The organism is Undibacterium sp. JH2W, from assembly GCF_049340425.1.
GTDB lineage: Bacteria > Pseudomonadota > Gammaproteobacteria > Burkholderiales > Burkholderiaceae_D > Undibacterium.
This window is the reverse complement of the sequence record NZ_JBMPOT010000011.1, coordinates 171,452-229,122: the sequence shown is the minus strand read 5'-3', so window position 1 is coordinate 229,122 and position 57,671 is coordinate 171,452. Positions and strand designations below refer to the sequence as shown.

Below are 57,671 nucleotides of genomic sequence, written 5' to 3'. Positions count from 1 at the left end.
CTGACAGGCCCAGATTACGCAAGGAAACACCTGATGCTCCACTGGCCCAGGAATTGGCACCACCCAGATCACTGATGGCGCTGCGGTCATTGTTGCTAAGGTTGTCGAGGATATCCTTGACGGTATTGGCACCGCTGTCCATGATTTCCTGGCGTGTCAGGATTTGCACAGGCGAGGCGGTTTCGCTATCGACGCGCTTGATATTGGATCCGGTCACGATGACTTTTTGTGTGGGCGCAGCATCTTGTGCATAAGCGCTTTGCAATCCCATCAACGCCATGGAAATGGCGAGTGCGGATTTTTTCATATTAGGTAGATTTTTCAAAATATGCTCCATAGTTTTGAGGTTGCCCTCAGTCTTGCCACTCAGTCCCTCGAATGAATAGCCACCTCCATTTCACCGTGCTTAAACAGGTGGGAATGGACAAATCCGGGTCTGGTTCCTGCTTTTTATTTCAGACAAGGCCAGCCTTCTCTTTATGTTTTTGGCAATTACCACGCTGGTTTTCACTCAGGAATTACATATGCTTGAGTGTTTCAATGCAGGCATTGCTTTTTATGTACCACCAAATTCTTCACAAAAAATAAAAATCCAGAATTCGGTGGGACTCAAATGTACCAATATAAATATATTTACGGTATATTTATAAAATACCTGCGGCATATTTACAACGCAATGCTGCTAAAATATTTATCTTGTTTGCAGTCGAGAAAGAAAAAGGAGATGAAATTGAAAATCAGAATTGGCAGTTGCTTGTCACTGGGACTGGTATTGAGCCTGGGTGCCTGTAGCAGCAATCCCCCACAGGTGCAAAGCCCACGAGACCTTGAGCGTGAGCAACAAATTCAAAAGGTACTGACACATCTGCATCAGTGCAGTCCGACTCTGAGCCTGCGCTCGCAAGCTCTGACGCCAGAAGATGAAAGCAAGTCTTGCCAGATGCTGGGAGCGCTGGAGCAGCAATTCCACGACATGTTTTCGACCAGGGGCAAGCCAGTCAAAGATGATCACAACACCAGTCTGAGGGCAAATATCTACCAGTCCAAAGAAGACTTCCAGAAGTATGCGACCCAGCATTTTGATATGCCTACCAATAATGGGGGCATGTATCTGGAAGGCTATCCTGAGCGTCCGGGCAATCAGGCTGAATTTGTCGCCAATCAGAAAAAAGATGGCAGCGTCCTCAACCTGGGCCATGAGTATGTGCATTACCTTGACGGCCGTTTCAACCTGTATGGCGATTTTTGTGCCAACCTGCATGATTCGCACGCACCACCAGAAAACTGTGCCAAGCCTGCGCCGCTGACACCTTACCTGGTGTGGTGGACGGAAGGTATTGCAGAATATGTTTCCAGGGGTAAGGATAATCCGGCTGCCATCAAGGTGGCTGCTGAAAAGACTTATGCACTGAGCCAGTTATTTGACACTGGCTATGAAAACAATAATGGCACGGTCAGGATATATAGCTGGGGCTATCTGGCAGTGCGCTTCATGATGGAACAGCACAGGGCCGAGATAGAAAAGATGCTGGTGTTTACCCGCAGTGGTGATTATCCACGTTATCAATCCCTGGTCAGGTCCTGGGGCACCAGCATGGATAAAGAGTTTGCGACATGGCTAGATAATCTGAGCAAAGTGTAGTTGGAATATAGCCGGGCATTCGCGCCCGGCTATATTTTTTTACTCAATAAGCAGCGGATTTTGATTTTCTTGGCACCGGCACAAAATCAAATTGCCATTTGACAGGCGCTGACTGCTCATTCACTTTGACAGTCTGGCTCAATGCTGGTTTGATACTGCCAAGGTTGGGATGCCAGGCCTTGATTTCATAATTACCGTCTGGAAGATGATCAAGTATGGCCGCGCCGTTTTGGTCAGTCTTGACGAAATAGGGTGTGTCCAGCACCATTACATAGGCCCGCATCCAGTTATGCAAGAGGCAGTAAACGATGACGATGCCGGGCTTGTCGAAAATCACAGGCGGTGGCACGACGCCGCGTTCATAAGTCTTGATTTCAAACTCCTTGATGGCCGAGAAGGACTTCACATGATGTTCCATCTTGTCATAGTTAGGGAATTTGACTAGTGATCCTGTACGTATGGCAGTGACATAAGGTGAAAATTGCATGTCAGCTTGCGCTATGGTGGCTTCGGTTTTCTCTGAGGCTGGCAAGGGCATGCCTATCGGTGTCGCATACACCACCACATCAGCCATGGCATTGCCATTTTTATCGACAGCCTGGAAATTCAGCTTGGCTGCATGTGCCAGCAGGGGCAGGTTGGCGACGACTCCCATGACCAGGGGCAGCACCAGGCGAAATGCTTGCAGAAATAATGGCTTCATTTTTTATCCAGTCTGTCGCGAATTTGTTGAATTTTTACTTACTTGGTGACGATAGGCCGCTGCATGGGAGCCAGCTTGGCGATCAGCTTGTTTTGTATTGATGACGGTACATCATGCTTTTCCATGGCGATTTGCAAGTCTTCTGCCAATGCGTTGAAATGGGCATTTGTCACCTGCATATCCTTGTGTACTTCATCCATGCTGCGGCCACTGTATTTGCACGGACCGCCGCTGAGTTCACAAAATTGTTCGGTCAGCAAGCTGGCCAGTCTTTCAGTATCGGTATCCTTGAATGCCTTGTTGATACGCACATCTTCCAGCACGATGCTGACAAAGGAATTGACGAAAGTGCTGATGCCGGTTTTACCCCCCAGGCTTTGATACAGTGCGTCATTGCTACTTTGTGCATGGGCAGACAAGCTGGCAAGCAAGAAAAGGCTGATAGTGATTTTACTTATACGGGAAAGCATAGTATTCATGATGTGATCTTTCTATAATTTGTAGCTGTCTATGGTGGCTCAGAATCCGGCTTGCAGGGACAAGTACCAGCCACGCTGATTTTTGGGATTGAAGATAGTGATATCGCCCAGGGTTGCATAGGCCGCCGTGACAGACAGATTTTTGCTAGGGAACCAGGCGACAAAGACATCGTAGTAGTCTTTTTCATTATCGACGCTCAGATTGCGCGGCTTCATGCGATATTCCGCACCGACGGCCAGCTTGCGGTTGAGCAGATAAGCGACCGAGGTTTCCAGCATGGGTCTGTAGCTATCCTTCTTGTCGCCGCCAAAACCCAGAATACCCATCTGGTTAGCCTTGGTCATGCGCAGGGTGCCGTTCAAGAGCAGGCTTTGTTCCAGCAGGATTTTGGTGGCCGAGACATAGTAGTCAACCCCGGTATCATCTTTGGCGCCCAGTTGCTTGACATTCGTCACGCCCAGTGCACCCAGCCCACCTATGCCCTTATTGCGCTTGTACATGGCGCCAACCGCAATTTGTGGCATCCAGCTACCCTGGTCGTACACGGCATCACCGGCGACCTTGACTTTGACACCAAAAATATCCTGCTTGATATTCAAGGCATTCAGGGGGGCGAGCGAACCGGTAAATTCCTGGCTGGCCAGCGACAACTCCACACTGTCAGCAATACCGACGGCGACACCATAGGTTTTCAGGCTGTAATCCTGGGTATTGACTTGTGTGTAGTGCGCATTGGCACCGTAGCTGTCACGGGTGCCATAGCCGGTGATCAGGGCCCAGGGTGTCAAACCACCACCACCGGCACCTTCGAGCTGACTGACACCACCCGTGGCTGTCAGTTTGCCCATATCGGGTTTCAGCATCTCCTGGGCCTGGCTGGCCTGCATGCAGGCTGCGCTGCCAGCCATCAGGGCCAGGGCAAGGATTTTTTTATTCATTTGCATCATATCTCCTTTTGATCAAACGGCAATTTCGCACGGAAAACGTGTGTCTGCTGTTTGTACGCAGGTTAATGAAAATCAGATTCAGATTTATTGCAAAAAATAGGAAAACATATCAGGGCTGAGTTTTAGGGGAAACGATATCGCGTTTCATCGGTGCCAACAAAGCCATCAGGCGGTTTTGCGTGGTGGATGGAATGGCCAGTTTATCCATGGCGATTTGTACATCTTCTGCCAGTGCATAAAATTGTGCTGCCTTGATGCCCAGGCCCTGGTGCACGGTTTTCATGTCATCGCCACTGTATTTGCAAGTTCCGGCGCTGATGACACAAAATTGCTCTTTCAGTAATTGCGCCAGCCTGGGCATATTGGTGTCCTTGAATGCGGCCTTGATACGCTTATCCTGGAGGACGATGACGAGGGTTTCATCAACGATCTGGCTGATGCCACTTTCACTTCCCAGGGCCTGGTACAGGGTTTGCGGCGCCTCAGCATGGGTCGGGGAAGTGAGCATCAACAGAGCCAACAGAAGCGATGCAGCGGTGCCAGCTTGAAAGATCTTCATGGGCTTATCCTCAATTGCCGGTTTGCAGTGACAAATACCAACCACGCTGGTTTTTGGGATTGAAGACGGTGATGTCACCCAGATTGGCATAAGCCAGTGTCAGTGAGACAGATTTGCTGGGGAACCAGGCCAGGAAGGCATCATAATAAGCTTTTTCATTGTCGACTGCCAAATTCCGCGGCTTGCTACGATACTCCAAGCCAGCCACAAGTTTGCGGTTGATCAGATAGCCTACAGAAACCTCCGGCAAGAACTGATAGTGATTCCGCTGGTCACCACCAAAACCCAGCAAGCCCATCTGGTTGGCTTTGCTGAAACGCAAAGTGCCATTGAGCAGCAGGCTGTGCTCCAGTATCAGTTTGGTTGCCGATACATAATAGTCCACGCCACTATCGTTCTTTGCACCCAGTTGCTTGACACTGGTGATGCCCAGCCCCTCCAGTCCCTTGACGGCATGGTTGCGCTTATACATGGCACCGATGGCGACCTGGGGTTGCCAGCTATCCTGATCGGTGACCAGATCACCAGCAATTTTGAGCTTGATGCCGACGATATCCTGTTGTAATTCCAGCTTGTCCAGAGGTGCCAGGCTAGCAGTGAATTTTTGTGTCGCCAGCGACATTTCCAGTCTGTCTGCGATACCCACAGCCACTCCAGCCGTGTGCAAACGATAATCCTGGGTACTGACCTGGGTAATATGGGCATTCACGCCATAGCTGTCTTCAGTACCATAACCAGTAATGGTGGCCCATGGCGTCAAGCCACCACCTCCTGCCCCTTCCAGTTGTATGACAGCTCCAGTCGCCAACAGCTTGCCCTTGTCCGGCACAGGCAAGCCCTGGGCAAAGCTGGTGCCAGCCAGTGTTGCAAAGAGCAGGGGCAGGCTGGATATTAAGGCTTGTTTTAGAGGCGGCATGATATAAATCGTCGCGGCTGATAAGAATTAACCAGCATCTTGCTGGCCTTGAACGTATGCAAGATTTATTTATACAAGCTTGGTATCGCTTGCACAAGACGAATTAACGCTTTGCTACAAGTACCGCGGCTTTGCTGGCACCAGATTCACGCACTGGAGATTTGAGTTTGGCCTGAGCCCTGGCTTGTCCCAGGCTGGCTGTTTCCTGCAAATCGGCTTGCTCTTGTGCACCTGGCAGCATGGCCAGTTGGGTAAATAAATTCAAGGCCAGGTGGTAATCACGTCGGTCCAGCGCCACATCGGCGAGCACGCTGATGGTCAGCGCATAATTGCGCGAATTAGTCAGTTTGGCCAATTGCTCCAGGGCCTCATGCAGCATATGTTCGGCAGCATCGAGCGAACCCATCTTGCGCAAGGTATCGCCGATTTGCATGAGGCAATTGCCTATGCTGGGTGACCAGCCAGTAGGCTTGGCGAGCTTTAGTGCCTTTTGCAACCATTCCAACGCCGATTCAAAATCATTCGCATTGCTATAGTTGTAGCCTATGTTGGAGGCGGTCAGGATGGCGCGGCGTATCTGGCCAGATTCCAGGCATTGCTCATAAGCCTTGCTTAAAAACAGCACTGACTCATCCAGCTTCCCATTCAGGCCTGCATGCAAGCCCAGGAAGTCATTCATCAAGGCTGCCAGGCCAGGATGAATCTCCTTGGGTGGGTTGCGGGATTCAAAATAGCGGTCAAAATAAGATTTTGCTAATTTATCATCGCGCAAGACAGCTACCCTTGCCAGTGCTGCAGCCGTGCATCGCTTGCGCAAGATATCATCGGCCTTGCTGGCTTCATCGATGGAAATCGCCATTTCTATATCGCATTCCACATGTTTTCCCTGGTCAGAAAACACAAAGCCCAGCATGCGGTGAGCGTCGCTCAGGCTGGCGGGATCAAGATGAACATCAGGGTGCCTGAGTATGGCTTGTACGATGGCGGCAGCACCTTCCAGATCGGCATGCAACCATTTTTCTTCCGCCCGTATCAATTGCAGTCGCAAGTAAACCAGGGCCTTGTCGGTGTCGGTCCGGCTTGAGTTATTCAGCAAACTACTGATTTGCTCACACAGCGCTAGCGCTTTACTGCTATCGCGCTGGCGCAAATGCCAGGCCAGTGCAAGCAAATCGTCAAGATGCCCTACTGCCACCAAGTCGGTCAAATCTTGCTCTAACTGCCTAACTTCACGATCTGTGGCGTATAAATCCATCATATATTGTTTGCCGAAAAGAAATTTTCTTCAGCGTAAGCGATTCAAATAATAAAAGAAATGGATGAAAAGCTAAGCTATGGTTAGTATCTTGTTTTAATTAAAATCCACCCAGGGCCGTCGAATGAAATGAGTTTTGATGAGTTTCATTACCACAATACGCAAGATTTAATGTCTGTGTTGCGGCATAAGTTGGTTTTAACAATTTTTAACGGTATATACTAAGTCCCTGATTTTCCTTCGGGCATTAATAATTGGATGGATCCAGGCGAGAAAGCCACCTGGATTCAAGCTGGTTCGAGGGAGTAAGAGTGGAATCGCAAACAAAATTACTAATAGCTTTTTCAGAGCCCAAGTATGAGTCGTTCGTCTTTGCGTCGAGAATTGGTGATACCGATTATCGTGCTGGTGATAGGTGTGTCTGCTGCCATAGGTTGGGTCTCCATGAAGGCCGGGACGGATGCCGTCTATACGCTGACCCAGCGCATCCTGATCGATATGGTCAACCGTATCAATCATGCGACTGAAAAACATTTGGACGGTGCCCTGATTGCACTGGAGTCAGTCGCACCCAGCCCGGCCAATTTACCCAGGGAGCAAAGTTTTTCTTCTGACATGAGGGCACTGGAAGAGAAGTTCTGGTCTGCCAGTGGCTTGTTCATGGATGTGAATAATTATGTCTATTTCGGCGGCAGCGACGGGCGTTTTGTCGGCGTCTATAGAATATCCAGGGAAATGGTGCAACTATTCTGGCGCGAGCCTGACAGTGACAAGCGCACGGTGTTTCGCGTCAATCATGTCGGCGATCGTTCCAATGTCTTGCGCAGTGATGATTTTGATCCGCGCCTGCGTCCCTGGTACAAGATAGCGCAAAATTCGGAAAGACCGGTATGGTCAAAAATTTATAATAATTTTTCTTTCCACTTTCCCACGATTACGCTGGCCAAGGCCGTTTATCAAAAGGACCACGAATTTGCCGGCGTCATGGCCACCGATCTGACGCTGAAAGAACTCTCAAACTTCTTGCGCAAACTCGAAATCAGTAAAAACAGCGTCGCCTACATCGTTGACGCTGATGGCTATATCGTTGCGACTTCTGGCCAGGAATTACCAGAGCGCACAGTCAATGGCACGCCAGAACGCATGCGTGCCATCGACATGAAGACGCCCCTGATCAGTGAAACATTCCAAAAAGTAGCGAACTTGAAATTGCCAGCTACCCAGACACAATCGATGGAACTCAGCAATGGCACTATCGATGTGGCGATTTCACCTTTGGGCAATAAGCAGGGACTCAACTGGCTGACCGTGGTGGCTGTACCGCGAGCCGATTTCATGAGCAGCATTAACCAGGGCTTTATGCAAAGCATGGTGATTGCCTTGGCTTGTGTCATCTTTGCCCTGACCATAGGCCTGACCATCGTTGAGCGTGTCATACGCGATGTGCGCAAGCTGACTTCAGCTGCTGAAAAATTTGGTAATGGCGAACCCATGCCCAGCCTGCAAATCCGCCGTACCGACGAGATAGGCATGCTGGCCCAGACCTTTGTCGAGATGGAAAACAAGCTGCGTTATGACAAGCTGACCCAGGTGGCAAACCGTGAATCCCTGTTTGCCCAGATCAATTATCTGCAAAAAATGGCATTGGAAAATCCCGGTTCCAGTGAAGGATTCACCTTACTTTTTATTGATCTGGATCGTTTTAAATACATCAATGATAATCACGGCCACGATGCGGGTGACAAGGCACTGGTGATTATTGCTGCCCGCCTGCGTTCTGCCATACGCGAGACGGACGAGGTGGCGCGCTACGGTGGTGATGAATTCGTGCTGCTTTTAAAAGATACCAAGAATTCCATAGACATCAATAATATGGTGGAAAAAATCTGCAGCGTCGTTGAGCAGCCGATTTCCCTCGACGATATCGTGGTCAGCGTCGGTGTTTCTGTGGGCTGGGCCAGCTTCCCTGAAGATGGTAGCGACTATGTCCGTCTCATCAAGATAGCCGATAGCCGCATGTATAACCGCAAGCGTGACCGCAAATCCAGCCAGTTTGTCCACCTGGCCTGAGCTGCATCTTCAAGCCTGTGTATGCTGTTCTTTCCATTTGAGTAGCCAGGATGGCAGATCGGCTGAAGGCATGGGTTTGCTGATGTAATAGCCCTGGGCCTGGTCGCAGCCCAGTTCTTTCAGCAGTTGCATGACTTCCAGGTTTTCCACCCCTTCAGCGACGACACGCAAGCCCATATTGTGGCCAAGGTCTATGGTGGATTTGACGATCTTGGTATCGTCGATATCTGTTTCCATTTTTAGCACAAAAGACTTGTCGATTTTCAGTTCATGGACAGGCAGGCGTTTCAGGTAAGCCAGTGAAGAATAGCCGGTTCCAAAATCATCTATCGATAATTCCAGGCCCATGGCATGCAGGCGATCAAGAGTCTGGAAAGCCCGGACCGGGTCATCCATGATGGCACTCTCAGTGATCTCCAGGCAAAATGAGGCAGGCTGCACTTCGTTGTTTTGCAGTATCTGGGCAAACTTGCCAGGCAAGTCCTGGTCCAGTAAATCGCGGGTGGAAATATTTACTGAAATCTTCAAGTGTATGCCCTGTTGTTGCCAGACATGGCAGACACGCGCCGCTTCATTCATGACCCAATGAGTTAGCTGGCGAATAAAGCCGGTTTGTTCAGCAAAAGGAATGAATTGATCGGGGAAAATAAAGCCACGTTCCGGGTGTATCCAGCGTACCAGGGCTTCGACGGCGATGACCTGTCCATGATCCAGCCCCACCTTGGGTTGCACATACAGACGGAAAGCTTGTTGCTCCAGTGCTGCCCTTAGCTCGCTGAGTAATGACAGGCTTTGCTGGCTGGATTTATCAATATCAGGTGAGTAGATGACGGCACCGCTATTGCCTTGTTTGGCTGCATACATGGCGACTTCGACACGGCTCAGCAAGCTCTGGGCATCGCTGGCATGTTCCGGGAAACCGGCTATGCCTATGCCTGCCCCCAAGTCTACAGTCTGGTCTTCTATGGAGATCGGTTTTTCCAGTGAACGCAAGATGCGGTTGGCCAGGTCAAGTGCATTTTCTTTTGAGCTATTCGGCAAGAGTATGGCGAATTCATCGCCACCCAGACGGGCCGGTTTGGTACCACCAGTACCGAGTTCCGCAGACAGACGTATGGCGACCTGATTCAGCAGGATGTCACCGAAGCGATGGCCCATGACATCATTGACATGCTTGAAACGGTCCAGGTCCATCATCAGGACAAAGCAGGATTTTTCATAAGAACGGGCACTGGCGATGGCTTCTTCCAGCATATCGGTGAACAGGGCGCGGTTCGGTAAATTGGTCAGGGTGTCCCAGTAAGCCAGACGGCTGATTTCTTTTTCACGCTGGGCGATGCCGTCACGCATGGTCATAAAGGTGCGCGCCAGATCGCCGATTTCATCTTTTTGCTTGACATCGATGGTGGCAGTGTAATCACCGGCACCCAGGCTGCGCGCTGTTTCTGCCAGTTGTCGCACTGGACCAGTGATGCGACGTGCAGTAATTGCGCTAATGATACTGGCGACGATAGCACCAAGCACAGTCAGTATCAGCAGATTTCTCTGCAATTCCTTATACGGTGCCACCGCTTCGCTGATGGATAATTGCAGTACGGCGATGGTGTTGTACTGCGCATTATGTGCCAGTGGAATGATGTGGGCGCTGTATTGGTCTTCATCTATTTGCAAGGGCATGGCCTTGACTTGCTGGCTGGCCGGTGGCATGAGTTTAGCCAGTTTTTGTGCATGCTCGTCGCTAAGGGTGGAGACATTGGTTTTCCAGTTGGCAGCTTGATCGGAAGTCAGCAAGCTGATTTGCATATACGACTGGTCCCGCATTTCATTGACCAGGTTTTTACCTATAGGTATACCCATGACTATCCAGGCGATGGTGACCGGAGCCTGGACTGGGGCAACGAGGAATTGATAGGGCCTGCCATCGACAATGGCGCTACCAGAGGCGCTGCCGGTTTTTTCTGCCGCAGTGATGAGTGCACTGACTGTCTGTTGCAAACTACCCTTGCGCAAATCTTGCAGGTTGGCATTGGTGGACAGGCTGATTTTTCCATCCAATTCTGTGAGTATGGCTAAATCCGAGCCTATCCTGTCACCGTGGTTGGACAAGGTGGATATGATGGTGGCTACATCCTTGCTTGCAATGGCTTGTATAAAACCGTATTCACGCCCCAGTACGGTCACGCTTTGCAGGAATTTCTGGGCGTTTTGATCGAGCACCTTTTCAAATACTCTTTCATTGATTTTCAAGCTGGCTTCAACCGCCTGACGTGCGTTCCTGTCTATGGCATTCCCAATGGCAAAAAAAGCCGCAAGTTGCACACTCAACAGCAAACCGATGAAGAGAGTAACAACACGGCTTTCCAGACTATGCAAACGCATGAACTTTCCTTGAAATGGACGTGAAGAAAATGTTTTTGTTTATCCTGCTTTGTAATTCAATTTTATATTCACATTGACAGTATTGTTGTCAATTTGCAGATTTTGTTCGGGTATGGCTGCACTGGGTGCTTGCTTGGGGTGCCAGGTTTTCAAGATGTATTTGCCAGCAGGCATGGCTGGCAAGCGGGCGTTGCCAGCAGCATCCGTCTTGGCAAAATAGGGGGTATCAACAATGTGTATGTACGCCACCATCTGGTCATGGATATTGCAGCCGACCACCACGGTCCCAGCTTTGTCGAAAATGATGGGGGCCGCCGGTTTGCCAGAATACAGCTTCAACTCAAAGGGCTTGGCCGGAGAAAATGAATAGGCATGATGCCTGACCGTATCATTGTTGGGAAAGGAAATCGAGGTACCGGTTTGCACGGCTGTCACAAAAGGCATGAATTTTTTGTCTTTTTGCTGGATTTCCGCAGTGGCTGCCTTGGTCAACTGTGGCCCGCTGGCCAGCTCTGCATACACTACCGCATCCTGGACGGGTTGGCCGCTGCTATCGGTCACCTGGATCACGGCATTGGCCTGCGCCGTACTGGCTAACATCAGTGCGGCGCTCATGCCAGTCAGTGCCAGCGCGAAGAATTTCAATAATGGACGATGCATGTTTCACCCTGCCAGAAAAGTGGTTGAAATGATCTCTTGTTATATTACTGTAGTTCTGCGCCAGACAGAAAGTCTGGCCTGATTTACCAGGGATTTACTGTGGATATTTAGTGCATCTTGCCTAAAACCTGCTTGCGCAGGAATTGTTTGTAGAATATCAGGTAAAGCCAGCCCTGTTTGTTATACTATTGTATAAGGGCAATTTGCGTATTCTGGGATGCTATTGCTTGTGTAGTTTATTGTTGGCGAGTTCGTACTGGTAATTTATGCAGGGATCGGCTGGTATCGGCAGGAAGATGCAGGAATACGGGGCATGGAATCAATCATTAAACACCTGGTAGAAATTACCGGGCATCGCGATCATGATTTACTGAATATTTCAGTAATTACTGCGCTGCGTCAATTGACCAACGCAGAGTCGGCGCGGGTACTCGACGTGGTTTCCATCGGCCAGCAAGTCTTCATCAAAGCGCATATCAGCATTCAGGATGGGAATGTCGCTATCAACGACGAATCGCAGACGGCACCCTCATCGAGCGACTCCCTGGAACAGTATCCTGAGTTAAAAGAGGGCATCGCACTGCAGCAACAGGTCATAGAGCATTCCATAGAGGGCGGCAAAATTATCTGGCTACCCATCTGGATCAATGACAAGTTGCACACTTGCCTGGAAATCTACAAGCCAGCCAATTACACCACGACCACGATGGAAGTTGTTAGCGGCATGCTGATTGTCTACCGCAACTTCCAGAACCTGCTTGATTATAGTGAGCGCGACTCGTTGACGGGTTTGCTCAATCGCAAGACTTTTGATGATAATTTTTCCAAGGTCTTGCGTAGCAGTGCCTTGCAACAACAAGCCAGTACCGAAGCAGAGCGCGAAGAAGAAGAGCGCCGCAGCCATGAGCCTGAGCGCCAGCACTGGCTGGCTGTATTGGATATTGACCACTTCAAGCGCGTGAATGACCAGTTTGGTCATTTGTATGGTGATGAAGTCCTGATCCTGATCGCTAATCTCTTGCGCAGTTCTTTCCGCCCTTCTGACCGGCTATTCCGTTTTGGCGGAGAAGAGTTCGTGATCTTGCTACGCTCCACTTCGCAAGAAGATGCACAAAGCATTTTTGAGCGTTTCCGTCAGAATGTGGAGCAACATCATTTCCCGCAGGTAGGGACGGTGACCATCAGCATAGGTTATGCCCGTATAGATCCGTTCGAACCCGCCGTCGCCATAGTAGGCCGGGCTGACCAGGCCCTGTATTTTGCCAAGACCAGTGGCCGCAATCGCACTTGTTATTATGAGGCCCTGGTATCGAGCGGTGATTTGCATACCGAAGTTTCCAACGATACTGCTGAATTTTTTTAATCAGAGAATGCAAACTGTTGCCGGTACTCAACTGCCAGCCTGCTCCTTGTTCTTCTTATGCGCATTGGTCATCATGATGACACTACCCAGAATGATGCTCATGGCCAGCATTTCGCGCATGGATAAATGTTCACCACCAAACACCACACCCAGGGCAACCGCAATGACGGGATTGACATAGGCATAGCTGGCAGCCAAGCCAGCCGGCACTTTGGATAGCAGATACATATAGGCCGTGAATGCCAGCAGCGAACCGGCGACTACCAGGTAAGCCCAGGCCGCCACTGCATTAATAGTGACTTCACCTGTCAGTTGCTCACCCTTGCACAGGCTGATGATGAACAGGAACAGGCCGCCGACCAGCATTTCACTCGCAAAGCCCATGCCGCCTGCAGCCATCTTGAGTTTCTTTTGCGACAAAATCGAACCTACGTCCCAGCATAGTATTGCGCCCAGCAAGAACAATATGCCTAAAGGCTGCGCCGAGAATTGCCCGTCAGATGCCAGCAACAGGGCACCGGCAAAGCCGCAGAGTATGCCCGTCCATTCTCGGCGCTTGGGCCAGTCACCAAACAGGCCGGACAAACCAGACAAAATCATGGGTGAGCAGGCAATGAAGACTGCAGTCAGTCCAGACGACACATATTGCTGCGCCACCGCGGTCAAACCAGTGCCGCCACCCAGCATCAAAATGCCGACGATGCCGCCATCACGCCATTCACGCAAAGTCGGGTTGGGGGCACCACGCCATTTTTGCCAAGCATACAGGATAGCCCCTGCCACCAGAAAGCGCGTACCTATCATCATGAAAGGCGGGAAAGCCTTCAAGGCCACCTGTATGGCAAAGTAAGTGGAACCCCAGACTATATAGACGGTGAGCAGGGCGAACAGGACTTGGCGTGGCAGATGGCGCATGGCAGGAGAGGCATAGATTAAATTCAGGCAATCAGTGTATGTTAGTGAGATCGATTTTTGAATGGATAATCAAAGGTAAATCAGGTACATTTCTTTTAATCTCAACGAAAAAACAGGATTTTTCCATGAAGATAGAATTGGATATGATGGATGGCAAAATCCTTGAGATCTTGCAGGCCGATGCCAGGGTCACCATGGCCGAGATAGGCCGACGTATACATCTCAGCCAGCCAGCTGTGACCGAAAGAGTCAAGCGCATGGAAGCGGCCAATGTCATCACCGGCTATCATGCCAGGGTCGATCCTGAAGCTCTGGGCTATGGCATCACCGCCTTTGTCCGCATTGCCAGCCGTGCAACCGACACGCCGGTATTGAAAATCGCCGAACAAGTGCCTGAAGTAGTTGAATGCCATGCCATTACCGGGGAAGATTGTGTGATCGTCAAAGTGGTCGCACCTTCGGTACGTGAACTGGAGCGGGTGATTACCAGCCTTGCACGTTGCGGTGTGACCTCGACTTCCCTGATACTGTCGTCCTCAATAGAAAGACGGGCTATCAAGCCTGTGGAATAAAACATGGAATTGCGCCAGCTACGTTATTTTGTTGCTATCGTTGACCACGGCTCGCTGTCGCGCGCGGCGCGCGTGCTGCATATCGTGCAACCGGCCCTGACCCAGCAATTGCAGCAACTCGAAGAAGAACTGGGCGCGATGCTGTTGCACAGGTCAGCGCAGGGTATGCAAGCCACAGATGCTGGCAAAATATTCTATGAACATGCGCTGGCGATTTTAAAGCAGGTCAGCGATGCGAAATCGGCCGTCGCTCAATCGACCGACAAACCCAGCGGCACGGTGGCGCTGGGGATACCGCAAAGTGCTTCGGGCGCGCTGGCCTTTCCTTTATTGAAAGCCGTGCGTAGCGCCTACCCCGACATCGTGTTTCAACTGACAGAAGAATTGACCGGCAACCTGACTGAACAATTGCGCTCAGGTCGTTTGAATCTGGCCATCCTGTTTGATGATGGTCAGTTGGGCGGCTTCGCCACTAAGCCACTGGTAGAAGAAGAAATGATGTATATCACACGCACGGATTCGCAGTTTGCCTGCAAGCGCAAATCGATTACCCTGGCCCAGGCCTTGCAGGCCACCCTGATCCTGCCCAGCATACAACATGGTGTGCGGCCACGCATAGAACAAGTGGTCCGGCAAGAGGGCAAGCGCATAGAGAATGTCATCGACATCACCTCCATCGCGATCTTGAAGTCGGCCCTGCTGGCAGATATGGGGGCCACCATCTTACCGGTCTCACCCATGCTGGCAGAAATTGAGCGTGGCGAAATGCGCGCCTGTCCCATCAGCGATGTGCAGCTATCGCGTACCGTGACCTTGTGCGCCTCCAGGAATATACCCTTGACGAATGCTGCCATGGCAGTCGAAAAACTGGTGCTGGAGCTGACGCGGGACTTGAGCACCAGCGGAAAATGGCTGGGCACCAGCAATCTGGTGACCTGACGATGGAAGAAAAGTCGTATTGGGTGAAAATCAAAAAACCGGTACTGGCAGGCTGGTTTTTATTCTGGATATTAATGATCACCGTGGCCGTGCAAGACCATTTGAAAGGTGGCGGCCAGCATATCTGGGAACCCATATTCTGGGAAAGTTCTTCTGCCCTCGTCGGTACACTGCTGCTCTTGCTGCAAAGGCGCAGGCTGACCGACAGGCGTTTATTGCAGACACCGGCCAAATGGTTTTGGCAGCAAATATTACCCCTGCCTTTGCTGAGTACAGCATTTGTCGTCGCTGTGTATGGTTTGCGCCATGCATTGTACGCGATGCTGGGCTTGCGCTATCAGCATGATGGCTGGATCAAGGTCTACTTTTATGAATGCAGCAAGATATTCCTGTTCTTTGGCATGTTCTATGTCGTGATTTTTGGCCTGCAAGCCTATGCTTCTTTGCTCGAAGAAAAAGAGAATGCAGAAAAATCCCAGGCCCTGTTACGCAATGCACAATTGCACAGGCTGACGCAACAGATGCAGCCGCATTTCCTGTTCAATGTGCTCAATACCATTTCATCGCTGATGTACACCGACGTCAAGCTGGCCGACAGCGCGCTGAGCCAGATCGCCACACTCTTGCGCGCCAGCATGGACCTGGGCAAGCATAGCGAAACCAGCCTCGCAGATGAATTGAAACTGCTGCAGGCCTATGCAAAGTTGATGAGCCTGCGCTTTATTGACAGGGTAGAGATCAACTGGGACATTGCTGACGAAGTGCTGGCCTGTAAAGTACCCGTCATGAGCCTGCAAACCATACTGGAAAACAGTTTCAAGCATACTGTGGAAAAACGCAGCCAGCTTACCCACATAAAGATCAGTGCATACAGAGAGACAGGGCAAGTCATCCTGCGCATCGAGGATGACGCCGGCCATTTGCAGGAGAACGGCCAAGGTTCAGGTGTAGGCATCAGCAATTTGCGTCAGCGCCTGCAAGTCTTGTATCAGGACAAAGCCAGCCTGCAATTGCGCGATTTGACACCATCTGGCGTAATCACCGAGCTGCGCCTGCCCCTTGATACTGGGAGCGTAGCCAGATGAAAATTCTCATCGTCGATGATGAAGCCTATGCCAGGGACAAGCTCAGACGTCTGGTAGCCGAGCATGTGGCGGATGCCATCGTGTTGGAAGCCAGGGACGGCAAAGAGGCGCTGGACTGCATACAAAAGCAGCAGCCTGATCTGGTCTTTCTTGATATACAAATGCCGGAGATGGACGGCATCACCGTCGCCAGTCAACTGACAGCGCCTGTGCCATTGATTGTTTTTGCCACTGCCTATGACCAGTTCGCCCTGCAGGCTTTTGATGCGAATGCGATAGACTATCTGCTCAAGCCTTATGATGAAGCGAGGTTTCTGCGCGCCCTGCAAAGAGTGAGTGAGCGCCGGATGAGTGCGAAAAAAATCCAGTCAGAACAACATTTGCTCTTGAATGAAAAAGGCCGCGTCACCGTCATTAAACTGGCCGACATCATACGACTGGAAGCTGCTGATAATTATGTGCTGATCTTTACCCGCCAACAGCAACATATGATGCGCCAGACCTTGTCGGGTTTGCAGGAGAGGCTGGGGCAGGGCTTTGTGCGTTGCCACCGCAGCCATATCGTCAGTCTGGACCAGATTACCCAGGTATTGCCAGCGCAAAAGGGCGATGCTGAACTGCTGCTGCAAGATGGCCTGCGCCTGCCATGCAGCCGTCAGCACAGGGATGAGGTGGTGCAGGCGCTTGCCAGCTAAGAGGCTGTTGGGTTTTCCATTTCACCCCTTCCCACATCCAGTCCGCCACATTTTTCTGGTGTGAATTTGACCATGCTTTTAGTATCGCGTCTGTGTTCATCAATGACAGAAAAAAGAACCATGTCAAATTCAAGCATTGCAATGCCAGGTTTGCCTTCCCAGCGTTTATATTTTCTCGACTGGGTCAGGATCATTGCCTTCTTCCTGCTGATTTTGTATCACGTAGGCATGTACTATGTGGAGTGGGGCTGGCATGTCAAGAGCCCGCATGCCAGCAGCGCAATACAGCCGCTGATGATGCTGACCAGTCCCTGGCGTTTGAGCCTGCTGTTTTTCATCTCTGGCGTGGCATCTGCCTTCATGCTGGAGAAAATCGCCACTGGCAAATTCCTGCGCAGCCGCAGCCTGCGCCTTTTATTGCCGCTGATCTTTGGCATGTTCGTCGTGGTGCCACCACAGGCGTATCTGGAAGTGGTGGAAAAACTGGCCTATGCCGGCAGTTATGGTGAATTCATGCAGCTCTACCTGCATCACCATCGCGGCTTCAAGATAGGGGGTAATGTACTGGACCTGCCTACCTGGAATCACCTGTGGTTCGTGGCTTATTTGTGGGTATATAGTGTGCTGCTGTGGTTCTGGCTGGCTTTCAAACCGGCATGGTTCCAGGCTGCGCGTAACTGGCTGCAAGAAAAGATGAAGGGCTGGCGCATCCTGGTCTTGCCTGTTGCTTATCTGGCGCTGGTACGTATGGGTTTGTTCAGTTCTTACCCACCGAATAATGGCCTGGTGGCTGACTGGTATAACCATGCCTGCTACTTGTTCATCTTTGCATTCGGTGCCTTGATCGCCAATTCCCAGACGTTCTGGCAAGAGCTTGCCAGCATACGCTGGCTTGCACTCAGGATAGCCGCATGTGGCTGGTTGTTTCTGATTGTTTATTTCAGTTTTGAGTATGACGCAACACCACAGTGGTTCATCATGCTCCAGCGCGGCGTATGGGTTTGCATGGCCTGGGCAGCGATTATTGCAGCCTGTGGTTATGCGAAGCAGTATCTGAACTTTGACAGCCCGGCAAGGCGCTATCTGACGCAGGCAGTGTTTCCTGTGTATATCCTGCATCAGACTTATATCGTCATCATGGCACATAGCATGAAGCCGCTGGCCTTGCCTGCCCTGCCAGAAGGTATCTTGCTGGTTGCCCTGACAGCAGCGACCTGCTTCCTCAGTTACGAGATCATACGCCGGGTGTTTTTCCTGCGGCCGCTGTTCGGACTCGATCTTGGTTTAACTTACAAACCAAGGGCGCTGAGCCCGGGGTGATCATCTGGCCTGCGACCCTGGGGCCAGTGGAACAGGCGCTGATCTGCGCTGATGCGCAGATCATTGATGCTGGCAAAACGTTTATACATGAGACCATTCTCAGCAAATTCCCAGTTCTCATTGCCATAAGAACGCGTCCAGTTACCTTCATGATCGCAACTCTCATAGGCAAAGCGCACGGCGATGCGATGCTCGCTGTATGCCCAGATTTCCTTGATGAGACGGTATTCACGTTCCGCCGCCCATTTGCGCTGCAAAAACTCCCTGACTTGCTCACGTCCCTGCGGAAACTCATGACGATTGCGCCAGATTGTATCCACGGTATAGGCTAGTACTACTTTATCCGGGTCGCGACTATTCCAGCCATCTTCTGCCATGCGCACTTTTTGTATCGCCGTTTCCAGTGTGAAAGGGGGCAAAGGTGGGCGTGCTATTTCCTGTGATTTATCCATGTTTGTTGTTCCTGTTTTAATTGCAAGCATTGGGGGTGATGACCAGACTCTAATTTATGCTATATCGTTTGTGTGAAGAATGCTCATCATTTACAATTGATTATTGTAAATCCCGGAATAATCATACGAGGCCCTATGGATAAGCTGCATTTAATGACCGTCTTTGTGGCCGTTGCTGAAGAAGAGGGCTTTGCTGCTGCCTCCCGTCGTCTGGCCATGTCGCCACCAGCTGTCACGCGTGCAATTGCAGCGCTGGAAGCCAGACTCAGAGTCAAGTTACTCAATCGCAGCACCCGTTTTGTCAGGGTGACCGAGGCGGGTCAACGCTATCTGGAAGATGCACGTCGCATCATTGCTGAGGTCGAGGCAGCAGATGAGGCAACTGCCGGTATTAATGCCGAACCGCGCGGACACCTGACGGTGACTGCCCCTGTCCTGTTTGGCAAAATGTTTGTCATGCCAAGCATCGTTGAATATTTGCAACGCTATCCCGGCATGGACGTGTCTGCCCTGTTCCTCGACCGTGTCGTGAACTTGCTGGAAGAAGGTGTCGATGTAGGTGTGCGCATAGGTGAGCTGCCCGACTCCAGCATGAAAGCCATACGGGTAGGGCAGATACGTCGCGTCCTGTGCGCTTCGCCCGCTTATCTGGAAGAACATGGCGTGCCCGCCAGCCCCAGCGATTTGGGCAAGCACAGTATCATTGCCGCCACTGGCGTCACTCCCATGGTGGAATGGCGTTTCGCACATGAAGGACAGAATATGGCAGTCAAGGTCAAGCCACGTTTGACAGTCAGCAGCAATGATGCCGCCATAGAAGCCAGTCTGGCGGGCCTGGGTGTCAGCCGTCTCTTGTCTTATCAGGTGGATGGACATTTTGAAAGTGGTTTATTGCAGCGCGTCATGCAGACATATGAAACCGTTCCCCTGCCTATCCACGTAGTGCACAGGGAGAGCCGCTATGCCTCCACCAGGGTCAGAAGCTTTGTCGACCTCATCGTGGCGCAATTACGGGAAAAAATGGTGCAACACTGAACGAGGCAATGAAGCAACAATGTGGAATTGCGTGTATGAATCTGACATTTGTGATCCATGATGACTATGTGTTGACACTGGAAAACACAGGGTGTTATATTTTGCCTGGATTTATGGGAACGTTTCCAATTTATTGTCTACTTAATTGCCTACTTTATTGTCTCTACCTAAGTAGCCATGAAAATAATGGGAATTAACCTGAATTTGATCACAAGAAGAGTAAGAAAAACCAGAAAAAAGCAGGCGATGAACTGCTGCCTGGATGCCGTCAACACGGAGACAAAATGCGCAAACTGAATAAACTGGCGCTGTCCATCTTATTGGGCAGTCTGGCATTCATGACCTTACCTGCGAAGGCTGGGGGACAAAAAGCCGAAGTCATGCACTGGTGGACATCTGGTGGTGAATCTGCTGCCGTTGCCAGATTTGCTGATGCTTATCGTGCCGCGGGCGGTATCTGGACCGATACCGCCATCGCTGGCGGTGACCAGGCCCGTTCTGTTGCTATCAACCGCATGGTCGGTGGCAATCCGCCGACGGCGGCGCAGTTCAATATTTCCAGGCAATTCCAGGATGTCGTCGAACAAGGCATGCTGAATAATGTCGATGATGTCGCCGCGAGAGAAAACTGGGACAAAACCCTGCCCGAACCCATACGCAATGTGCTCAAGATCAAGGGCCATTATTATGCCGTGCCCGTGAATATCCATATGCCGACCTGGATATGGTATTCCAAGGCAGCTTTCAAAAAAGCGGGCATAGACAAGGAACCAGCGACGCCTGATGAGATGTTCGCCGCTCTCGATAAACTTAAGGCTGCCGGTCTGATACCATTGGCACACGGCGGTCAGGCCTGGCAAGAAACCATCGTCTTCATGGCCATGCTGGCGAATGTCGGTGGCAAGGAGCTCTACCTGAGTGTGATACGTGACCGTGATGCCGCCGCCATGAATTCTGAGGCATTTCGCAAAGTACTGCTAAGTTTCAAGCGCCTGCATACTTATATTGATACCGCGTCCCCGGGCCGCAACTGGAATGACACTACAGCCTTGCTCATCAACGGCAAGGCGGGCATGCAAATCATGGGCGACTGGGTCATGGGTGAGTTCGTCGCCGCCAAACAAGTGGCAGGTCGTGAATATGGCTGCTTGCCTGGCCTGGGGCCAAAAGCACCTTATCTGATACAGGGCGATGTCTTTGTTTTCCCCAAGACCAGCAATGCTGAAACCATCAAGTCGCAAAAACTGCTGGCCAGCATCATGGTCGCTCCTGGTCCGCAAACTGAATTCAATAAACTCAAAGGCTCCATCCCGGTGCGCAATGACGCAGACGCGACACAAATGAATCTGTGTGCCAAAGCCGGGATGGAAATCATGAAAGATAAAAGCCGCCATGCCGGCATAGGTGAAATTTATCTGACGCCCGACCAGAATGGTGCCTTGACCGATGTCCTGACGGCCTACTGGAATACCAATATGCCTGTAGAAAAAGCGCAAAAGAATATCATTGCTGCGCTGAAAAACTAAGCGTAATCAACCGGCGGATACCAACATACGCATGCAAGCCAGCTCTCATCACACCAGGTACAAAGGCAAGCTGCATTTGAAGCTCATACCTCATGCAGCATTGCTGCCCATGAGCCTGACTGTGGTTTTCGGCTACTTGGCAACTGTTTTATGGACATTGAAAATATCGTTGAGTAGCTCGCGCACTTTGCCACTGGATAATTTCGTTGGCCTGGTTCAGTATGAACGCCTGTTTGAGAATGAGCGCTGGCTATTGTCACTGAATAATCTGGCCGTGTATGGCGTACTCTTCATTGCAGCCTGCGTCATCATAGGGTTCTTGTTGGCGGTTTTCATAGACCAGAATGTCACGGGCGAAGGTGTCTTGCGCACCATTTTCCTGTACCCCTATGCCATGTCCTTCGTCGCCACTGGCCTGGTGTGGCAATGGATGTTGACACCGGGTATAGGAATAGAGCACGGCATACGGGCCCTGGGTTTTAAGGATTTTAAGTTTGACTGGATCATCGATCAGGACATGGTCATCTACACCATCGTTATTGCCACGGTATGGCAAGCCTCGGGCCTGGTCATGGCCATGTTGCTGGCAGGTTTGCGTGGCATAGATGAAGATATCTGGAAAGCTGCCCGCATGGATGGCATCCCGGCCTGGCGTGTCTACCTGTCCATCATCATTCCCATGCTGGCACCCAATTTCGCAACGGTCTTCCTGTTGCTGGCAACCGCCGTCGTCAAACTCTTTGATGCGGTCGAAGCCATGACCCAGGGTGGCCCGGGCACAGCCAGTGAGGTGCCGGCCAAGTTCATCATGGACCATTTGTTTGGTCGCGCCAACCTGGCGCTGGCCTCAGCAGGTGCCATCATGATGCTGCTGCCAGTGCTGGCTTTGCTGATACCTTATGTCTATGCGCGTACCCGTGCCCGTAAAGGGAAAATATGAAGCGACTGGCAAAGCGAAAATGGACACCAGCGCGCCTAGGTATTTATGCTTTCCTGCTGGCTGCGGCTGCTTTCTTTTTGCTGCCGCTATATATCATGCTGGTGACTTCATTTAAATCCATGGAAGAAATCCGCCTGGGAAATATCTTTGCCTTTCCCCTGCAATTCACGCTGGAACCCTGGCAGCAAGCCTGGAGTACGGCTTGTACAGGCGTCGCCTGCGAAGGCATCAGTGGGGGCTTCTGGAATTCTGTGGCGATTACCTTGCCTAGTACTGTGCTGGCCATCTTCCTTGGTGCCTTGAATGGCTATGCCCTGTCATTCTGGCGGCCACGTGGTGCGCAAGTCTTGTTTGGTATCTTGCTGGCGGGGGCTTTCATTCCTGTACAAGTCATGATGTTCCCATTGGTGCGTGTGCTGGCTGTGTTGAATATCTTCAGTACCCTGCCGGGCATTGTCATGGTGCATGTGATCTTTGGCATGCCCATCATGACTTTGCTATTCCGTAATTATTACATGGGCATACCGCAGGAATTGTTTCATGCAGCACGTATAGATGGCGGCGGGTTTTTCCGCATCTTTGTGCAACTGATGCTGCCCATGTCACTGCCCATGATAGTCGTGGCGGCCATCATGCAAGTTACAGGGGTATGGAATGACTACATCCTCGGCCTGGTATTTGCCGGGCGCGAGCATTTACCCATGACGGCACAACTCAATAATGTCATCAACACGACGACGGGCACGCGGATGTATAACGTCAATATGGCAGCCACCATATTGACGGCCATGCTGCCCCTCGCCATCTATTTCATATCAGGCCGCTGGTTTGTACGCGGCATCGCCGATGGTGCGGTCAAGGGTTAAAGGCTAAGGATGAATGCATGGCATATGTAAGTCTTAAGAATCTGGGCATAGAACTTGGTGGTCACAAGATCATAGACCAGCTGGATCTGGATGTCGAAGAGGGCGAGTTCCTGGTCTTGCTGGGTCCATCCGGTTGCGGTAAATCGACCCTGCTGCACAGCATAGCTGGCCTCATCGATATTGCGGCTGGCAGCATAGAAATTGCGGGTACAGATGTCAGTCATGCCGAACCCAGTGACAGGCAAATAGGGATGGTGTTCCAGTCCTATGCGCTGTATCCAACCATGACGGTGGAAAAAAATATGTCATTTGGCTTACGCATTAATGGCGTGCCAAAAGCCGAGATACAAAAGCGCATAACGCGGGTAGCCGAGATGTTGCAATTGCAAAGCCTGTTGCAGCGCAAGCCAGCGCAATTGTCCGGTGGGCAAAGACAAAGGGTGGCGATAGGCCGCGCCCTGGTCAGGGAAGCCAGGGTATTTCTGTTCGATGAGCCACTGTCCAACCTGGATGCCAAATTGCGCACAGAACTGCGCCGTGAACTCAAGCTCTTGCATCAGAACCTGGGCTCCACCATGCTGTATGTGACGCATGACCAGGTCGAGGCCATGAGCCTGGCCAGCCGCATCGTCGTCATGCGGGCAGGCAAGATACAGCAACTGGGTACGCCGTCGGAAGTGTATGAGCGTCCCGCCAATTTGTTTGTTGCAGGTTTTTTGGGCGCACCTGCCATGAATTTCATTGCGGGCAAGTTCGATAGTGAGAAAAATTTCATCAACGAGCATGTACAGCTGGACTTGTCGGCCTATGCCGCGTTACAGCAGGCAACGGCGGCTGAAGATGTGGTGCTGGGTGTCAGGCCTGAGCATATGCACATACAGGCGCATGGTGCATACAGTGCGCAGCTCAGTCTGGTCGAGCCCATGGGTAATCATCAGCTACTGTGGTTAAAGCTGGGTAGTCAGTCCTTGTGTGTGCTTGATCACGATAATCGCAGCTTCACTTTGAATGAGAACCTGCGTTTTAATATTGATATTACCAGGGTTTCCCTGTTCGACGCTGCAACAGGCATGCGTCTATAATTAATCAAAATTGTTTACTGCAAGCAAGGTAATATTTTTATATACTGGCCAGATATACACTATGGAAAAGAATCAAGTGGCGACGATCAAAGATGTGGCCCGCCTGGCGGGTGTGGGACTGGGTACGGCTTCACGCGTAGTCAGCGGCAAAGGTTCTGTGTCAGCCAAGACCGGCGAGCGTGTCAGGAAGGCGATAGCGGAACTGGATTTTCGTCCTTCTCATGCGGCCCGCAGCCTCTTGTCCGGCAGTTCGCAAATGATAGGTGTGTATATCCCTGTGCTCAAGGGCACTTTCTACATGCCCATTTTGCAATCCATCGATACTGAGTTACGCCTTGCTGGTTTGCACATGGTGGTGGCCTTTGGTGTGGGCATAGGGGATGAGCGACGACAAGGGGTGGAAGGCATAGAGTTCCTGATGGAGCGTGGTTGTGATGGCCTCATCGTCATGAGCAATGTACTGACTGATGAAGATTTTTCCATCCTGGGACAAAAGCGTGACCGCCTGGTCGTCCTGAATCATGCTTCAGAAACCATCACTGAGCAGTGTTTCACTGCCGACCATGTGCAAGGTGGTGTCATGGCTGCCCGCGCCTTGCTGGAATACAAGCATAAGAAAATTGCTGTCATTGCCGGTCCATCGACGGCACCGGATAATGTGGAACGTATAGATGGCTTTCTCGGCGAACTGAGCAGGGCCGGTATCAATACTGCCGACATGTGGATAGCCGAAAGCGACTTCTCGCCTGAGGGTGGCTGGAATTGCGCCAAGGAATTGCTGGATTCTGGCAGCCCTTTCACGGCACTGTTTTGCGCGAATGATGAAATGGCCCTGGGCGCTTTATCTTATTTTCAGCAAGCGGGCATATGCGTACCGCATGATGTGTCTGTCATCGGTTACGATGATACCTTGAGTGCCGCCTATGCTGCGCCGCCTCTGACATCGGTGCACATACCCTGGCGTGAAGTCACGCTCGGTGCACTCAACGAATTATTGAATCGCTGCTATGGCAGCCATAGGCCTGTGCAGCGTGATTATGCGATCAAAGTGACCATGCGTGCGTCTCTGGCCAAGCCCGCAAACGCAAGACGTAAAACCAGCTGATTATTTTCGGAAAGTATTTCTTACCGGGTATTTTTATATATTTAAGCCAGCCATAAGACATCACAATTCCCCATTGGAATGTGTTGTGGAAAGTATGCAAATAAAACAAAAAAGATGAATGGTATTTCTTGACTATTCATTTTTTTTACGAGAATATGGAAACCTTTCCAGTAAATGATTATTACAATTTAACTGGAGGTAGTTGCGAAATTAAAATGGCTCTTCGTCACAGCCTGGTGTCGTCTGCATAGGCAGTATTTGGTACCGGGTTTACACTACTGAAGTGCAGCAGGGTAAGGTCAGTTTTGTAACAGCACTTTGTATGTGCTGAAGCAGGCCCCATGCATGGCATAAATTAGTTTGTTTTGCATTACTGATATTAGAGATGGACCAGATCTGAAAAATTTGGCAATGTCTGAAACGAAGCTGCTTTTTTTGGGGAAGGGAGAATACCTGGAATCAGCTAATACTTTCTTTGAGAATTTTGAGTGACATAAGCTCAAAATTTTTTAATCTTGAATGGAAACGTTTCCATTTAAATCGATCATTTGATTCACTTCTATATTGAACAAGCAAAAAATATGAGCAAAAGTCTACTTCATGCAGCTATGCCACTCAGCTCGCAGCCAGGGCGTGCAGATTTTAATAGTGACTTCCTGTGGGGGACAGCGACCTCGGCTTACCAGATAGAAGGTGCGGCTGCCGTTGGCGGCCGGGGTGCCTCGATCTGGGATCGCTTCTGTGAGCAGCCGGGCACCATACGCGATGGCAGCAATGGTGCAATCGCTTGCGACCATTATCATCGCTGGCCTGAAGATCTGGATATTGCGCAAAGCCTGGGCTGCAATGCCTACCGTTTTTCGATTTCCTGGCCGCGCATATTTTCGGCGCCTGGTTCCGCCCCTAATCCTGAAGGTTTGGCTTTTTATTCGCGCCTGGTGGATGGCATGCTGGAACGTGGCTTGCAGCCATGGGCTACCTTGTACCACTGGGACTTGCCACAATACCTGCAAGATCAGGGGGGCTGGGCTGTGCGTGAAACTGTGCATGCCTTTGTTGAGTTCGCCGATGTCATGAGCAGGCACCTGGGTGACAGGGTCAAGCACTGGATCACGCATAATGAGCCATGGTGCACAGCTATGCTGGGCCATGCCGATGGCATACATGCGCCTGGCATCAAAGACTTCAAGATGGCGATACAGGTTTGTCACCACGTCTTGCTGTCGCATGGGTTAGCAACACCTGTGATACGCGCTAATGTCCCGGATGCGCGGGTAGGTCTGGCTCTGAATCTGCACCCCATTTCCGCAGTTACCAACAAAGTGGAAGATATCGCAGCGGCGACCTTGCATGACGGTTTGCGCAATCGCTGGTATCTCGATCCCTTGTACGGGCGCGGCTATCCTGAGGATGTGTGGCAAGCACTGGGTGCATACGCCCCGGCAGTGGAGGATGGCGATATGCAAGCCATGGCCGTTGCCACAGATTTTCTGGGTGTGAATTTCTATTTCCCTGAAATGGTGGAGCATGCGCCAGGTGCCTCACCCCTGAACACCCGTCTGGTGGATGCCGTGGGTGTGGAGCGTACCGCCTTTGGCTGGGAAATTGCACCAGAGGGTATGACCAGTTTGCTGAAACGCATACAGGATGATTATCAGCCCAGTGCCATGTATATCACTGAAAACGGCGCGACGTATGATGACTATCTGGACGCGGATGGCCAGGTGCAAGACGAGTTGCGTCGCGACTACCTGATTCGTCACCTGGCAGCAATCAGAGCAGCGATACAGCTGGGTTGTCGCGTTAAGGGTTACTTTTTGTGGAGTCTGCTCGACAATTTTGAATGGGCAGAAGGATGCTCGCGTCGTTTTGGTATCACCTATGTGGACTTCGTCACGCAACAACGCACGTTGAAGCTTAGTGGTAAATGGTATAGAGATTTTTTGCAGCAGAACGCTGCCGCAGGAAAAAATACGGCCATAACACAGTCGCAATTTCAGGAACCATCGCACGTTTAAGTCAGCAAATCCAGGCAAGAAATTGACACTCAACTTAACGCGCCGAAGGATACATTTTCATTGACAAATAAAAACGGGGGTAGCACTATGCTTTTTCAATAAATGGAAACCTTCCCATTAAATGGGTAATGCGATACAAAGGTTTTAGCAGTACATGTGCATGGTGCGAAAAGACGCCAGCCAAAAAAACAAAAATACCAGTAAGACGCGTATGCAAGAACAATGCGTAGACCACGGCGATCTGTCGATAGTGGCTTGTGATGTTGGAACAGTGGCGGAAAAGTCCTTTTTCAAATCACAATTCGCTGACACGCCGATCACTGAAAATAAATTGGGAGACAAAATGTTTCATCAAATGACCAAGCGTACCCTGATAAGCCTGGCTGTTGCCAGTGCCTGCGCCCAGCTCACATCACATGTATGGGCACAAGAACAGGAAAGTAATAAAACGGTAGAGGAAGCAAAACCTAAAGCAAAAAAAACAGATGCAGACAGGGCGGAAGTACAGGAAGTGACAGTGACAGCGACCCGCCGCAGCACTTCTTTATTAAAAACCCCCTTGGCCGTGACGGCTTTCAGTCAAGAGAAATTGAATAAACAAGGCATCACCAACCTGGCGGGTATTTCTGGTGAATTGCCAAATGTACAGATGGATGGTCAGGCCAATGACTCAGCCGTCAAGATCACCATACGCGGTATCACAGCCACCAATTTTACCGAAATTGGTGACCCTTCGGCTGGCTTGCATATAGATGGCCTGTATTCACCACGCCCACAAGGCGCACAAGCCCTGATGTTTGACCTGGATCAGGTCGAAGTCTTGCGCGGTCCCCAGGGTACCTTGTTTGGCCGCAATTCTACGGCTGGCAGTATCAATATCATCCCGGCCAAGCCTGACTTTAGTTCCACCTATGGCAGCGCCTCGTTTGAAACCGGCAGCCTGAATCTACGCAACTTTAATGCCATACAAAATATCGTCATCAATGACAAGCTGGCCTTGCGCGCCACCTTGATGAAGGTCACCAGGGATAGCCCCTTCAATCAGATGCAGGACTTCAGTGAGGCGAATATACCAGCCCTGGGCTGGAAACCTGATGGCATACCTGACGTGACTCAGCGCTTCAATACCAAAGTATCAAAAGCCGATGGCTATAATAACCAGAACCAGTGGGCCGGACGTCTGGCTGCGCGCTTGAAAGTCAATAATGACCTGGAATGGCAACTGGCTTATGAACACTTCCAGGATTCAGGTGCTGGCTACATAGGCATGCGTGATTGCGATCAGTCGGCCGGTACGCGCTGGGCCTGCGTGCGTGGCCAATATGATGTGCTCATCAATGTGCCGGGCAAGGTGGATATGTCGATAGACACAGTGCGCTCCAAGGCTATCTGGAATGCCAACAAGAATACCACGCTGGAATATGGCTTCGTCTATGCCAATCAACAGCGCAGCCAGGTGCATGATGATGATGGCGGTGTCTCGCCTTATGCATTCGAAGTCACAGGCAGGAATCCGCCAGATGGCAACTGGTCGGTCTGGCCTATCTCTGACAACCTGACGCGCACCCTGGATTCAAAATACCTGTCCACTGTGCATGAACTGCAATTAAAACAGAATTTTGATGACTGGCAGTATGTGGCCGGTGCTTTCTGGATGCATGAAAAGAATGCCATCAATTTTGGCCAGGAGCAAATGCACTATGGTCCTAATAATATTCCTATCAGCCAGTTCTATGCCCAGCCCGACCGCCAGATCGATTCCAAAGCCCTGTTCGCCCAGGCTGACTGGCAATTCAATCCAGTCTGGACAGCGACCGTAGGTGCACGCTACACCAGGGATTCCAAGACTGATAAAGGTGGTATGAACCTGGGTGGCAATAGCTGGGGTGGCCAAAGCTTTGGCTATTACAATGGTTTGTTCGATTACGGCACGCCAGGTACGGATAGTTACCGCGTACCTAACGGCAACCAGATCACCCCGCAAATGGGTACCCTGGGTGGTGCAGCAGCTTATGCTGGCTACGGTCCTGGCACCAATAATGACCATAGTGACAGCTGGAGCAAGGGTACTTATCGCTTGGGGCTGCGGGCACAATTGACGCCGACAGACATGGTGTATGCCGCCCTGGCCACTGGTTACAAATCGGGGGGCTTTGGCGACCGTACCAATAAATGCGGCCCGACCGGTTGCGTTTTTGGTGACAACAAAAAAGAGCAAATCACCTACCTGACCTACAAACCAGAAACGGTCACCAATTTTGAATTGGGTTATAAGGGCAAGTTGCTGGACAATCGCCTGGCTTTGTCGGTTGTTCTGTTTGCCATGCAATATAAAGACATGCAGCAGACCGGCAGCAATTTCCTGGCCAAGATCAATACACCAGACAATCTGCCTTGCCCATCATGGGCACCGACTTGCGATGTGGCGACTGCCTGGCAAACTGTTAACGTAGCCAAGGTCAATTTGTCGGGTATAGAAACTGAATGGGATTATCGCCCGTGGCCAGGGGCAAAACTGGGAGGCTTCTTCAGCTATCTGAAAAGTGTCATCCATGACTATGATTCCTATGATGATGGTTACGCCTGTGACCAGCGTGCCGAGGTAGGGGCAGTTGCCTGCCCGGCAGTCTATGTCGGGACGGATGACAGATTGCGTGGCCGCCGTGCCTATAATCTGGAAGGCAATCAAATGCCGAATGCACCCAAGTTCACTCTTGGCATGAACTTCTCGCAAGAGATCGCCCTCGATCATGGCTATACCCTGACGCCATGGATAGGCATGCGCTGGCAAGACAAGGTTTATTTTGACTTGCGCAATTTCGACAACCCCTACATAGGTCTGACGCAAAAAGCCTATGCCAAGGGTGATGTATCGCTGAAGCTGACTTCACCAAATGAAAAATGGTATGTTGAAGCCTATGTGCGTAACTTCAGCGATGCCAAGGCCAAGACCAATGGCTGGAATGCCGGTGGTGGAAAAATGGGCGCAAGCTATATAGACCAGCGTTCTTTTGGCATCAAGGTCGGTGCCAGTTACTAAGTAAGAACCAGCCTGATGGAAATGCGTATCATCCATCAGGCTCTTATTTTGCAAAAGGCAGACAGCATGAAAAAACAAATTTCCTTGCCCGCGTGTTTGACTTACCTGAGCCTGTTGCTGCTCACCGCCTGTGGTGGCAGTAACAGCATGGTGCAAACGCAAGTCACGCCCAGTCTGCAGCAAGGCTGGGAACTGGTCTGGGCCGATGAGTTTGCTGCTGACAAACTGGATACGCAAAGCTGGCAAATAGAAACAGGAGGTCAGGGCTGGGGTAATCATGAACTGGAAAACTATACCGCGCGTAAAGAAAACCTCAGGCTGGAAAATGGCATGCTGGTCATAGAAGCACGGAAAGAAAAATATGGCGACAACGACTATACCTCAGCACGAATAAAAACAGCAGGCCTGCGTGAGTTTACTTATGGCCGTTTCGAGGCGCGCATCAAGATACCGGCTGGCCAGGGTATCTGGCCAGCTTTCTGGCTGCTGGGGACCGATATCAGTGCTGTTGGCTGGCCAGAACGCGGTGAAATCGACATCATGGAAAACATAGGCAAGGAAGCAGCAACTACCTATGGCACCTTGCACGGGCCTGGCTATTACGGCGCGACCGGTTTTGGTGGCTCAAAAAAACTCGCGCAGGGGAAGTTGGCGGATGACTTCCACATCTATGCGGTTGAATGGGATGCAGCGCAGATACGCTGGTATCTGGATGGCAATCTGTATCACCAGGCCAGCCCTGCTTCGATACCGGGCAAGTGGGTATTTGACCATGAATTTTTCATCATCCTGAATCTCGCCATAGGCGGTGACTGGCCAGGTGCACCGGATGCTAGCACCAGCTTCCCGCAGCAAATGCTGGTTGATTATGTACGCGTGTATAAAAGAAAAACCTGAACCAGATATCATCAATAAAGAGACAAAAGTGAATCAGTAGATTCCTTCAATAATAAAGAGTACACCATGATGAAACTGAAGCAAAAAACTGTACAAATAAGTTCCGCAATCCTGTTGATCTGCGGGGCAGCTCATGTGCTTGCGGCAGAGACCGAAAACCAATATGGGCCGGGCAAGATGCCTGCCAATAATCTGGCTGCCTGGCCTGCGGTCCAAAGCGTCATTCGCAAAGACCCGGCCATAGAAGTAAAGGTCGCTGACATCGTCGCTGGCATGACACTGGAACAAAAGATAGGCCAGATGACGCAGCCGGAAATCAAGTCGATTACACCAGACGATGTACGGCGCTATTACCTCGGTTCCGTTCTGAATGGCGGTGGTAGCTGGCCAGACCGAAATAACAAACATGGTACGGCGGCTGACTGGGTAGCGCTGGCTGACAAATACCATGATGCTTCCATGGCGACTGATATGGCAGTCAAAGTCCCTGTCATCTGGGGCATAGATGCGATACACGGCAACAGCAATGTGTATGGCGCCACCTTGTTCCCGCAGAATATAGGTCTGGGTGCAGCGCATAACCCGCAACTGGCAGGGCAGATAGGGCGAGCCATGGGCAAGGCTGTCAGGGCCACCGGCATAGCCTGGGTGTTTGGCCCCACGCTGGCAGTAGTGCGTGACGACAGATGGGGGCGCACCTATGAAAGTTTTTCTGAAGATGGTGCACTGGTGCGCCAGTATGCGGGTGAGTATGTGAAAGGTTTGCAAGGTTCATTCACGGACGATGGCAATGTCATCGCTACTGCCAAGCATTTCATGGGTGACGGTGGTACGGACCAGGGCAAGGACAGGGGCGTGAATCTGTCCACCAACGCGCAAATGCTCAATACCCATGCCCAAGGCTATATGACAGCACTGGCTGCTGGTGCACAAACAGTAATGGCTTCCTACAATAGCTGGAACGATCAAGCCTCAGGCGCTAATTATGGCAAGCTGCATGGCAGCAAAGCCTTGCTGACTGATGTGCTAAAACAAAAAATGGGATTCGATGGTTTCATCATCACTGACTGGGATGCCATAGGCGAAGTACCTGGTTGTCGTAATGACAGTTGCCCGCAAGCGATTAATGCCGGTGTCGACATGATTATGGTGCCTGATGCCTGGAAGGCATTCATCAGCAATACCATCGCCCAGGTTAAGTCCGGCGAGATACCCATGAGCAGGATAGATGATGCAGTGACGCGCATTATACGTGTCAAAATGCGCGCAGGCCTTTTCGGTAAAAAGCCATCTGAAAATATCTATGCAGGCAAACAGGATGCTCTGCAAGACCGTGATCTCGCCAGGCAGGCAGTGCGTGAATCCCTAGTCTTGTTGAAAAATGATGGCGCAACATTGCCGCTGGCACGCAACAAGAAAATCCTGGTGGTTGGCAAGACGGCTGATGATATCTCCAACCAGACTGGTGGCTGGTCACTGACCTGGCAGGGCACGGATAATAAGAATGCGGATTTCCCGAATGCTGATTCCATACTGACAGGTATCAAGGCTGCAGTGGGTGAAGCCAATGTCGAATTCAGTGTCGATGCAAAAGGTGTCGATCTCAGCCGTTTTGATGCCGTGATTGCCGTTATCGGTGAAACACCGTATGCAGAAATGTATGGCGATATCGGCCCCGCTGGCACTCTGCGACATACCGGCCGTTATCCTGAAGACTTGGCGGTATTGCAGGCGGTGGCAGGCAAAGGTAAACCGGTAGTGACCTTGTTTGTTTCTGGCCGTCCATTGTATGTGAATGACTTGCTGAATCTATCTGACAGTTTTGTCGCTGCCTGGTTACCGGGTTCAGAAGGCAAGGGGGTGGCGGATGTCTTGTTCCGCGCTGCAGATGGCAAAGTGGCGCATGACTTCAAGGGTACATTGTCATTTTCCTGGCCAAAATCTGTCTGCCAGACCAGGCTTAATTTTGATGAACCGAATTACTCACCTTTGTTCAAGCTAGGCTATGGTCTTAACTATTCCAGCAAGAAAAAATTGGGAAAACTCGACAGCAAATATTCCTCCGGTGGCTGTGGTGTAACCAATGCCTATCCCATCTTCAACCAGGCTGACCGCGCGACTTACCCCCTGTATGTCATCAGTGGTAATGAACAGCAGGCAGTCGGTGCAGATTTGAACCGCGTCTTGAACATGCCTGGTATCAGCGTACAAACTTCACAGGTCAATAGCCAGCAAGATGCCAAACTTATCAGTTGGAGTGGCACAGCCAGGGTGGAGGCGCGGGCAGCCCACGGACAAGCATTGCCTGTCTTTGCCAGCAAGGATGGGGCGCTGACATTTGATACCATCGTTGCTACTGCCCCAGTTGCCACGGTCAGTCTTGCCATGCATTGCGGGAATCACTGTGCCGCTACTCTGGATGTGACGGAAGTCTTCAAGCGTCTGGCGGGCAAAAAAGAGAAACAAACTATCAAAATACCACTGTCCTGTTTTGTATCCAAAGGGGTTAAATTGAATAATGTCGATGTGCCATTCAGCATCAGTACCACATCGGCATTTTCTGCAGCCATCACGAATATACAAATTCTAGGCGGCGCAGCCAAAGACCAGGATGCTGTGCCTTGCGTAGAGTTGAAATGATGCTCAGTCAAAACACCAAGCAGACTTATCCGCGCTTGCTGGCTGACATCGGTGGCACCAATGCCCGTTTCGCGCTGGAGATAGCAGAGCGTCAGTTTGTCGCAGTCAGGGTACTGGCCTGCGCCGATTTCCCCCGCCTGGCCGATGCCATGCAAAGCTATCTGGGCAGCCCGGAGATTAAACAAGAGCTGGGCAAACTTGGGACACGCATTGCTCATGCCGCGGTTGCTATCGCCAACCCTGTCGACGGTGACCAGGTGCACATGACCAATCATGAATGGAGTTTTTCTATCGCTGGCATGCGCCAGCAACTGGATTTCAGCACCCTACTGGTCTTGAATGACTTTACTGCTCTGGCCATGGCCCTGCCTTATCTTGACGCCAGCCAGCGCCTGCAAATAGGTGGAGGTGTAGAACAGCCTGGTCGTACTATAGGTCTTATTGGAGCTGGTACTGGCCTTGGCGTGTCCGGCATTGTCCCGGCAGGTACTTCGTGGGCACCGCTGGCCAGTGAAGGCGGACATGCCAGTTTTGCTCCAGCAAACAATGAAGAAGTGCAGATATTGCTAAACCTGTGGCAGCAGTATGCGCATGTCTCGGCCGAGCGTCTCTTGTCTGGCAAGGGGCTGGAGCTGATTTGCACTGCGATCTCTGGAAAAAAACTGAATGCTGCCGAAATCACGCACAGGGCGCTGGATGGTAGTTGCAGTGCATGTCTGCGTACGGTAGAGCATTTCTGCGGCATACTCGGCAGCATGGCTGGCAATGTGGCGCTGACTCTTGGGGCAAAGGGTGGGATGTATATAGGTGGCGGCATCGTCCCCAGGCTGGGGCCTTTGTTTGCTGCATCGGCATTTCGCCAGCGCTTTGAAGCCAAGGGGCGGCTCAGCGGCTTCCTGGCGCAGATACCGACTTATCTGATCACGGAAGAATACCCAGCTTTCATCGGCGTTTCAGCCATGCTGGCAGATCATTTGGACAAGCATAAATAAAATTATATAAGGAGGAACATGATGGAAACTTCACTGCCGCCCGGCGCCACCCTCACATCTGATCACAATGCCAGGACTCAGACCAGCTCTCTCGTTATCGTGACGATTTTGTTTTTCATGTGGGGTTTTTTAACTTCACTCAATGACGTGTTGATCCCACATCTGAAATCGATTTATACCCTCAGTTATGTACAGGCGACGCTGGTACAGTTTTGCTTCTTTGGCGCTTACTTTATTGTCTCAATACCTGCTGGCATGCTGATCAAGAGGATTGGCTACCAGCATGGTGCAGTGACTGGTCTGGTCATCGCTGCCCTGGGTTGTGCCATGTTCTACCCCGCCTCAATGGGCAGTTATGCATTGTTCTTGCTGGCTTTTTTTGTGCTGGCTTCGGGTATCACAATTTTGCAGGTCGCCGCCAATCCCTATGTCACGGTACTCGGTGAAGCAAAGACGGCTTCCAGCCGCCTGACGCTGACGCAAGCCTTCAATTCCCTGGGTACGACAGTGGCGCCAGTTCTGGGTGGCATATTGATTTTGTCTGGTGCTGCCTTGACTGCTGCCGAGATAGTGCAATTGCCAGCCTCAGAGCAAGCCGCTTATCGGGCTAGCGCTGGTGCTGCCGTACAAATGCCTTATCTGATGCTGGCAGCCGCATTGCTGTTGCTGGCAATCTTGTTTGCCTTTGCCCGTCTGCCTAAAATTTCACATGCAGAAAGCAGTGAGAGCGCAGTCAGCAGCAGTAAAACTTCTGTGCTTGCACATACGCATCTGCTTATGGGGGCGATAGGTATATTTTTGTATGTAGGTGGTGAAGTCAGCATAGGCAGCTTCCTTATCAATTTTCTTGGCGAGTCTGACGTCGGTGGCCTGACACCTGCAATCGCGGCACACTATGTCAGTTTTTACTGGGGCGGTGCCATGGTGGGGCGCTTCATAGGCTTTGCTGTCATGCGCAAGCTCAGCCCGGGTAAGACCCTGGCATTCAATTCAGCTGCGGCCATCGTCCTGATTCTGACGGCGATCTATGGCCATGGTTCATTGGCGATGTGGGCGATCCTTGCGGTAGGCTTATGCAATTCCATCATGTTCCCTACCATCTTCAGCATGGCTCTGAATAAACTTGGGCCTTTGACGGGGCAGGGTTCAGGCATCTTGTGCATGGCGATAGTCGGCGGTGCGCTCGTGCCTTTCCTGCAAGGCTATCTGGCTGACAGCATAGGTCTGCATGCGTCTTTCTATGTACCGGCAACCTGCTATATCTTCATCCTGTATTTCGGCATACGTTATGCGGGCATGTACTCCGCCCCAAAATAGTCACTTATTCCTAGTAGGGAGATTCGGGAGCTTCATGCTCCCGTTTTTCTGCCTGTGTTAAGCTGGTCTGTATGAAAAAAATCAACAATCCCTATCTGCTCTGGTCAGGCATAGTCTTGTCACTGGGGGCATTGCTGCATCTTGCCACCATAGCTGGTGGCCCGGATTGGTATGCCTGTATAGGTGCACCGGATAACATCGTAGCAATGGCAAGAGCGGGCAAGCGCTATCCACAGGTGGCGTGTATCATCATTGCCAGCTTCCTGTTTGTCTGTGCTGCGTTTGCATTTTCCGGAGCGGGCTTGATCCGGCGTCTGCCTTTGCTGCGCACGGTGCTGGCATTGATGGCTGGCGGATTGATAGTCAGGGGCATCAGTTTCATCCCTTTGGTTATCTGGTGGCCAGAAGCACTGGCTTTTGTCACCAGCATCCACAGCGTCAATGCCTTGCTGCTGATTACCTCGGCGATTTGCCTGGGAACAGGCCTGTGGTTGGCTGTTGGCCTCAGGCAAATGATGAAGCCATCTGCTTGAACGGAATATAGAGTGGCTATCATTTTTCATGATACCCATATTTTAATTCCATATTTTCCACAAACGTGTATTCAACCTACACTGTTTACACAGCAGATTTCAAAGGAAGTCGAAGAAGCGCTGCAGTGAAATTTCGAAAGCTTCTTTTGATGTCTTTTTGATTCGACCAGCTTGGTGTCAAGCACCGCGTAATCACCTCGTAGCATATCTGACGTTGGCAGATGTGATACAGATAGCGTCTTGATATCGAATTTTGTGTCGAATTCGAATAAAATGGTAGTTATCACTACTAACGCAACGAGAGCCTATCTCTGATACCTCGCTATAGGCTCCGAGCAAAATTGTGTCTTACCGGATACAACGCATGCTCTTTGCGATCTAAATCACAAATTTTGGAGCCACCTTATGTCATCCGACACCACCATGGAGTCTGCTGGACTCTCGTCCCTGCCGTCCCCGTCGTCTTCCGCTAAAGAAGTCAATACCGAGCCTGTCCAGGATGCGCTCGAAGCCAGCCAGATCACCAGCCCCCCGCAATTGAATGATGTGCAACTCGACGATAAATATACGTCGAATAGCGGCACGATCTTTTTGTCAGGCATACAAGCCCTGGTAAGACTGCCCATGATGCAGCGCCAGCGTGACCTTGCCGCGGGCTTGAATACGGCAGGATTTATTTCCGGCTATCGTGGTTCCCCGCTGGGTGGCCTGGATGAAACACTGTGGAAAACCAAAAAATTGCTGGAGCAAAACCATGTGCAGTTCGTGCCCGGCGTCAATGAAGACCTGGCAGCGACTGCAGTATGGGGCTCGCAAACGGTAGACCTGATAGGTCCGGCCAAATACGATGGTGTATTTGGCATGTGGTATGGCAAAGGCCCAGGCGTCGATCGTAGTGCTGACGTATTCAAGCACATGAACCATGCCGGCACGTCCAAACACGGCGGTGTCTTGCTGGTGGCTGGTGATGACCATGGTGCGTATTCATCAACACTGCCGCACCAGTCCGACCATATTTTCTCTGCCTGCATGATCCCCATGCTGTATCCCAGTAATGTGCAGGAATACCTGGACCTGGGCTTGCATGCCTGGGCCATGTCGCGCTTTTCTGGTTGTGCAGTCGGCTTCAAGGCGCTGGCAGATACCGTGGAATCGACTTCATCGGTCGATGCAGACCCTTTCCGCCTGCAAATCAAGCTACCGCAAGACTTTGTCATGCCTGAAGGCGGCCTGAATACCCGTTTGTCACTGGATACTCTTGGCATACAGGCGCGCAAGCAAGAAGCCCTGATGCAGGATTACAAGATCTATGCGGCCCTGGCGTATGCCCGCATCAACAAACTCAACCATGTCACCATAGACAGCCCGACTGCACGTCTGGGTATCGTCGCTTCTGGTAAATCTTACCTCGACGTGCTGGAAGCGCTGGAAGAACTGGGCATCGATGAAAAATTCGCTGCCGAGATAGGCATACGCCTGTTCAAGGTATCCATGCCCTGGCCGCTGGAGCCGGATGGCGTGCGTGAATTCGCCCAGGGCCTTGATGAAATTCTGGTGGTTGAAGAAAAACGCCAGATGGTGGAGTACCAGCTCAAGGAACAACTGTATAACTGGCGCGACGATGTGCGCCCGCGTGTCATCGGCAAGTTCGATGAAAAAGGCGAATGGGTACATCCTCGCGGTGAATGGTTGCTGACTTCCAAGGCTGACTTTTCGGTGGCGCAAATTGCCCGCGTGATTTCTTCCCGCATCGCCCGCTTCCACACCAGTGACCTGATCAAGGCGCGCCTCGCATTTTTGGAGGCCAAGGATGTCGTCCTTAGCAAGCAAGTCAATACGCCTGCACGCCCAGCTTACTATTGCTCAGGCTGCCCGCACAATACTTCGACCAAGGTGCCGGAAGGCAGCCTTGCGCTGGCAGGCATAGGTTGCCACGTCATGGCGACGGCGATTTATCCTGAATTCAATAAACTGACTACCCATATGGGTGGTGAAGGTGCGCCATGGATAGGTCAGGCGGCATTCTCGACTTTGCCGCATGTATTCCAGAACCTCGGTGATGGCACTTACTTCCACTCCGGTTATCTGGCAATACGCGCAGCCGTCGCTGCCAAGGTCAATATCACCTACAAGATTCTGTATAACGATGCAGTGGCGATGACGGGTGGACAACCAGTCGATGGCATCATCAGCGTACCGATGATGGCGCAGCAGATGGCCGCAGAAGGCGTCAAGCGCATCGCTCTGGTGACTGAGGATTTGTCACGTTACACAGACCGCTCCAATCTGCCCAGCTTTTTGACCCTGCATGATCGCAAGGACATGGATGCGGTGCAGCGTGAATTGCGTGACATCCCCGGCGCGACCGTACTCATCTACGACCAGACCTGTGCCGCCGAGAAACGCCGTCGCCGCAAAAAAGGGGAATTCCCTGACCCCAACCAGCGCATGTTCATCAATGAAGCAGTCTGCGAAGGCTGCGGCGATTGTGGCGTGCAATCCAACTGTACCTCCATCATGCCGGTGGAGACAGAATTTGGCCGCAAGCGCAGCATAGACCAGTCGTCCTGCAACAAGGACTATTCCTGCGTCAAGGGCTTTTGCCCGAGCTTTGTGACAGTAGAAGGCGGCAAGCTGGTCAAATCCAAAACCGGCACGGCAAAGAACGATGATTTCGGCGCACTGCCAGAACCGCAATTGCCAGCCTGTGAAAGTTCATACAATATCTTGCTGAACGGCATAGGCGGTACAGGTGTCATCACAGTTGGTGCTTTGCTGGGCATGGCTGCGCATCTGGAAGGCAAGGGCGCATCGGTACTCGATATGACAGGCATGTCGCAAAAAAATGGCTCAGTGACTTCGCATATACGCATTGTCAACCAGGCTGACAAGTTGCGTGCACAACGCATTGCGACCGGTGAAGCTGACCTGATTTTGGGTTGTGATATTTTGACTGCCGGTGCGCATGATGCGATTTCCAAAATGCGCGCAGGCCGTACCCGCGCTGTCATCAATACCCATGAACAACCGACCGGCCCGTTTGCCAAGAACCCTGACTGGCAATTCCCGCTGGAGTCAGTTGAACACCTGATTTCTGAATCAGTCGATGGCAAGGTTGATTTCATCAACGCCACCAAACTGGCAACCGCCTTGATGGGCGACTCTATCGCCACCAATCTGTTCATGCTCGGTTTTGCTTATCAGAAGGGTGCAATACCAGTATCTGAAACCGCCTTGCTGCGTGCGATAGAACTGAATGGCGTGGCGATTGAGGCCAACAAGAAAGCCTTCCTCTGGGGCCGCCGCGCTGCGGTGGATTTTGACCGCGTGGAAAAAATCGCCATCCCTGGCCAGCCTGTCGTCATCCAGATGCCGCAAAACCTGGACGCTCTCATCAAACGCCGCATTGCGGTATTGACGGATTACCAGAATGCCGCCTACGCCCAGCAATATGCTGACCTCGTCGACAAAGTGCGCAAGGCGGAATCTGCATTGAATACCGGTAACAAGTTCAGCATGGCAGTCGCCAAATATGCCTTCAAACTCATGGCCTTCAAGGATGAGTATGAAGTCGCACGTTTGTACACGAATGGCGATTTCACGGCAAAACTCAAGCAACAGTTTGAAGGCGACTTCAGCCTGAAATTCAATCTGGCTCCCCCTATCTTCTCGAAAAAAGACGGGCAAGGTCATCTGGTCAAGGCCCAATATGGTTCCTGGGTCTGGCAGGCATTCAAGCTGCTGGCCAAACTCAAGGGCTTGCGTGGTACGGCGCTGGATATCTTTGGCAAGACTGAAGAACGCAAGGCCGAGCGCGCCCTCATCGTTGAATACACAGCGCTGATGGAAAAGCTGGCTGCTGGTTTGAATGCTGATAGCCTGGAACAAGCCATTGCTCTCGCCAGCCTGCCTGAAAAGATACGCGGTTACGGCCATGTCAAAGAAAAGGCCATGCAGGCGTATCATACAGAGAAGGCAGTTTTGCTGAACCCACCTGTAGCGATCAAGGAAGTGACGCGCGTGGCCTGAGGTGGCTTGGTATCGTTGATGCAATCTGGCAAGTCAGTGAATAAACTGTCTTGCCAGCCTGGCATCAGTGATATTGCTGTAGCTAATTGAACGGATCGATATCGCTTTTCAATCTCCAGTATCCATGAAGCTTTCCAGACATTTTGCTGCCATATGCCACGCCCAGCCTGAGATTGCTGTTTTACATTTTAGTATTGACGTTTACGTTAACGTCATATAACTTAGCCTAACCCAAACATAGTGATTGTTGCTAATTGGCAATAATCACTGTGATAAAACAAGACCGATGAGGAAGACATGACTGACCTGTCCGTTGCCCAGAACCTGACTGAATATAAACCTGCCAACAAAGTGCGCTTTGTTACCGCCGCTTCCCTGTTCGATGGCCACGATGCCTCGATCAATATCATGCGCCGCATTTTGATGGCGAATGGGGCAGAGGTGATCCATCTGGGTCATAACCGTTCGGTAGAAGAAATCGTGACTGCCGCTCTGCAGGAAGATGCCCAGGGCATTGCCATTTCCAGTTACCAGGGTGGCCACGTCGAATACTTCAAATACATGATAGACCTGCTCAAGCAACGCGGCGGTGCGCATATCAAGGTATTTGGCGGCGGCGGTGGTGTCATCGTGCCGGAAGAAATCGCCGACCTGCATGCCTATGGCGTAACCCGTATTTTCAGCCCTGAAGATGGCCAGCGCATGGGCCTGGTGGGCATGATTTTATCGATGATACAGGCTTGCGACAGTGATCTGTCCGGTTATGCACCAACGACGCTGGCAGTATTGCAGCAAGGCGATATTGCCGACAAACATCGCCCGCTGGCACAATTGATTACCGCGCTGGAAAACGACAAGGTCGCGCCGGAATTGCGCAAGCAATTGATGGATGCGGCCAAAGCCAGCAAGGCACCAACCCTGGGTATTACGGGTACTGGTGGTGCTGGTAAATCTTCACTGACAGATGAACTCATACGCCGTATACGCCTGGACCAGGATGATCACCTGAACATCGCCCTGATTTCCATCGACCCATCGCGCCGCAAATCTGGCGGTGCCTTGCTGGGTGACCGCATACGCATGAATGCGATCAACCCATGGAAGGGCAAGCTCAAGGTTTTCATGCGTTCGCTGGCAACCCGTGAAGCAGGCTCAGAAATTTCACAAGCCTTGCCAGATGTCATCGCTGCCTGCAAGGTTGCCGGTTTTGATCTGGTCATCGTCGAGACTTCAGGCATAGGCCAGGGTGATGCGGCGATTGTGCCGCATGTGGATGTCTCCATGTATGTCATGACACCAGAGTTTGGTGCTGCATCTCAACTGGAAAAAATCGACATGCTCGATTTTGCCGATTTTGTCGCCATCAATAAATTCGACCGCAAAGGTGCACAGGATGCCTTGCGTGATGTCGCCAAACAGTACCAGCGCAACCGCGAATTGTGGACACAGAAGCCAGATGAAATGCCAGTCTATGGCACCCAGGCTTCACGCTTCAATGATGATGGCGTGACAGCGCTGTACCAAGGCATCTTGCCAGCACTGGTGCAACGTGGCTTGCTGGCCAAGCCCAGCAAGCTGGCAGCCATCAGCGTCAAATATTCCAGTGCCAAAAACGTGATTGTGCCACCAGCACGAAGCCGTTACCTGGCTGAGATTGCTGACACGGTACGCGCCTATCACAAGAATACCGGCAAGCAGGTCTTGATAGCCCGTGAACGCCAGCAACTGCAAGAAAGCAAGCGCATGCTGTCAGTGGCAGGCAAGTCTGCTGATTTTGATGACTTGATTACCGAGCGTGAAAACTGCCTCGATGGCGAATCCAAAAAACTCATCAGCATGTGGCCAGACATGCAGGCCGCCTACGCTGGTGATGAATATGTCGTCAAGATTCGCGATAAAGAGATACGCACCCGCCTGGTACAGCAATCCCTGTCTGGCACCAAGATACGCAAGGTGGCATTGCCGCGCTTTGTCGATCACGGCGAAATTCTGCGCTGGCTGATGCTGGAAAACGTGCCGGGTTCTTTCCCTTTCACCGCTGGTGTGTTTGCCTTCAAACGCGAAGGTGAAGACCCTACCCGCATGTTCGCCGGTGAGGGTGATCCTTTCCGTACCAACCGCCGCTTCAAGCTGGTATCGCAAGGCATGGATGCGAAACGTCTGTCTACTGCTTTTGACTCAGTGACCCTGTACGGCGCAGACCCGGCCATACGTCCTGACATCTACGGCAAGGTTGGCAATTCCGGCGTTTCTGTTGCGACGCTGGAAGACATGAAGGTCTTGTATGATGGCTTTGACCTGTGTGATCCGGCCACATCGGTGTCCATGACCATCAACGGCCCGGCACCGACCATACTGGCTTTCTTCATGAATACTGCGATTGATCAGCAGATGGAAAAATTCCGCGTCGATAACAAGCGTGAGCCGACTGCCGATGAATCCGCCAAGATACGTGCCTGGGTATTGCAAAATGTACGCGGCACGGTGCAGGCAGATATTCTTAAGGAAGATCAGGGGCAAAACACCTGCATCTTCTCGACAGAATTCTCGCTGAAGGTCATGGGTGACATACAGGAATATTTTGTCCATCACCAGGTGCGCAATTTCTATTCTGTCTCCATCTCTGGTTACCATATCGCCGAAGCTGGCGCGAACCCGATTTCTCAACTGGCGTTCACACTGTCGAATGGCTTCACCTTTGTCGAAGCCTATCTGGCACGCGGCATGCACATTGATGATTTTGCGGCCAACCTGTCCTTCTTCTTCAGCAATGGCATGGACCCTGAATACACGGTACTGGGCCGCGTGGCCCGCCGTATCTGGGCAGTGGCCATGCGTGACAAATATGGTGCGAATGACCGTAGCCAGAAACTGAAATATCATATCCAGACCAGTGGCCGTTCCCTGCATGCGCAAGAGATCGATTTCAACGATATCCGCACCACGCTACAAGCCCTGATTGCGATTTACGACAACTGCAACAGCCTGCACACCAATGCCTATGATGAGGCGATCACCACGCCTACCGATGAATCAGTGCGCCGTGCCCTGGCTATCCAGCTCATCATCAACCGTGAATGGGGTCTGGCGAAAAATGAGAACCCTATCCAGGGCAGCTTTATCATCGAAGAACTGACTGACATGGTGGAAGAAGCCGTCATGCAGGAGTTTGAACGCATCGCAGAACGCGGTGGTGTACTGGGTGCGATGGAAACCGGCTATCAGCGCGGCAAGATACAGGAAGAATCCATGCACTATGAACACCTGAAACATGACGGCACCTTGCCCATCATCGGTGTGAATACTTTCCGCAATCCTAAAGCCAATGACACGCCGCAGAAGATAGAACTGGCGCGTTCTACTGAAGAAGAAAAGCAATCGCAGTTGCAACGCCTGGCAGATTTCCATGGCCGTCATGCGGACGTGGCCCCGAAGGCACTGGCAGCCTTGCAGCAGGCGGCGATCAATAATGAGAATGTGTTTGCCAGGTTGATGGATGCGGCAAGGGTTTGTTCGCTGGGGCAGATTACTACGGCGCTGTTCGAAGTAGGGGGACAGTACAGACGCAACATGTAGTTGTGTCACGCTGATAAATCCATTAAGCGGGCGCATTACTGCGTTGCAAATGCGCAATACCGACGTATTGCTGTGCAAGGGTTAACCTTGGCCTTGTACTGCATCCCGCTGAATGAATTTCTCAGCATGCCACGGATACGGTTTGCTGGCGGCTCTGCGCGCCATTTTGTAAGGCAACAAAAAGCCCGAATATGCATTCGGGCTTTTTGTTTTTTGCTAAGTGCTTTTTATTGCTAGAATACCCATTCACTTATTAATTTTGCCTAGGCTGTGATTTGGCGGCCTTTAGGAGTATTTCATGCGCACTATTATTTTCTTGGCTTGTCTCTCTATTCTCGCTGCCTGCAACAAACCTGCAGAACCCAAGGTGGAGCCTAAGGCTGAATCCTCCGCTCCCAATCTTCTTTCCGCGCAGAAAGAGCAGCTGGATAAGGCGAAGGCGGTGGCGGATACGGTGCAAAGGGTGGCGGATGAACAAAGGGCGGTTATTGAGGTCAATACCGGTGGGGCTGCCGCCAAACCTGCCAAGAATGATGCGAATAAGTAGTATCTGCCCTGGTCAAGGCTGGGCTGGCGGCTTATTTATTTGTTTTCCTTATGTAAGGAGTCTTGAATGCCGATCTCTTTTCGTCGTCTTGCTTTAGCTGTTAGTCTTAGCCTGCCTTTGCTTGTTCATGCGCAATTGCCGGTGCAGGCCAACCCTGATCATGCAGCCATGCTGGCCAGCGCAGACGCAGGTCTGGCTGCCAATAAGCGCCTGGTGTATGACTTTTGGCGCGAAGTGTTTGAAGGCGGGCATATGGAGCTGGCGGATAAATACTTGGCAGAAAGCTATATACAGCATAACCCCAGTGTAGCGACCGGGCGTGCGGGCTTTGTGGAACTCTTCAGCAAATTCGTCAAGCCTAAAGAAATACAGGCCATGGTCAAGGCGCCGCTGGTGGCGATCACTGCCGAGGGTGATAAAGTGATCTTGAGCTTTGTCAGTACCGTGCCAGACCCCAAAGATACCAGCAAAAAATACACGACCACCTGGTTCGATATGTTCCGCATAGAAAATGGGAAAATTGCAGAACATTGGGACCCGGCCTTAAAAGACAGTCATTGAGAGGTTTGCGCTTAAATGTTGCATAAGAATTTGCTTTCCGAAGCGGCTGCTTTGCCAGTCGCCTGGCGGTCTACTATTTTGGGTAAAGCGGGTGGTGCGCAAGTTAAAGTCTTACGCATGGATGCGCGTGATTATCCAGATGAAACCCACGATTTTACTGAAGCCTTACTGGTACTGGATGGGCAAATGAACCTGGATATCCACGGTGAGATTGTGACTGTCAAAGCCGGGGAGTTGTATCTGGTGCCTGCCCATACACCACATGCAGTTGCTGCGGGGAGTAAGGGTACGCTGGTTATTATTGATCAATAAACGGCTTGAGGTTACCAGGAGTTTTGGCTGTAGCTTGTGCACTTCATCTTGAATTCACCATATTTAGAACGGAGACAGCATCATGCAAAAAATCACCCCTTTCCTCTGGTTTGATCACCAGGCTGAAGAAGCCGTGCAGTTTTACATAGACATCTTCAAAGACGGAAAAATCCTGCACCTGGCCCGCTATGGCGAAGGAGCACCCCTGCCCAAGGGCACGGTACTGACCATCAAGTTCACTGTGGCAGGACAAGAATTTGTGGCCTTGAATGGCGGCCCTCATTACACTTTTACCCCGGCGATTTCTTTCGTCGTCAATTGTGATACCCAGGAAGAAGTCGATTATTACTGGGACAAATTACTGGCGGGTGGCGGTCAGGAAAACCAGTGCGCCTGGCTCACGGACAAATATGGTGTCTCCTGGCAAGTCGTGCCGCAAGCCCTGATCAGCTATCTCAATGATGCTGACCCGGAAAAAGCGCAAAGGGTCATGATGGCCATGTTCCAGATGAAAAAAATCATCATCGCTGATCTGGACCGGGCTTATGCCGGGTCTTGAGTTTGTAACTTGTGTAAATATTTTTAGCAACTTTTAAAGACCAGCTTTATTTATGTAAGAGTGTCAGGTAGGGTGGTGATCAGATGCATTTTTCCTGTCCCGGTTTTTTCCTGACTTCATACTATCATCATGCATACAAAGGTAAATAAAATTGAAATTATTCAAGTCAACAATAGCGGCGTTTTTTTTATGCGCCATCGCGGGGTTTGCCATGGCTGAAACCGTCGTCATGAATCCTTATGGTAAATACCTGGAAGGTGAAGATGTAGAAGTAGAGGTGGCACAATTCGCTGCCAAAAACGCCGATGGTTTATATGATGTTTTGCTGAAAATGCGAGGTGCCGCGGCATTTAATGCTGGCATTGATGGCAAGACTATTAAATACCGTGCTGTACCAGGCGGCTCCGGTGTCGATTACCAGGTCAATGGCAAAACCCGCATGACCATGCGTCAAAATAATGGCGCTTCTTACTTCCAGGTATTCCTGGATGGCAGGGGGATTTCCATTGCTGAAGTCAAAGTACATTCGCAGGAAGTGCGGCCCCTGCATTTGCTGACGGCTTCGACGGAAAGTGGCAAGTAAATAGTTTTCATAAAATGCCTGTCAGAAGACAGGCATTTTTTTAGCCTGCACTATGTCATGCCGCAAGTGCTCTGCAAACTTGGGTATAAGTAGCTAAAATGCTTTTTTACAGATGCCATCTGTCTGTTTGTCTGTGCTTGCAGACAAGCGCAGGAGCAGGAATGAACAAGTATTTTCAGAGACTATATGCATACTAAAAAACTTTTATTGAGTTTGTTTGAATACAAGGCCTGGGCCAATACTGAGCTGTATCAGTTGATGGCCAGCGTGCCTGCTGATACCTATGCGCGTGAATTGCATGATGCCATACGCATACTCAATCATATCCATGTCGTTGACCAGATATTCGTGGCGAATCTGCAAGGGCAGCGACATGCCTTTACTTCCCTCAACACCAAGGAAACACCTGCACTGGCTGACTTGCAGCAAGGCGTGCAAGAATTAGACCTATGGTACAAAACCTATATTACTGCCCAGTCCGAGGACAGCTTTGCTGAGAACATCCATTTCACCTTTGTCGATGGCAAGCCTGGTTGCATGTCATGTGGCGAAATGCTCCTGCATGTGGCTACGCATGGAAATTACCACCGCGGTGCAGTAGGCCGCATCTTGTTCCAGACAGGCACGCAGCCACCACGTGATACCTTGACGGTGTACCTGAGCCAGCAAGCTGCGGCCCAGCCTTGATACACATACGCAAAGCCAGCGACGGAGATGCCTGCGCATTACAGGCAATCTACCAACAATGCGTCATAACTGCTGTTTGGCAGACGCGATCCGCAGAGAATATTCCTGATTTCACCAGTGCGTCCATAGGCGAGACTGTCTGGGTAGCCGTGGATGCCACAGATCAGGCAGTGGCTCTGGTGGCAGTGCAAGACGCCGGGGCTTATATCCACCATTTATATGTAGATCCGGAAGCGCAGGGGCAAGGCATGGGCAAGGCACTGTTGCAACACCTGCAAACCTATCTGGCTTTCCCCTGGCGTTTGAAATGTGTGGCAGAAAATCATGACGCCCTGAAATTTTATCAGCACCTGGGCTGGCAAGAAATTGAGCAGGGGCACAGCGAGGATGGCGTTTATTGGCTGCTGGAGCATACCGGGCTACTGTGATGAACGCGGCTCTACCATCTGTGATTGAGTTGATTTGGTAAAAAAACCAATCCTTAATAGAGCTGTTTAGAGCTGTTTAGAGCTGTTTAGAGCTGTTTAGAGCTGTTACACATTGTGGAGTCTTGATACTGTCGGATTTGCCGCTAGTGCTCTGCCCGAGGTATGATGAGTGCTGACAAATCCACTTCGTTGATTACTCCGCATTCAGCTCAATCAGGACTGCCCATGCCAGGCAAAGTTGAAGTATCCAGAGTTGCCCTATACCGTGCCATGGTAGAGCAGGCTCTGGATGCCTTGCTGGTATTGGAAGGTGAACATTTCATTGACTGTAATCCCAGTGCCGAAAAAATGTATGGATTGACAAGGGAGCAACTATTGCTGTGTACGCCCTTGCATTTGTCTGCCAAGACCCAGTTTGACGGACGTGATTCCCTGACCGCTGCTGCGGCATATATCGCACTGACCAAATCAGGCCAGCCTCAGCGTTTCGACTGGGCCTCACGCAAGGCCGATGGCAGTCTGTTCACGACGGAAGTGGCGCTGAGCCTACTGGACGAAGATGGCAGGCAGTGCATCATTGCAGTGGTGCGTGATGTCACCGAGCGCAGACAAGCCGAGCTGGTGGCGCGCAAGAAAAATGAAAAACTACGGATTTTGCTGGAAAATTTCCCTGGCGGCGTTTCCCTGATCGATGAAAATCTCAGGGTGGTTGCCTGGAATAATGAATTGTTGCGCATGCTGGATTTGCCGCCAGCCTTGTTCCAGGGCCAGCAACCGCTGGCGCGCGAAGTATTCGAGGCTAATATCAAGCGGGGTGAATACGGGGAATTCAGTGCCGCCAGTGATGAAAAGAAACTGGCCAAGCTCATGGACATCATACAAAGTGATACTCCCTATTCTTATGAGCGCACACGTTCGGATGGCAGCATCATAGAAGTGCGTGGTGTACCGGTAGAAGGTGGTGGCTTTGTCACTACCTGTATGGACGTGACGGCAAAGCATCATATAGAGCAGGAGTTCCGCAAGCAGTCGCTTTTCCTGAAAGCCGTGCTGGCACATATGCCCCAGGGCTTGAGCGTGTTTGACGCGCAACTGCAACTCTATTTATGGAACCAGGGTTTCCTCGACGTACTCAACTATCATCCTGACACCATTTATCAGGGTGTACCCTTTGCCGACTTGTTGCGCATCATGGCCGAGCGTGGTGAATATGGTGAGGGTGATATAGACGAGCTTGTCAATACACGGCTGCAGCTTGCCAGGCAATTCCAGGCACATCAGTTTGAACGCACACGACCAAATTTCCACACCCATCTGGTCCAGGGCAAGCCCATCCATGAGAATGGCAAGCTGCAAGGATTTGTGACTACCTATACTGATATCACCGAGCTAAAAAAAGTGCAAATGGCCTTGTCGAAAGCCAATGCCTTGCTGGAGCAAAATATCGCTGAGCGGACCACAGAACTGCGCCATACCCAGGATGATTTGATGCGCAGTGAAAAACTGGCTGCCCTGGGTTCGCTGGTGGCAGGGGTGGCACATGAACTCAATACTCCCATAGGCAATAGTTTGTTGACCTCCAGCACCTTGCAAGCCAAGACCCAGGAATTTGCCCAGAAGGTGGACGAGGGCAACTTACGTCGCTCGGACCTGAACGCCTATCTGCAAGCGGCCCAGCATGCCAGTGAATTGATAGAGCATGGTTTAAAGAGTGCGGCTGACCTGGTTGCCAGTTTCAAGCAGGTGGCAGTAGACCAGGCCAGCTCCAAGCGTCGGCGTTTTCATGTCAGCAAGGTATGCCATGATGTCATTGCCACCATGATGTCCAAGATACGCCAGGCCGGCTTGCAGATCAGCATGGATATCCCCGTACATATAGAAATGGATAGTTTTCCCGGCCCCTTCGATCAAGTTATTTGTAACCTTGTGGACAATGCCATTTTGCATGCCTTTGAGGGCAGGGCCGATGGCCACATACAAATCCAGGCCAGCATGCTGGACCAGGACAGACTGGAAATCCGCTTTACAGACAATGGCGTAGGCATACCAAAAGAAAACCTGAGCCGCGTTTTTGATCCTTTTTTTACCACCAAGTTGGGTCAGGGAGGCAGCGGGCTGGGCATGAACATCGTCTACAACATTGTCACCAGTTTATTGGGGGGCGATATCCGCATCGATAGTGAAGAAGGAAGCGGCACTAGCTTTATCATGCAAATTCCCTTGTTTGCCCCGGTCAATGATACTGACTGATATGCTCGGGTATTGCCGGTTACAGGCAGGTGCTCGGGTATACTGGGCTTCTTTTTGCATCAAGAAAGTAACTCATGTCCACCTTCCCCGCCTGCCCAGTCTGCTTCATGGAAAATACCTATCCTGATGGCGACAATTATATCTGTGCCGATTGCGCGCATGAGTGGCCCATGCATGCAGCAACCGCAGCAGACGATCATGATGAGCGCATAGTCAAAGATTCGAATGGCAATGTGCTGGCTGATGGAGATGCCGTAGTCCTCATCAAGGATTTGAAGGTCAAGGGCTCATCCACCACGCTGAAAATGGGTAGCAAGGTAAAAAGCATACGCCTGGTTGCCGGCGATCATGAAGTCGATTGCAAGATGGATGCAGGCAATTTCATGTTGAAAGCCTGTTATCTGAAAAAAGTTTAATCTGGAGCCCTACATGCGACACATACTGGTCTACGGCGATTCCATGTCCTGGGGCTTGATCCCCATGACACGCAAACGCCTGAATTTTGAAGAACGCTGGCCAGGTGTACTGGAGATAGGCCTCAATAGTGCAGACCAGCATGTGCGTGTGGTTGAAGATTGCCTCAATGGTCGCCGCACCGTTTGGGACGATCCATTCAAGCCAGGGCGCAATGGAGCGCAAGGCCTGGCGCAGCGCATAGAAACCCTGACTCCCTTGTCGCTGGTGGTTGTCATGCTGGGCATCAATGATTTTCAGTCCATGCATCAGCATGATGCATGGTTGTCCGGCCAAGGTCTGGCGGTGATTATAAACACCATACGCCAGGCGCCAATAGAGCCGGGCATGCAAATCCCGCCCATACTGGTCGTCGCACCGCCCTTGCCCCATACCCCTAAGGGGGCGATTGCTCCTAAATTCGCTGGTTGCGAAGAAAAATCTGCCGGCCTGGCCGATGCTTACAAAGAAGTTGCCGCAACGGCGGGCTGTCACTTCTTTGATGCTGGCAGTGTCGTTGCCTCCAGTGAATATGACGGCGTACATCTGGATGCAGACCAGCATTTGATACTGGGATGGGAGTTGGTCGGTGTCGTTTCTTCCATACTGAAATAAGTTTTCATGAATACTGACCTGCACGCAATTCAAAACTTGTTGGCCAGGTTCGCCAATAGTTTTGATTTGAAAGACTGGGATGCCTTATGCGCCTGCCTGGCAACTTCGATTTATACTGATTATTCCGACTTGCGTGGCACGCCACCTGAGCAAATGAGCAATCAGCATTATGTGGAATTACGTCGCATTGCCCTGCAAGAATTGCGCACCCATCACCTGGGTGGCAATACTGAAATTGAGATCAGCGGCGAGCAGGCCAGGGCAAAAGTGTCGACCATCATTTTTCGCCGGAATGCAGGCGGTGAAACCCTGCATACTCATTGCCTGTATGAATTTGGTTTGCACAAAGTAACCAGCGGCTGGCTCATCAATGCCATAGTCCAGAAAGTATTCTGGAGCGATGGCCAGACTGCGATACATGCAGGCATCGTCAAATAAATAAAGCCACCGTAAAGGTAGCTTATTGTAATTGACAGTGCCTGTCTGGCTGATTTTGCTAATCAGGCAAATTGTATTTGCCCATCATACAGACCTATCAGGGTAATGGCAGCACTGGTATCGGTTGCCGTGACAGCTGCGGCAATTGCCATGCCATTGGTGATAGAAGTTTCTGGTGTCAGGTAATTCAAACCCCATTCAACCGCAAACTGGTTGGCAACCTTGATTTTATTGTCCAGCAAATCAACCACCCAGCCATTGTTCGGGTCACCCTTGAAGACACGCGCGCCAGCCAATATGGCACTGACCATGGAGCCGCGGCTAAATATGCCATTGTCGAGTTGATTGAGCCAGTATTTCATGCCAGCTGCATCGGCCCCATCTTTGGCACCCAGGGCATTCTTGTAAATATTATTGATGAAATCCGTATTGCTGAGCCCCGCGGTATAACCGGTTTGTGCCGGGAATTTCGCTGCTGCCTCGAAAAAAACATCCCCTATCTGCTTGAGTGTTAGCCCAGACTTGAATTGCGTGACCCAGTAATCAAGGCCATCGGCATCCGGCACGCAATTGAAATAGGCAACATACAATTCTTCCAGCGAATGCAGGTCTGCCGTCTTGATGGAGTGGGCATTATCGTAGACCGTGGTATTGACGATGAAGTCAGAAAACTGGATTTTCTCTACGCTATGTGTTGCCCAGTAAGCAGCATTCTGATTGCCTAGCATTAAAGTGTTGTTACCGATTTCACTGATGAAATAACTGCCTCCCCCTTTGCCCAGTTTGGCATTGAGGACCAGGGTATCAATACCGCTACCGCCATCGATATAGTCATAACGCGTCGTGTCAGGGGCATTCAAACCTATAAAATTATTACTCCCGTCGAACTGGTAAATAGTATTGCTGCCATTTAAGCCACCGCTGGGGCCGCTAATATTGATGATGGTTTTGTCCAGCGTCGTGGTTTCGACTTGCTGGGTGGTGTTCAAGTCTTTGCGTATATAGCCGGTGTTATCGATAGTCGTCAGGCTCAGGCTGGCCCCGGATTTGTAGGCACCGGAAGCATAGGCATCAAAATAGATCTTATCTGTTGTATTGACCGTGTTGCCATTGATTTTCCAGGTATAGGCCAGCAGGCTGCTATCAGGTACGACAGGCTGATAAATACCCGGTATGCTGCTGTAGAGATCCAGGTAGTCGCCTATGGCGGCATAATATTTCAAGGCAAAGGCTTCTTTTTCAGGTGCGCTGAAAGCCACACCCAGATGATTCATTTTTGAATCCAGGGTCGCACGCCAGATGCCAGTATCACGGTAATAGCCACCCTGATAAGTGCCGACTACACCCAGGTCGCCATCCTGAAAGCCTAGCCAGGCAGACCAGGGTATGCGGCTCAGGGAATCAGTGACATGAGGGCTGTTCAGGAAAGCAGAGTTAGTGGTTGGCCAATTGACGGCGGTTTCGCTGTCAACGTACTCATCCTGCAGACCCACAAAGCTGTGACCGATTTCATGCAACACGATTTCAGATGAAGAAATGTTCCCGGCCGATGCCCAGGCGACGTTACCACCACCACCGCCGTACGCAGGAGTATTGACCAGCACCACGACCATTTCATGTGCATCGCTGGCAAAGCTGCCATTGATGACAGTATCCACCTTGGAATCATCTCCATACAGCAAGCGCCCGTCACTGCCATGCTGGCTGGCATCAAAATAGGTATTGACGCTGATATTCTTGTTGGGCTGATCTGTCCCTGATTGCGCAGAGGCGACAAACAGGGCGCTGGCATTGAATAAATTCTTATAGGGTGAAAACGGTGCATTCAGCTTGGCATTGGTATCGCCCAGCATATTGTCGAGAAAGCTTTGTGCATCAGCCAAAAACTTGGCTCTTTCCGCAGCCGTATAGCCTTCGGCGACAAAGACGATATCAACACGGTGTTTGCTACTACCGGTATTCAGTATGGGGGTGATATCTGCCATGATGGATTAGCCTTGTTGTATAGGTAAAGAAGGGGTTTTTTTATGATTAACAACCCCGGTAAATATATTAGCGATTTTGAACAAATGCTATCCTACAACAAGGCCCATCAAAAAAGACATGACTTTCATGTATTGAATTGCAACAAGTGTTGCAATTCCGCTGACACTGCAAATAGTGCATTCAATACACATCGCGCCGGTACAGCCCCAGCTCTGCCATGCTTTCCAGTTTATCCAGCCCCAGCAGTTTGCTCAAGGTCTGGTGTACATCTTCCGCCATGCCTTGCAGGCTGCCGCAGATGAGGATGGTGGCACCTTGCTCTACCCAGGCTTGTATATCTGCGCCCTGTTCTTGCAAGGCATGCTGTACATAACGGCGTTCAGCCTGGTCACGTGAAAAGCACAGGTTCAGTTGACTGAGCACGCCATCGGTTTGCCAGCGCAGTATTTCTTCGCGATGGAAAAAATCATGGGCTGCATTTCTTTCTCCAAAAATCAGCCAGTTCTGCAAGCGGCCATTTGCTGCGCGCGCCTTGATATGGGCACGCAAACCAGCTAGCCCGGTGCCATTACCGATCAGGATGAGCGGGCAGTCTTGCTGTGGCGTATGGAAATTGCGGTTTTCGCGTATGCGCAGTTTGATGGTCTGGCCGATTTCTACATAGGCAGTCAGCCAGCCCGATCCTATGCCCAGACTGCCGTCAGGGCGGTGCATCTGCCGCACCAGTAATTCCAGCTTGCCATCCGCAGGTAGCGATGAGATCGAGTATTCGCGATGCGGCAGGGCAGGGCGCTCGACGAGATGAATTGCTGGATTGGACTCCGGCGGATAATCAGGGCCTATTTCAGCGATATCTCCTGCTCGCCACAGATGATCGCTACTGTCCGTATTTAGTGCTGGCTTATGTGCTGGAATACAGGCGATACGATAAGCAGGTCCACCCAGGCTACCAGGATTGAGCAATTCTCTCTCCGTTAGTATCCAGTCCTGATAACCAGGCTTGCTCCAGTCTGCCATTTCAGTGTGACCGCTGAGCAGACCCAGATAATGTTGCCAATGACGCAGCGCGCCTTCGTCACCATTATCGACTTCTATCATGTCAAACAGGCTATGCGCCTGTTGATGCCTGAGCCAGTGATCCAGCCTGTGGGCAAAGGCACAAAATTGCTGATAATGCCGGTCACCCAGGGCCAGCACGGCAAAATGCAGATGCGATAAATCAAGATTGCCGCTCATCAGCTTGCGGGTGAAGGCAGCCGCATTATCGGGTGCATCTCCTTCACCAGTGGTGCTGACGACAAACAGTATGCGTTTGCTTTTGCCCAGGTTCTCTTGTTTGATGGCAGCCAGGCTGCTGATCGCCACGTTCATGCCTGCATCTTGCAAATGGTGGGCAGTCTTGATGGCGATTTGTTCTGCAAAACCAGTCTGACTGGCATAGGCGACCAGGATGCCTTGCTCATCCATTAAAGCAGCATCACTGCTCAAGCCCTGATGCTGGCTGGCCAGGGCGGCCTTGTGCCTGCTCAGGGTTTGCAGGCAAAAGCTCAGGTAGCTGAAGATGACCAGCGCAGCACTGACTGGTTTTTGTGCAGATGAAGAGAGGAAGAAGCTGGCCAGGCATAATAAGCTCAAGGCCAGGCAGATGCGAGTCATCCAGCATAAAGAGGGCAGGCGCATCATGTTTAATCCAGCATGGCGCGCAGGGTATTGCTGATTTTTTCTTCGTAGCCTTTCGCGGTTCTTTGCAAGAACAAGGCGGCAATCTGATGCTGGTTGGCATACTCCAGCCCGGCGCTGCTACCGAGCACGTTCAGTGCCGTTGCCAGTGCATCTGCCACCATGCATTCAGTGTGCAATACAGTTACCGAGGCCAGATCATTTGCTAGCGGATACCCACTACGCGGGTCCAGTGTATGAGAATAGCGGCGGCCATCCTCCTCAAAATACTGACGATAATCACCTGACGTTGCGACCGCCAAACCATGCAGGGCGATCAGGTATTCCTTATCCAGGCTAGCGCTGCCAGCCGGACTTTCTATCCTGATCCACCAGGGTGACCTGTCCTTCTTCATGCCCAGTCCACGCAGCTCGCCACCCAGCTCTATCAGGTAACTGTTGATATGCTGTGCATTGAGATAACGGGCGATCTGGTCCAGGGCAAAGCCCTTGGCAATCGACGATAAGTCCAGGGCGATGTCGCCAGTCTTGTGCAAACGCAGGTTTAGATGATCGAGTTCCAGTGACTTCCAGTTACCGGCTTGCAATGCAGCCTGAATAGCTTCAGGCTCAGGCACATTACTGCGTTTGCCAGCAGGACCAAAACCCCATAGATCAACCAGTTTGCCCGCAGTGATATCGTAGGCTCCGCCAGTTTGTTGTGACAGGTAAAGACTATAGTCAACCAGCCTGAAAAACTCTGGCGTCACCTCGTGCCAGCTATGCAAGGGTGCGCGATTGAAAGTGCATAACAGCGAGGACGGATCCCAGCTACTCATCTGCATGATGACCTGGTTTAATTCATGCTCTATGCCAACCTGCAAGACCTGGGCGTCGTGTGCTGGCGAGCAAAGTAATTGCACAGTCCAGCGGGTGCCCATGCTATCGCCACTGAGTGTCAGGCTGATGGCAGAGTCGGGCGGATTTTGTGGTTCCGCCACATCCAGCGGTATAAAAACACGACGCATATTACTGTTGATAATAAAGCTTGATTACTGAGGCAAGACTTCCAGCGTTGCTACATAGCTGGCGACTCTGGATTTGGCCGGTGCCTTGGCTTGCTTGTCATCCTTGACTTCGGCTTCCAGCCAGTACATGCCTGCATTTGCCCAGGTCACACTGAACTTGCCTTCATTGTCGGTGACGATGGTTTTTTCATCGAGTTTTTGGCGATAGCGCACACCACCAGGTATCAGGGTCACGCTGACTTTGGCGGCTGGTTTGCCATCCAGGGTCAGACGGAATTGTGCGGTTTCACCAGCGACCAGGTCGTTGGGATGGGTGACACCACTCAATTCCAGGCCATTGCCGGTGATCTCCATGGCTTTGCCACCAGGCTTGCCATTCGTGACAAAGGTTTCTATACGGCCTGAGCGTTGTGTGACTTGCAGTTCTTCTGCATTGGCTGGTACTTCCTTGGCAAAAGTTTCTGGCGTACCGCGCCAGCGTTTGACTTTACCTTCTTCTTTATAGCTGGCAAACAGACCTTCATTGAGTATGCCCATTTTATAGCTACCCGCCTGGCTCAGTTTCACGTCAAAGCTGCTGCGGTATTTGCCTGTACTGGCATTTTCCGGCTTCAGCGCAGTGCCATCCGGTGCCGTGATGAAGAGATTGTCCAGCTTCAAAGGCATGTGATCAAAAACAAAGACATCGGTGGCTGCTGCGGCATCTACGGTTACCCAGGGCGTATTGCCTGCCACCACAGTGGATGAAGGTACCAGGAAGGTGCGGTGTGCCTGGGCTGCAAAAGCGGCGCAAGCCAGTGTCGAGAAAAGGGCGATTTTTTTGATAGTGTGCATGATTATCCTTGAGCTGATTTTTGAGCCGGTTTTTTAGCCTAATTATTTGATGGTCACAGCAATGGCGCCCAGTTCATGGCTGCCCTGGGCTTTGAGGTTTTGCTCGCCCTTGGCTTGCCACTGGAATGGCACTTTGACGACTTCGCGGCCACCACCTTCACGCGCTGCTTCCACGATAAGCTG

The 57,671-nt window shown here is 51.2% G+C and carries 50 protein-coding genes (2 of these 50 running past the window's edge); 34 read left to right on the top strand and 16 right to left on the bottom strand.

The annotated features are described in order from the left end of the window. Nucleotides 1-325 carry the start of a TonB-dependent receptor plug domain-containing protein gene (locus tag ACO0LC_RS18340; protein WP_423005676.1) on the bottom strand. 2,465 nt of this gene lie to the left of the window's left edge, so only the first 325 of its 2,790 coding nucleotides appear in the window; it begins with the start codon at nt 323-325; its stop codon lies beyond the left edge, outside the window. Nucleotides 326-730: 405 nt separating this feature from the next. On the opposite strand from ACO0LC_RS18340, the gene ACO0LC_RS18335 reads away from it, so the two are divergent. Beyond that, entirely contained in the window at nt 731-1,642 is a 912-nt protein-coding gene (locus ACO0LC_RS18335) for a collagenase (protein ID WP_423005674.1), read from the top strand. A 43-nt stretch (nt 1,643-1,685) separates the two neighbouring features. Here ACO0LC_RS18335 and ACO0LC_RS18330 read toward each other — a convergent pair whose 3' ends face one another. From ACO0LC_RS18330 to ACO0LC_RS18305, 6 genes are all read right to left on the bottom strand, one after another. Beyond that, nucleotides 1,686-2,345, bottom strand: coding sequence for a methylamine utilization protein (locus ACO0LC_RS18330; RefSeq protein ID WP_423005672.1), 660 nt, complete (start codon nt 2,343-2,345; stop codon nt 1,686-1,688). A 38-nt stretch (nt 2,346-2,383) separates the two neighbouring features. After that, entirely contained in the window at nt 2,384-2,824 is a 441-nt protein-coding gene (locus ACO0LC_RS18325) for a group I truncated hemoglobin (RefSeq protein WP_423005670.1), read from the bottom strand. 39 nt (nt 2,825-2,863) lie between these two features. Continuing rightward, nucleotides 2,864-3,733 carry a DUF3034 family protein gene (locus tag ACO0LC_RS18320; RefSeq protein ID WP_423005744.1) on the bottom strand — a complete coding sequence of 290 codons (870 nt, stop codon included), beginning with the start codon at nt 3,731-3,733 and terminating at the stop codon, nt 2,864-2,866. A gap of 148 nt (nt 3,734-3,881) precedes the next feature. Next, on the bottom strand, nt 3,882-4,331 hold the full coding sequence (locus tag ACO0LC_RS18315; protein WP_423005668.1) for a group I truncated hemoglobin: 450 nt from the start codon (nt 4,329-4,331) through the stop codon (nt 3,882-3,884). 10 nt (nt 4,332-4,341) lie between these two features. Beyond that, nucleotides 4,342-5,247: a DUF3034 family protein gene (locus tag ACO0LC_RS18310; RefSeq protein WP_423005666.1), complete on the bottom strand. Its 906-nt coding sequence runs from the start codon at nt 5,245-5,247 to the stop codon at nt 4,342-4,344. Between the two features lie 103 nt (nt 5,248-5,350). After that, the gene (locus tag ACO0LC_RS18305) at nt 5,351-6,505 is read right to left on the bottom strand and encodes a tetratricopeptide repeat protein (protein WP_423005664.1); all 1,155 of its coding nucleotides are present in this window, start codon (nt 6,503-6,505) and stop codon (nt 5,351-5,353) included. Between the two features lie 354 nt (nt 6,506-6,859). Here ACO0LC_RS18305 and ACO0LC_RS18300 point away from each other — a divergent pair, with 354 nt between their 5' ends. Next, complete coding sequence (locus ACO0LC_RS18300) at nt 6,860-8,572, top strand: diguanylate cyclase domain-containing protein (RefSeq protein ID WP_423005662.1); 1,713 nt, start codon at nt 6,860-6,862, stop codon at nt 8,570-8,572. 9 nt (nt 8,573-8,581) lie between these two features. Here the strand turns inward: ACO0LC_RS18300 and ACO0LC_RS18295 are convergent, their stop codons facing one another. Together ACO0LC_RS18295 and ACO0LC_RS18290 are read right to left on the bottom strand one after the other, a co-directional pair. Further along, on the bottom strand, nt 8,582-10,951 hold the full coding sequence (locus tag ACO0LC_RS18295; RefSeq protein WP_423005660.1) for a putative bifunctional diguanylate cyclase/phosphodiesterase: 2,370 nt from the start codon (nt 10,949-10,951) through the stop codon (nt 8,582-8,584). A gap of 39 nt (nt 10,952-10,990) precedes the next feature. Then, nucleotides 10,991-11,611 (bottom strand): methylamine utilization protein, encoded by a 621-nt coding sequence (locus ACO0LC_RS18290; RefSeq protein ID WP_423005658.1) that lies wholly within the window; start codon nt 11,609-11,611, stop codon nt 10,991-10,993. A gap of 313 nt (nt 11,612-11,924) precedes the next feature. On the opposite strand from ACO0LC_RS18290, the gene ACO0LC_RS18285 reads away from it, so the two are divergent. Continuing rightward, entirely contained in the window at nt 11,925-12,974 is a 1,050-nt protein-coding gene (locus ACO0LC_RS18285) for a GGDEF domain-containing protein (RefSeq protein WP_423005656.1), read from the top strand. 27 nt (nt 12,975-13,001) lie between these two features. Here the strand turns inward: ACO0LC_RS18285 and yedA are convergent, their stop codons facing one another. Then, the gene (yedA, locus tag ACO0LC_RS18280) at nt 13,002-13,889 is read right to left on the bottom strand and encodes a drug/metabolite exporter YedA (RefSeq protein ID WP_423005654.1); all 888 of its coding nucleotides are present in this window, start codon (nt 13,887-13,889) and stop codon (nt 13,002-13,004) included. Between the two features lie 125 nt (nt 13,890-14,014). Here yedA and ACO0LC_RS18275 point away from each other — a divergent pair, with 125 nt between their 5' ends. The 5 genes from ACO0LC_RS18275 to ACO0LC_RS18255 all read left to right on the top strand — a co-directional run bounded on the left by ACO0LC_RS18275 (nt 14,015) and on the right by ACO0LC_RS18255 (nt 18,500). Then, entirely contained in the window at nt 14,015-14,461 is a 447-nt protein-coding gene (locus tag ACO0LC_RS18275) for an Lrp/AsnC family transcriptional regulator (protein ID WP_423005652.1), read from the top strand. A gap of 3 nt (nt 14,462-14,464) precedes the next feature. Next, a complete protein-coding gene (locus tag ACO0LC_RS18270; protein WP_423005650.1) occupies nt 14,465-15,400 on the top strand; it encodes a LysR substrate-binding domain-containing protein in 936 nt (311 codons plus the stop codon). Further along, nucleotides 15,370-16,485, top strand: coding sequence for a sensor histidine kinase (locus ACO0LC_RS18265; protein WP_423005648.1), 1,116 nt, complete (start codon nt 15,370-15,372; stop codon nt 16,483-16,485). Before ACO0LC_RS18270 ends, ACO0LC_RS18265 begins: the two co-directional genes overlap by 31 nt. Continuing rightward, nucleotides 16,482-17,180 carry a LytR/AlgR family response regulator transcription factor gene (locus ACO0LC_RS18260; protein WP_423005646.1) on the top strand — a complete coding sequence of 233 codons (699 nt, stop codon included), beginning with the start codon at nt 16,482-16,484 and terminating at the stop codon, nt 17,178-17,180. The genes ACO0LC_RS18265 and ACO0LC_RS18260 overlap by 4 nt, the downstream gene beginning before the upstream one ends. 120 nt (nt 17,181-17,300) lie before the next feature. After that, complete coding sequence (locus tag ACO0LC_RS18255; RefSeq protein ID WP_423005644.1) at nt 17,301-18,500, top strand: acyltransferase family protein; 1,200 nt, start codon at nt 17,301-17,303, stop codon at nt 18,498-18,500. On the opposite strand, the gene ACO0LC_RS18250 is transcribed toward ACO0LC_RS18255, so the two are convergent. Next, entirely contained in the window at nt 18,470-18,952 is a 483-nt protein-coding gene (locus ACO0LC_RS18250) for a DUF1348 family protein (protein WP_423005642.1), read from the bottom strand. The genes ACO0LC_RS18255 and ACO0LC_RS18250 overlap by 31 nt on opposite strands. 135 nt (nt 18,953-19,087) lie before the next feature. Here ACO0LC_RS18250 and ACO0LC_RS18245 point away from each other — a divergent pair, with 135 nt between their 5' ends. The 26 genes from ACO0LC_RS18245 (at nt 19,088) to ACO0LC_RS18120 (ending at nt 51,981) form a co-directional block, all read left to right on the top strand. Further along, entirely contained in the window at nt 19,088-19,987 is a 900-nt protein-coding gene (locus ACO0LC_RS18245; RefSeq protein ID WP_423005640.1) for a LysR family transcriptional regulator, read from the top strand. 284 nt (nt 19,988-20,271) lie between these two features. Continuing rightward, nucleotides 20,272-21,513, top strand: a complete 1,242-nt coding sequence (locus ACO0LC_RS18240) for an ABC transporter substrate-binding protein (RefSeq protein WP_423005638.1) — start codon at nt 20,272-20,274, stop codon at nt 21,511-21,513. A gap of 109 nt (nt 21,514-21,622) precedes the next feature. Then, nucleotides 21,623-22,453 carry a carbohydrate ABC transporter permease gene (locus ACO0LC_RS18235; RefSeq protein WP_423005742.1) on the top strand — a complete coding sequence of 277 codons (831 nt, stop codon included), beginning with the start codon at nt 21,623-21,625 and terminating at the stop codon, nt 22,451-22,453. Next, nucleotides 22,450-23,319 (top strand): carbohydrate ABC transporter permease, encoded by an 870-nt coding sequence (locus ACO0LC_RS18230; protein ID WP_423005636.1) that lies wholly within the window; start codon nt 22,450-22,452, stop codon nt 23,317-23,319. Before ACO0LC_RS18235 ends, ACO0LC_RS18230 begins: the two co-directional genes overlap by 4 nt. A 17-nt stretch (nt 23,320-23,336) precedes the next feature. After that, the gene (locus ACO0LC_RS18225; protein WP_423005634.1) at nt 23,337-24,401 is read left to right on the top strand and encodes an ABC transporter ATP-binding protein; all 1,065 of its coding nucleotides are present in this window, start codon (nt 23,337-23,339) and stop codon (nt 24,399-24,401) included. Between the two features lie 76 nt (nt 24,402-24,477). Further along, nucleotides 24,478-25,506 (top strand): LacI family DNA-binding transcriptional regulator, encoded by a 1,029-nt coding sequence (locus ACO0LC_RS18220; RefSeq protein WP_423005740.1) that lies wholly within the window; start codon nt 24,478-24,480, stop codon nt 25,504-25,506. Nucleotides 25,507-26,114: 608 nt separating this feature from the next. Beyond that, on the top strand, nt 26,115-27,524 hold the full coding sequence (locus tag ACO0LC_RS18215) for a GH1 family beta-glucosidase (protein ID WP_423005632.1): 1,410 nt from the start codon (nt 26,115-26,117) through the stop codon (nt 27,522-27,524). 343 nt (nt 27,525-27,867) lie between these two features. Beyond that, the gene (locus ACO0LC_RS18210; RefSeq protein WP_423005630.1) at nt 27,868-30,564 is read left to right on the top strand and encodes a TonB-dependent receptor; all 2,697 of its coding nucleotides are present in this window, start codon (nt 27,868-27,870) and stop codon (nt 30,562-30,564) included. A gap of 66 nt (nt 30,565-30,630) precedes the next feature. After that, nucleotides 30,631-31,461, top strand: a complete 831-nt coding sequence (locus ACO0LC_RS18205) for a glycoside hydrolase family 16 protein (protein ID WP_423005628.1) — start codon at nt 30,631-30,633, stop codon at nt 31,459-31,461. A gap of 66 nt (nt 31,462-31,527) precedes the next feature. Beyond that, nucleotides 31,528-34,101 (top strand): glycoside hydrolase family 3 N-terminal domain-containing protein, encoded by a 2,574-nt coding sequence (locus ACO0LC_RS18200; RefSeq protein WP_423005626.1) that lies wholly within the window; start codon nt 31,528-31,530, stop codon nt 34,099-34,101. Next, nucleotides 34,098-35,093, top strand: coding sequence for a glucokinase (locus ACO0LC_RS18195; protein ID WP_423005624.1), 996 nt, complete (start codon nt 34,098-34,100; stop codon nt 35,091-35,093). Before ACO0LC_RS18200 ends, ACO0LC_RS18195 begins: the two co-directional genes overlap by 4 nt. Before the next feature lie 21 nt (nt 35,094-35,114). Beyond that, entirely contained in the window at nt 35,115-36,410 is a 1,296-nt protein-coding gene (locus tag ACO0LC_RS18190; protein WP_423005622.1) for a sugar MFS transporter, read from the top strand. 71 nt (nt 36,411-36,481) lie between these two features. Then, entirely contained in the window at nt 36,482-36,943 is a 462-nt protein-coding gene (locus tag ACO0LC_RS18185; protein ID WP_423005620.1) for a hypothetical protein, read from the top strand. A gap of 405 nt (nt 36,944-37,348) precedes the next feature. Continuing rightward, nucleotides 37,349-40,972, top strand: coding sequence for an indolepyruvate ferredoxin oxidoreductase family protein (locus ACO0LC_RS18180; protein ID WP_423005618.1), 3,624 nt, complete (start codon nt 37,349-37,351; stop codon nt 40,970-40,972). A 297-nt stretch (nt 40,973-41,269) separates the two neighbouring features. Then, the gene (gene icmF / locus ACO0LC_RS18175; RefSeq protein ID WP_423005616.1) at nt 41,270-44,548 is read left to right on the top strand and encodes a fused isobutyryl-CoA mutase/GTPase IcmF; all 3,279 of its coding nucleotides are present in this window, start codon (nt 41,270-41,272) and stop codon (nt 44,546-44,548) included. Between the two features lie 298 nt (nt 44,549-44,846). Next, entirely contained in the window at nt 44,847-45,095 is a 249-nt protein-coding gene (locus tag ACO0LC_RS18170) for a hypothetical protein (RefSeq protein ID WP_423005614.1), read from the top strand. A gap of 66 nt (nt 45,096-45,161) precedes the next feature. Continuing rightward, the gene (locus ACO0LC_RS18165) at nt 45,162-45,656 is read left to right on the top strand and encodes a nuclear transport factor 2 family protein (RefSeq protein WP_423005612.1); all 495 of its coding nucleotides are present in this window, start codon (nt 45,162-45,164) and stop codon (nt 45,654-45,656) included. Between the two features lie 15 nt (nt 45,657-45,671). Next, nucleotides 45,672-45,968 (top strand): cupin domain-containing protein, encoded by a 297-nt coding sequence (locus ACO0LC_RS18160; RefSeq protein ID WP_423005610.1) that lies wholly within the window; start codon nt 45,672-45,674, stop codon nt 45,966-45,968. A gap of 82 nt (nt 45,969-46,050) precedes the next feature. Continuing rightward, nucleotides 46,051-46,527 (top strand): VOC family protein, encoded by a 477-nt coding sequence (locus ACO0LC_RS18155; RefSeq protein WP_423005608.1) that lies wholly within the window; start codon nt 46,051-46,053, stop codon nt 46,525-46,527. A gap of 211 nt (nt 46,528-46,738) precedes the next feature. After that, nucleotides 46,739-47,110, top strand: a complete 372-nt coding sequence (locus ACO0LC_RS18150) for a hypothetical protein (protein WP_423005606.1) — start codon at nt 46,739-46,741, stop codon at nt 47,108-47,110. A 186-nt stretch (nt 47,111-47,296) separates the two neighbouring features. Further along, on the top strand, nt 47,297-47,797 hold the full coding sequence (locus ACO0LC_RS18145; protein WP_423005604.1) for a DinB family protein: 501 nt from the start codon (nt 47,297-47,299) through the stop codon (nt 47,795-47,797). Beyond that, a complete protein-coding gene (locus ACO0LC_RS18140; protein ID WP_423005602.1) occupies nt 47,794-48,225 on the top strand; it encodes a GNAT family N-acetyltransferase in 432 nt (143 codons plus the stop codon). The genes ACO0LC_RS18145 and ACO0LC_RS18140 overlap by 4 nt, the downstream gene beginning before the upstream one ends. A gap of 225 nt (nt 48,226-48,450) precedes the next feature. Further along, nucleotides 48,451-50,475: a PAS-domain containing protein gene (locus ACO0LC_RS18135; RefSeq protein WP_423005600.1), complete on the top strand. Its 2,025-nt coding sequence runs from the start codon at nt 48,451-48,453 to the stop codon at nt 50,473-50,475. Between the two features lie 74 nt (nt 50,476-50,549). Beyond that, on the top strand, nt 50,550-50,891 hold the full coding sequence (locus ACO0LC_RS18130; protein ID WP_423005598.1) for a zinc ribbon domain-containing protein YjdM: 342 nt from the start codon (nt 50,550-50,552) through the stop codon (nt 50,889-50,891). Nucleotides 50,892-50,904: 13 nt separating this feature from the next. Then, complete coding sequence (locus ACO0LC_RS18125) at nt 50,905-51,543, top strand: SGNH/GDSL hydrolase family protein (RefSeq protein WP_423005596.1); 639 nt, start codon at nt 50,905-50,907, stop codon at nt 51,541-51,543. Nucleotides 51,544-51,549: 6 nt separating this feature from the next. Next, on the top strand, nt 51,550-51,981 hold the full coding sequence (locus tag ACO0LC_RS18120; protein WP_423005594.1) for a nuclear transport factor 2 family protein: 432 nt from the start codon (nt 51,550-51,552) through the stop codon (nt 51,979-51,981). Between the two features lie 62 nt (nt 51,982-52,043). Here the strand turns inward: ACO0LC_RS18120 and ACO0LC_RS18115 are convergent, their stop codons facing one another. The 5 genes from ACO0LC_RS18115 to ACO0LC_RS18095 all read right to left on the bottom strand — a co-directional run. After that, nucleotides 52,044-53,966 (bottom strand): M64 family metallopeptidase, encoded by a 1,923-nt coding sequence (locus tag ACO0LC_RS18115; protein WP_423005592.1) that lies wholly within the window; start codon nt 53,964-53,966, stop codon nt 52,044-52,046. A 181-nt stretch (nt 53,967-54,147) separates the two neighbouring features. Further along, on the bottom strand, nt 54,148-55,650 hold the full coding sequence (locus tag ACO0LC_RS18110; RefSeq protein ID WP_423005590.1) for a sulfite reductase subunit alpha: 1,503 nt from the start codon (nt 55,648-55,650) through the stop codon (nt 54,148-54,150). A 2-nt stretch (nt 55,651-55,652) separates the two neighbouring features. Next, on the bottom strand, nt 55,653-56,654 hold the full coding sequence (locus ACO0LC_RS18105; protein ID WP_423005588.1) for an FAD:protein FMN transferase: 1,002 nt from the start codon (nt 56,652-56,654) through the stop codon (nt 55,653-55,655). Nucleotides 56,655-56,678: 24 nt separating this feature from the next. Further along, on the bottom strand, nt 56,679-57,488 hold the full coding sequence (locus ACO0LC_RS18100; RefSeq protein WP_423005586.1) for a DUF4198 domain-containing protein: 810 nt from the start codon (nt 57,486-57,488) through the stop codon (nt 56,679-56,681). Nucleotides 57,489-57,530: 42 nt separating this feature from the next. After that, a protein-coding gene (locus tag ACO0LC_RS18095; protein WP_423005584.1) for a DUF2271 domain-containing protein crosses the window boundary here: on the bottom strand, nt 57,531-57,671 show its end. Its footprint extends 378 nt past the window's final position; only the last 141 of its 519 coding nucleotides appear in the window; its start codon lies beyond the right edge, outside the window — the gene reads right to left on this strand; it ends in the stop codon at nt 57,531-57,533.

What these genes read in the sequence shown, in the direction of transcription:
- ACO0LC_RS18330 (WP_423005672.1), bottom strand. Translation starts at nt 2,345, where the DNA reads ATGAAGCCATTATTTCTGCAAGCATTTCGCCTGGTGCTGCCCCTGGTC.
- ACO0LC_RS18325 (WP_423005670.1), bottom strand. Translation starts at nt 2,824, where the DNA reads ATGAATACTATGCTTTCCCGTATAAGTAAAATCACTATCAGCCTTTTC.
- ACO0LC_RS18320 (WP_423005744.1), bottom strand. Translation starts at nt 3,733, where the DNA reads ATGGCTGGCAGCGCAGCCTGCATGCAGGCCAGCCAGGCCCAGGAGATG.
- ACO0LC_RS18315 (WP_423005668.1), bottom strand. Translation starts at nt 4,331, where the DNA reads ATGAAGATCTTTCAAGCTGGCACCGCTGCATCGCTTCTGTTGGCTCTG.
- ACO0LC_RS18310 (WP_423005666.1), bottom strand. Translation starts at nt 5,247, where the DNA reads ATGCCGCCTCTAAAACAAGCCTTAATATCCAGCCTGCCCCTGCTCTTT.
- ACO0LC_RS18305 (WP_423005664.1), bottom strand. Translation starts at nt 6,505, where the DNA reads ATGATGGATTTATACGCCACAGATCGTGAAGTTAGGCAGTTAGAGCAA.
- ACO0LC_RS18300 (WP_423005662.1), top strand. Translation starts at nt 6,860, where the DNA reads ATGAGTCGTTCGTCTTTGCGTCGAGAATTGGTGATACCGATTATCGTG.
- ACO0LC_RS18295 (WP_423005660.1), bottom strand. Translation starts at nt 10,951, where the DNA reads ATGCGTTTGCATAGTCTGGAAAGCCGTGTTGTTACTCTCTTCATCGGT.
- ACO0LC_RS18290 (WP_423005658.1), bottom strand. Translation starts at nt 11,611, where the DNA reads ATGCATCGTCCATTATTGAAATTCTTCGCGCTGGCACTGACTGGCATG.
- ACO0LC_RS18285 (WP_423005656.1), top strand. Translation starts at nt 11,925, where the DNA reads ATGGAATCAATCATTAAACACCTGGTAGAAATTACCGGGCATCGCGAT.
- yedA (WP_423005654.1), bottom strand. Translation starts at nt 13,889, where the DNA reads ATGCGCCATCTGCCACGCCAAGTCCTGTTCGCCCTGCTCACCGTCTAT.
- ACO0LC_RS18275 (WP_423005652.1), top strand. Translation starts at nt 14,015, where the DNA reads ATGAAGATAGAATTGGATATGATGGATGGCAAAATCCTTGAGATCTTG.
- ACO0LC_RS18270 (WP_423005650.1), top strand. Translation starts at nt 14,465, where the DNA reads ATGGAATTGCGCCAGCTACGTTATTTTGTTGCTATCGTTGACCACGGC.
- ACO0LC_RS18265 (WP_423005648.1), top strand. Translation starts at nt 15,370, where the DNA reads ATGGCTGGGCACCAGCAATCTGGTGACCTGACGATGGAAGAAAAGTCG.
- ACO0LC_RS18260 (WP_423005646.1), top strand. Translation starts at nt 16,482, where the DNA reads ATGAAAATTCTCATCGTCGATGATGAAGCCTATGCCAGGGACAAGCTC.
- ACO0LC_RS18255 (WP_423005644.1), top strand. Translation starts at nt 17,301, where the DNA reads ATGTCAAATTCAAGCATTGCAATGCCAGGTTTGCCTTCCCAGCGTTTA.
- ACO0LC_RS18250 (WP_423005642.1), bottom strand. Translation starts at nt 18,952, where the DNA reads ATGGATAAATCACAGGAAATAGCACGCCCACCTTTGCCCCCTTTCACA.
- ACO0LC_RS18245 (WP_423005640.1), top strand. Translation starts at nt 19,088, where the DNA reads ATGGATAAGCTGCATTTAATGACCGTCTTTGTGGCCGTTGCTGAAGAA.
- ACO0LC_RS18240 (WP_423005638.1), top strand. Translation starts at nt 20,272, where the DNA reads ATGCGCAAACTGAATAAACTGGCGCTGTCCATCTTATTGGGCAGTCTG.
- ACO0LC_RS18235 (WP_423005742.1), top strand. Translation starts at nt 21,623, where the DNA reads ATGAGCCTGACTGTGGTTTTCGGCTACTTGGCAACTGTTTTATGGACA.
- ACO0LC_RS18230 (WP_423005636.1), top strand. Translation starts at nt 22,450, where the DNA reads ATGAAGCGACTGGCAAAGCGAAAATGGACACCAGCGCGCCTAGGTATT.
- ACO0LC_RS18225 (WP_423005634.1), top strand. Translation starts at nt 23,337, where the DNA reads ATGGCATATGTAAGTCTTAAGAATCTGGGCATAGAACTTGGTGGTCAC.
- ACO0LC_RS18215 (WP_423005632.1), top strand. Translation starts at nt 26,115, where the DNA reads ATGCCACTCAGCTCGCAGCCAGGGCGTGCAGATTTTAATAGTGACTTC.
- ACO0LC_RS18210 (WP_423005630.1), top strand. Translation starts at nt 27,868, where the DNA reads ATGTTTCATCAAATGACCAAGCGTACCCTGATAAGCCTGGCTGTTGCC.
- ACO0LC_RS18205 (WP_423005628.1), top strand. Translation starts at nt 30,631, where the DNA reads ATGAAAAAACAAATTTCCTTGCCCGCGTGTTTGACTTACCTGAGCCTG.
- ACO0LC_RS18200 (WP_423005626.1), top strand. Translation starts at nt 31,528, where the DNA reads ATGATGAAACTGAAGCAAAAAACTGTACAAATAAGTTCCGCAATCCTG.
- ACO0LC_RS18195 (WP_423005624.1), top strand. Translation starts at nt 34,098, where the DNA reads ATGATGCTCAGTCAAAACACCAAGCAGACTTATCCGCGCTTGCTGGCT.
- ACO0LC_RS18190 (WP_423005622.1), top strand. Translation starts at nt 35,115, where the DNA reads ATGGAAACTTCACTGCCGCCCGGCGCCACCCTCACATCTGATCACAAT.
- ACO0LC_RS18185 (WP_423005620.1), top strand. Translation starts at nt 36,482, where the DNA reads ATGAAAAAAATCAACAATCCCTATCTGCTCTGGTCAGGCATAGTCTTG.
- ACO0LC_RS18180 (WP_423005618.1), top strand. Translation starts at nt 37,349, where the DNA reads ATGTCATCCGACACCACCATGGAGTCTGCTGGACTCTCGTCCCTGCCG.
- icmF (WP_423005616.1), top strand. Translation starts at nt 41,270, where the DNA reads ATGACTGACCTGTCCGTTGCCCAGAACCTGACTGAATATAAACCTGCC.
- ACO0LC_RS18170 (WP_423005614.1), top strand. Translation starts at nt 44,847, where the DNA reads ATGCGCACTATTATTTTCTTGGCTTGTCTCTCTATTCTCGCTGCCTGC.
- ACO0LC_RS18165 (WP_423005612.1), top strand. Translation starts at nt 45,162, where the DNA reads ATGCCGATCTCTTTTCGTCGTCTTGCTTTAGCTGTTAGTCTTAGCCTG.
- ACO0LC_RS18160 (WP_423005610.1), top strand. Translation starts at nt 45,672, where the DNA reads ATGTTGCATAAGAATTTGCTTTCCGAAGCGGCTGCTTTGCCAGTCGCC.
- ACO0LC_RS18155 (WP_423005608.1), top strand. Translation starts at nt 46,051, where the DNA reads ATGCAAAAAATCACCCCTTTCCTCTGGTTTGATCACCAGGCTGAAGAA.
- ACO0LC_RS18150 (WP_423005606.1), top strand. Translation starts at nt 46,739, where the DNA reads ATGGCTGAAACCGTCGTCATGAATCCTTATGGTAAATACCTGGAAGGT.
- ACO0LC_RS18145 (WP_423005604.1), top strand. Translation starts at nt 47,297, where the DNA reads ATGCATACTAAAAAACTTTTATTGAGTTTGTTTGAATACAAGGCCTGG.
- ACO0LC_RS18135 (WP_423005600.1), top strand. Translation starts at nt 48,451, where the DNA reads ATGCCAGGCAAAGTTGAAGTATCCAGAGTTGCCCTATACCGTGCCATG.
- ACO0LC_RS18130 (WP_423005598.1), top strand. Translation starts at nt 50,550, where the DNA reads ATGTCCACCTTCCCCGCCTGCCCAGTCTGCTTCATGGAAAATACCTAT.
- ACO0LC_RS18125 (WP_423005596.1), top strand. Translation starts at nt 50,905, where the DNA reads ATGCGACACATACTGGTCTACGGCGATTCCATGTCCTGGGGCTTGATC.
- ACO0LC_RS18120 (WP_423005594.1), top strand. Translation starts at nt 51,550, where the DNA reads ATGAATACTGACCTGCACGCAATTCAAAACTTGTTGGCCAGGTTCGCC.
- ACO0LC_RS18115 (WP_423005592.1), bottom strand. Translation starts at nt 53,966, where the DNA reads ATGGCAGATATCACCCCCATACTGAATACCGGTAGTAGCAAACACCGT.
- ACO0LC_RS18110 (WP_423005590.1), bottom strand. Translation starts at nt 55,650, where the DNA reads ATGATGCGCCTGCCCTCTTTATGCTGGATGACTCGCATCTGCCTGGCC.
- ACO0LC_RS18105 (WP_423005588.1), bottom strand. Translation starts at nt 56,654, where the DNA reads ATGCGTCGTGTTTTTATACCGCTGGATGTGGCGGAACCACAAAATCCG.
- ACO0LC_RS18100 (WP_423005586.1), bottom strand. Translation starts at nt 57,488, where the DNA reads ATGCACACTATCAAAAAAATCGCCCTTTTCTCGACACTGGCTTGCGCC.